We start from the raw sequence: 40983 nt of genomic DNA, 5'->3' as shown, positions 1-40983 counted from the left end.
CTTCTATCTCTTCGCCGCGTTCGCTGTCAACTCGCTCGTTGACTGCCCTATTTCCTTGTCGGTGCTGCTCTCTCCACGAAGTGCCTTCCGCGCCAGTGCGCGGGCTTCGAGGTGAGGGGCGCGGCTTCTACCACCGCCGCATCCTGTGTCAACTGCTCGACTGTTGCTTCTGCTTCCCGACCCGCTCCGCCTCCCATGAGGCGGCAACCCGCTCCAACACCTGCAACGCCCGCGTTCGGCTGCCCTGCTGCGGCACCATCTAAGAATCGATTCGGAGAATGTCAACTTCCCGTCACCGATGAGGCCGACTGCGCCACTCCCCGTTTCCGCGTCGCTCAGGTGCCACCGGAGTGACTCCTGCGTGTCGCCGCGAGGTGGGCGGCTTATCCATCAGGCGATCGGGCAGCGCAAGATATTTGATGCAGGCTGCCGGCGCGGTGCGACGTGGTGGAGGGGGAACCCGTGGGGCGGTTCCACCCATTCCCCTGGCGGATTTCAGCTCCCGAACTTGAGCTTGGAGAGGTCCACCCTCCCCCGCCGGCACTTCTCCGCGACCACCACCGAGCGCAGCTCCTGATAAGCACGCTCAAAGTCGTCGTTCACCACGATGTAGTCGTAGGACGCGATTCCCCGCTCGATCTCCGAGCGGGCAGCCAGCATCCGGCGACGGATGGTCTCGTCCGCGTCCGTCTGACGGTCTCGCAGCCGCCGCTCCAGCTCCTCCATGGAGGGGGGCAGCACGAAGATTAGGACCGCGTCGGGGTGCTTGCGCTTGATGGCCTGCCCGCCCTGGACGTCGATGTCGAAGATGGCGGTGCCACGGCGCGTGCGGGCTTCGTCCACCACGGACTGAGGGCTGCCGTAGAAGTGGCCGTGGACATCGGCCCACTCCACGAACTCGCCCTTCTCGATCTTCTCCTGGAAGGCTGCGACTCCCACGAAGTGGTAGTCCACGCCCTCCTGCTCCTTGCCCCGGGGGCGCCGGGTGGTGACGCTGGTGGAGAAGATGCCGTCCGGCATCTCCTTCAGCAGCCGGTGCGCGAGGGTGGTCTTCCCAGCTCCGGACGGGGCGGAGAGGACGAGGAGCAGGCCAGGCTGGAATCCAGTGGGTTCGTTCATTCGACGTTCTGCACCTGTTCGCGGATGCGCTCGACCTCGGCCTTCATCGAGACCACGCGCGCGGAGATTTCCGCGTGCTGGCTCTTGGAGCCTGTCGTGTTCACCTCGCGGTGCATCTCCTGCACGAGGAAGTCCATCCGCCGGCCCACCGGCTCGGGGCTCGCCATCAGGAGCCGGAACTGCTCGAGGTGGGTCGCGAGCCGGGTCACCTCTTCCGCGATGTCCGTGCGCTCGGCGAACAGGGCCACTTCCTGCGCCAGACGCTGCGGATCCACCGCGACGCCGCGCGCGAGCTCCGCGACACGCTCGGTGAGCCGCTGCTGGTAGTCACTGACCGCGCGAGGCGCGAGCCGGGCCACGTCCTGGCTCCAGCCCTCGATGAGCTTCATCCGGGCATCCAGGTCCGCGTTTATGGACTCGCCTTCGGTGTTCCTCATCGTCTCCAGGGCCGCGAGCGCCTGTTGGAGCGCGGTCTGCGTGGCCTGGGTGGCGGACTCCACGTCCACGCCCTTCTCTTCCAAGCGGATGACGCCCGGCTGGTTGGCCACCTGTGACCAGGCGATCTCCACCGACTGGCCCATGGCCTCGGCGACTTCGCGGAAGGCGCGCGCGTATTCGCGGGCCAGGGCGACATCCACCGTGGGGACGTTTCCCGAGACGGTGGCGGCCTGCCGGCGCACCAGGATTTCCACCGAGCCTCGCGCGAGGCGGTCCTTCACCTGCTTCACGAGGGCGGGCTCGAGCGCGGACAGCTCGCGCGGCAGCCGGACCTTCACTTCACAGAACTTGTGGTTGAGCGAGCGTGCTTCCACGGAGACCTCTTCGTCCCCCACGCGGGCGCGGCCCGAGCCAAATCCGGTCATGCTCTTGAGCATCGGGCCGGGTGCTAGGGGCTTTCGGTCCCAAGGTCAAGCCAGCGTCTTGTGTCCGTTCCAATTCTGGTAGGGTCCGCCGCCGATGGCGTGGCACAAGCGGCTTGAAACGTGGGCGAAGCTGGCACTGACGCTCCTGGCTTCCCTCCTGTTCTGGCGCCCCGGACGTCGCCGTTCTCCCGGAACGCCCCTCCCCCACCCGCGCAAGGTCCTGCTCGTCCGGCCCGACAACCGCGTGGGCGAGGCCCTTCTCACCACGCCCCTGATGCGGACCCTCAAGACGCATCTCCACCCGCCTCCGGAGGTGCACGTGCTGGTGCACGCCAAGGTGGCTCGCGTCCTCCAGGGACACCCTGACGCGGACGCGGTCCTGGCGTTCGACCGGCGCCTGCTCTGGCTGGGCCCCCTGGCGCCTGGCATCCGCGCACTCCGGCGAGCGGGCTATGACACCGTGGTGGACTGCGCCAACTGGAGTGCTCCGTCCGTGACGAGCGCGCTCATCGCGCGAATGGTGGGCCCCAAGGCGGTCGTCATTGGACCCGGCATCTGGCCGGTGTCGCTGCTGCAGTCGGTGTCCGTGCCGGCCAGGTCCGATACGCGGCACGAGGCCATTCAGCGCACACATCTGCTGACGCCCCTGACGAAGGGCGCTGTCGCCGAGGGGCTTTCGTTCCGGGAGCCGGTGCTGGGCGAGGCGTTCCGCGGCTATCTGGCGACGTTCTCCGGGACGGGTTCGCGGCGCGCGGTCATCAACCCGGGGGGACGATTGGGTGAGCGCCGCATCCCCGCCGAGGCATTCGCGGCGGCGGCCCGGGAGCTGATTTCGCTCGGCTATTCGCCGGTCGTGACCTGGGGACCTGGAGAGGAGGCCCTGGCTCGGAGCGTGATCTCCGGCGCTCCTGGGGCGGAGCTGGCTCCGGCGACGAGCATCGATGAGCTGGGTGCGCTCATGCGGACCGCCGGCCTCACCGTCTGCAACAACACCGGCCCCATGCACCTGTCGGTCGCCGTGGGCGCGCCCACGCTCGCGTTCTTCCTGCGCATCGACATGGAGCGCTGGGGCCATGCGGTGGCGCCCCACCGGATGGTGGACCTGACGCCCATCGTGGATGGGGCTTCTGGCGTGGGGTTGGAGCAGCGCGTGGCCGCGGAGGTCCGGTCGTTCGTCGCGGAGCGGGCCTCGCTCACGGGGTGAGCGGTCGCTCCTGCTCGGGCACCATCTGGGGGACGCCTTCCTCCACGGGCCAGGCTCGCAGGCACCTGCCACAGCGGACTTCGGGCGCGGGGCCCTGGTGCTCTTCGAGCGGGCCCTTGCAGTGGGGACACCCCAGGATGGACCTCAGCACCGGGTCCAGGTCCATGGGCTACTTCGCGCCTTCGCGGCCGAGCCTGCGGGCCAGCTCCGTGGTGCTGTGGTCCTTCGGGTCTCCCGCCACCGCCGTCCTGCCTCCGTAGGCCCGGACCTCGTCACCTTCCGGAATGGAGTCCGGCGTGTAGTCCGTCCCCTTCACGTGCACGTCGGGCTTGAGGGCGCGGATGAGGGTCCGCACGTTCGGCTCGTCGAAGACGACGACGCGGTCCGTGCAGGCCAGTGCCGCGACCAACTCCGCGCGCTCCGCTTCCGGGATGTGCGGACGGCCCGGCCCCTTGTAGGCCCGGGTGGAGGCGTCCGAATTCACCGCCACCACCAGCACGTCCGCCAGGGCCTTCGCCCCTTCCAGGTATCGAACGTGCCCGACGTGCAGCAGGTCGAAGACGCCGTTGGCCAGGGCCACCGTGCGGCCCTGCTCGCGCCAGCGTTCCCGCTCCTCCGCGATGGCGGCGAGGGGCCGAAGCTTGTCCAGGGTGTTCATCTTGGGCTCCGCAGCGCTTCGAGGAGTTCTTCGCGGGAGACCGTCGCCGTGCCGGGCTTCTGCACCACCAACGAGCCCGCGACGTTCGCGAGCCTCGCGGCTTCACCGAACGAGGCTCCAGCCGCGAGTGACAAAGCGAAGCTCGCGATGACCGTGTCGCCCGCTCCCGTCACGTCCACCGCTGACTTCGCTCCGTGCACGGGGATGAGGTCCACGCCGCCCTTCGCGTCGAAGACGGCCATGCCGTGCCGGCCTCGCGTCACCAGCAGGGCCTGGCAGCCCAGATTGCGGACCGCTTCGTGACCGGCCTCCAGCAGGTCCTCCTTCGTGCGCACCGGACGGCCCGTGAGCGCTTCCAGCTCCGGCTCGTTGGGCTTGCACACCGTGAGGCCCGCGAAGGCCATGAGCGCGTAGCGGCTGTCCACGCAGACTGGGAGGCCGTCCGCGGCGAGCTTTCGCAACACGGCCCGGACTTCGTCGCTGACGACGCCCGCTCCGTAGTCCGAGACCACCACCGCGTCCGCGTCCTTCGCGGAGGCTTCGACCTGCCTGGCGATGGCCTTGCGCATCCGGGGCGGGAGCGGGCCTCGCTGGCCCCGGTCGACGCGGAGCATCTGCTGCCTCGTGGTGCTGATGCCTCCCGCGAGGATGCGCGTCTTCGTCTCCGTCTGGATGCTCCGGCTGCTGACCGCATGCAGCCGGATGTCCGCGGCATCGAAGAGCTTGCGCAGTTCGCTGCCCATCGAGTCCACGCCCAGGGCCCCCACCGCCGTCACCTGCCCCGACAGCGCTCGGATGTTGGCCGCCACGTTGGCCCCGCCGCCGAGATTCACCTCCGACGACTCGTACCGGACGATGAGCACCGGGGCCTCGCGGCTCACCCGGTCCGTCTGTCCGTAGAGGTAGTGGTCGGCGACCAGGTCTCCCACCAGCAACACCCGACGGCGCGCGAAGGCGAGTGGCAGGCGCGAGGACGAAGCTGCCGGACGTGAAGACGGGGCCGCTGGCATGGGCGCGCGTTGTCCCACAGCGGTCCAGCCCTCACAAGTCGTGCGTCTCTCCCTGCAGCCCGAGCGCCCGCTTGAGATGCGCTTCGCCCTCCAGGACCTCCACTCCCAGGCGCACCACCCAGGCCTCGAAGCCGGCGGGCAGGCGCACCGCGTCCTTCTCCGTCGTCACCACGAGCGCTCCGTGCTGACGGGCCCGGGCTTCGACCTGGCGAAGCTCGTCCGCCGTGAAGCGATGGTGATCCGGAAAGAGGGCCGCGTCGCGGACCTCTGCTCCGAGTGTAGTCACGGTCTTCAGGAAGCCTCCGGGCCGGGCCAGCCCCGCCAGGGCGAGGACCGGCTTTCCTTCAAGCGCTTTCGTCGCGTGCTCAGTCCCCGAAGGGTCCCACCACGCCGTGGGTCCATAGCGCGTCCGAACCCTGGGAGCGGTCACTCCTTCGAGCCATGGGTTGGGGGCGGCGTCTCCGGAAGCGGCCCTCAGCCAGAGGAGCGTGGCACGGTGCAGGGACGATGGGGGCTCGCGCAGTGGGCCTCTTGGGAGCAGCTGGCCGTTGCCCAGCCCCACGGCTTCGTCCACGACCACCAGGTCTTCGTCACGGTGCAGGCGGCGGTGCTGGAAGCCGTCGTCCAACAGGACCGTGTCGAGGCCGAAGTCGTCCCGGGCCCGGAATGCCGCCGCGACGCGGTCCGCTCCCACGAAGAGCCGGGCCCCTTTGCACCTGCGCGCGAGCAGAAGCGGTTCGTCTCCGGCTTCCGTCACTGCGGGCAGGGGCTCCGCTCCCGTGAAGGTGAGTGGCTCGTGGGATTCGCGTCCGTAGCCTCGGGTCAGGATGCCGACCTTGCGCCCTTCGCGGATCAGCAACTCCGCGAGATGGAGGACCGCCGGGGTCTTGCCCGTGCCTCCAACGTTGAGGTTGCCGATGGAGATGACCCGCAGGCCTTCGACATGTTCGGCTCGCTTCAGTCCCGAGTCGTAGAGAGCGCCACGGAGGCGGACCGCTCCGCTGTAGGTCCAGGACAACAGCGTGAGCGGTGACAGGAGGGCACGACGGGTCCAGGGCTCCGGTGCAGGCGGATAGAAGATCCGCTCCAGGGCCGTGGGTCCGCCCGTCATCGCCGTGGCTCCGCTGCCTTCTGGTAGAGGGCCAGGATGTCCCGGGCGATGTGCTCGTTCGTCGGGTGCCGGGCACCCGCCGTTGTTCCGGACAGCGCGGCGGTGACGACGGCTTCTACCGTGGGCGCTTCCACCCTCGCGTCCGACAGCTCCGGGAGTGCGCCCTCGTTCACCGCGATCACTCGGACGCCGCAGGCTCTGGCCTGGGCCGCGGCCCTCGCGCTCCAGTCGTTTCCCAGACCGAGGATCCAGACTTCATCCAGGGCCTGCAGCCATTTCGCGAAGTCCGCTCCCTGCTGGTAGCCCGCGAACGTCACCTGTTCGGTGAGGCCTCGCTCCGTCACCTGTGTCCGCGTCGCTTCGAGCAGCGCTCCATCGCCTACGAGCACGAGCCGGGCTTCGGGACGTTGCTGGCGGAACGCGGCGAAGGCTTCGACTCCGAGCTCGTGACGGCGGCTCTTCTGGAACGTGGAAATCATCCCCACGAGATGCGCGTCTTCGAGGCCCAGGGTCCTTCGGAGGGCCGTGCGGTCCTGGGAGGGCTCGAACATCGGGTCCACCAACGCGGGCAGGACCTGGACGGGGCGGTGCCGGCCTTCGAGCTTCTCCCTCAGGTGGCTCGCGGGCACCGTGTACGCGCCCGCTTCGGGCAACGATGAACGCAGCGAACGAGGCGCGTGGATGGAGCGGATCCGCACCGCGCCTTTCGGCGTTCCCCAGCGCGCCACGAGATGATCATGCGTGAAGTGGGCGTGGACCACGTCCACCGTCCTGCGGTGGAGGGCTCGCAGGTCGCTCCAGATTTCCCACGGTGGGGACTTCACGGACAACGTCAGGCCTCCCTCGTCCAGGAGGCCCAGTTGCTGGAAGCGGGGCACGGCGGGTTCCTCGGCGGCGATGTCCCGGCGCTTGCGGTCCACCGCCACCGTGACCTCATGGCCCAGGGCCCGCTGCGCCTGGGCCAACAGCGCGACGTTCTCCGCCGGGCCGCTCCAGAAGGGACTCGCGAGCAGGTGCAGGATGCGCATCAGCGCTTCACCAGCGAATGGTAGAGGTCACGGAGCGCCTGGGCTTCGTGCTCGACGCCGCAGCGGCTGCGCGCTTCTTCCGCCGCGTTGCGGCCGACCTGACGGGCCCGCTCCGGTTCGCGGGTCAGTTCGTCCAACAGGTCGCGCAGGCCCTTCACGTCTCCGGGTTCGAAGAAGAAGCCCGTGCGGCCGTGCTCGATGAGCGTGTCCAGGTACGGCAGCTTCGAGGCCACCACGCAGCATCCGGAGGCCATGGCCTCTACGTGCACCAGCGAGTAGCCCTCCGCGTAGGAGGGATGCACCAGGATGCTCAGGCCCTGGTACCAGGGCTCGATGGTGGACTGCTCTCCCGCGAGGACCACCCGGTCCTCGATGCCCTGGCGCAGCCCGTTCACCCATGCCAGGTCCGGCCCCTTCGCGAGCCCCACCAGCACCGCCTGCCAGTCCGGCCGCTGCGGCAATAGGGGCTTCAGCGCTTCGATGAAGTCGCCCTGCCCCTTCTCCTTGCGGATGCGGCCGATGACGCCGATTCCGTAGCGGCCTCCCTGCTGGAGCCGGGCCCAGGCAGCGTCACGGTCTTCCGGTGGGTGGAAACGCTTGAGGTCGATGCCGTGCGAAATCACCGTGGAGGGGAGCGCGATGACGTCGGAGATCTGCTTCGTGAGCGACACGAGCGCGTCCGCGCCCCTGGCGAGCCAGCGGGTGAAGCTCGTGGGGGCTACCGACGTGTGTCTGGTGAAGACGAGTTGGACCCTTCCTCCCAAGGCCTTCAGGAGCATCCCTGCCAGCAACTCGTTGTTCCGGTGCGCGTGCCAGACGATGGGTTCCTGGTGCGAGCGGCGGATCAACTCTCCCCAGGTGATGCGTGGCAGGGCTTCCGTCAGGCCGGAGCCGATGACCCGTGTCTCGTCGCTCTGGGCCAGTGCTGGCACCACGGACTCCACGTGCCGGGTCACTCCCGTGTACCGCTTGTGGAAGTGGGGATGGACGATGAGCGTCATCGAGGAGCCCTCCTTAGCGCGGCCATGGCTTCCGCGTTGCGCTCACTGGCTCCGGAGATGCGGCGCACCGTGGCTTCGGCCTGGGCTCCCAGTTGCTGCCTGCGCTCGGGATGGGCGAGGAGGTCCTCCAGCGCGGCGTGCAGGGCTTCTCCATCCGCCACTTGAATGCCTCCGTTGCCTTGCAGCACCGCGACGCTGTCTCGGAAGTTGTCCATGTGCGGGCCGAACAACACAGGCCTGCCCTGCCCCGCTGGCTCCAGGATGTTCTGGCCGCCTCGCTTCGTGAACGAGCCTCCCACGAACACCACAGTCGCCAATCGGTAGGCTCGGGACAGCTCGCCCATCGAGTCCATCACCACCACCGGCGCTCGCTCCGGGTTGCCCTGTGAGCGCAGGCCCACGGTCAGGTTCCGCTCCCTGGCGAGGGTCTGGATCCGCTCCGCCCGGTTCAGGTAGCGCGGCGCGATGACCAGGCTCAGCGTGGGCCAGCGCTCCCGTAGACGCTGATACACCTGCAACAGGATTTCTTCCTCGCCCTCGTGCGTGCTTCCCGCGAGCCACACCGGATCCGCTGGAGACAGACCGAGGGCGGTTCGCAGGGCTTCATCCTCGGGGGCTGGGCCCGCCGCGAGGGCGTCGAACTTGGTGTTCCCGGTGGTGAGGACCCGCTCGGCCGGTGCGCCCAGGGCCTTTGCTCGTTCGGACTCCTCGTCCTGCCTCATCAGCAGCAGGTCCATGTCCTTCAGCGGGTTTTCGATGAGGCCGAAGAGCGTCTGGTACTTCCCCACGTTCGCGGGGGAGAAGCGCCCGTTGGTCATCACCACGCTCGCTCCGGAATGCTTCGCGGCTCGGATGAGGTTGGGCCAGACCTCCGTGTACTCGAGGACGAGGAGGTCCGGCTGAAGGGCTCGCACCGCCCTTCGCGTCGCTCCCCAAAGGTCGTAGGGCACGTACACGACTCCGTCGATCTGCTTCGCCAGGCGATCCCTTGCCATCGCGTGGCCGCTGTCCGTCATCGTCGAGAGCACGATGCGGCAGCCAGGGAAGCGTTGGCGCAGGGGGCCGAACATGGGCGCCAGGGCCAGCAGGTCTCCCGCGCTGGCTCCGTGCAACCACAGCAGCGGGCCTTCTCCTTTTGGCAGGTCGCCCGGCCCGTAGAAGCCCAGCCGCTGCTTCAGCCCGTGACGCGTCTTCCGGTACACGCAGAGCACCGGGAACAGCAGCGCGAAGAGGACGTAGGTGGCGACGACGTAGAGCAGGCGCATGGGCGACCTCCCGCGCTCTATCAGATGCCCGGCGGTCTCGGCACCACTCGCACCGGGCTGGGGACCAGCCAGGGACGCCACTCGTGGCCGAAGAAACGTCCGGGCGCGTGGGCCCAGACCTCCACCTGGACTGCTCCCGGACCGGTCAGCTCGATGTGCTGCCCGTCGGGTTGCAGGCGACCGTTACCCCACACCCGGACCTCCAGCGTGCCTGGGGTGTGCTCCGGGAGGCGGACCGTCAGCGCCGTGCCCACGGGGGCTTCCCTCGTGTTCGCGTCGAAGCCTTCCAGGGCGAAGCCAGCTGGCGCTCCGAGCGCTCGGAAGACGCAGAGGGCCTGGCCGCTCGCCAGCACCTGCGTGACCTGGGCCGCGGCTTCGCGCGCGTTCTGGGACAGGGGACCTGAAAGCGCGTCCGGCGGGATCTCCATGTCGAGCGCGTTGAAGATGTCCTCGTACGCGGGCACTCCGTGCGCGTCATTGCCACATAGGGCGATGCGCTTGCGCTCTCGCGCCAGCTCCAGGAAGCGCTCTGTCGGGCGTGGCTCTGGGACCGCTAGCAGCATCACGCCGTGCACCGGGTTCACCAGGGAGGCGCCTACCGAGGGCAGGAGCCGGCTCACCGGGCTTCTCAGCGCCTGCCGGAAGAAGGTGTCCGCCGAGTACAGCTCGAAGCCCGGGACCTGGTGCGCCGTCGCTTCGTCCTTCCAGGGGTTCTTCGTCTGGACCGGATGCGCGAGGACCGCCGTGCCTCCAGTGGCTTCCACCGCGGCCACTGCCTGTTCCGGTGGTCCCCAGGGCTTCACGCCTTCGATGGGCCGCTGCATGCCGAACGCGGCCAGGTGGCCCGCGCTGGTGGAAATCTCCACGCCGGGGATGAGCAGTACGCCGTCCACCCAGGTCGCGGCGGGCGGCTTGAAGTCGTTGTGGTCGGTGAGCACCACGAAGTCGAGGCCCGCGGCCTTTGCCTCCCGGGCGACCTTCGCGGGCGTCCCGTTCCCGTCCGAGCGCGTGGTGTGCACGTGGTACGCGCCGCGGATCCACGGCTTCGCGTCCGGTGCAGGCTCGACGACGGGGTAGTCCGCGAAGCCCGCCGCGAAGGCGAAGAAGCCCGCGACTCCCAGGAGCAGGAACAACACACCGAACACGGCGCGAATCGCCAGAGAGAGGGGCCGCCTGGCCGTGCCGGCTTTGCTCACGCCGCTCCCCGCTCCACGGGGCCTGATGTCTGCAGGCGCCACATGGCGGCGTAACGGCCTTCCTTCTGGAGCAGGTCCGCGTGGCTTCCACTCTCCACGATGCGGCCTGCCTCCACCACGTGGATGACGTCCGCGCTCGTCACCGTGGACAGCCGGTGCGCGATGACCAGCGCCGTCCTGCCGGGGAGCACCTTCGCCAGCGCGGCCTGCACCTCGCGCTCGTTCTCTGGATCCAGGCTGCTGGTCGCTTCGTCCAGCACCATCACCGGGGCCTTGGACAGGACCGCCCTCGCGATGCACAGGCGCTGGCGCTGACCTCCGCTCAGGATGACGCCTCGCTCGCCGATGCGCGTGTCGTAGCCCTGCGGCAGCCCCAGGATGAAGGCGTCCGCGTTCGCCACCTTCGCCGCGGCCTCCACTTCCTCTTTCGTCGCCTCGGGCCTCGCGTGCCGCAGGTTCTCCAGCACGGTGCCGTGGAAGAGCAGCGGCTCCTGCGTCACCAGCGCGAACTGACTCCGGACGCTCGCCGCCGTGTACGTGTCCGCGTCCACTCCATCCAGGAGGATGCGCCCCTGTTGGGGACGCTCGAAGCGCAGCAGCAGCGACGTCACCGTGCTCTTGCCTCCTCCACTGCCTCCCACCAGCGCCGCCACCTGCCCCACCTTCAGGTCCAGGGTCAGCCCGTCCAACGCTCGGCGCTCGCCGTAGAAGAAGCGCACGTCCTCCATGCGCAGCGACTCATGCAGCGCTGGCGCCGGCCCCGCGCCGACTGCGTCCTCCACGGGGTGCTTCAGGTCGAGCAGCGCGAAGAGGCGCTCTCCCGCCGCTCCCGCCTGCACCGCGAACTGCGTCACCCGGCCCAGGTCCTTCACCGGCTGGTACACGAGGATGACCGCCGTGAGCAGCGACAGGAGCGCTTCCGGCTCCATCGCTCGCGTCGCCGCCGCGTACCCCAGCGCTCCCGCGAGCGCCGCCGCGGCGAGCACCTCCATCAACCCCGGCACACCTCCTCGCGCCCAGGCCGCGCCCACCACCGCTTCCTCGTGGGCCTTCGCGTAGGACTCGAAGCGCGCCAGCTCCGCCTCCTGGCCGTTGAAGGCCTGGATGGTGCGCAGCCCTCCCAGCCCTTCGTGCAGCTGGCCCGCGAGCTGCCCCAGGTGGGCCTGCCCTTCTCGCGTTCCCTTCAGCACCTTGCGCGTCAGCCTCGATGCGGGCAGCGCCGCCAGCGGAATCACCGCCAGCATCAGCCCTCCGAGCATCGGGCTCATCGCCAGCGCCACTCCCGCGAGCACCAGCACCTGAATGGTGTCTCGCAGGTACGAGCCCACCGTGTACATGGCGGCCAGTTCCACCGCCATCACGTCCGAGGAGAAGCGGCTGAGCAGATCTCCCGTCCGCTCCTTCGACAGCTGCGACGGCGACAGCGCCGTGAGCCGCAGGAACAGGTCGCGCCGCAGGTCCTTCACCACTCGCTGCGCGAACAGGCCCATGAAGTAGAACTGGCCCAGGTACCCCACGCCCTTCACCGCGCCCACGCACAGCACCAGCACCGGGAAACCCCAGAGCGCAGCCTCGCGCGGCAGGTTCGCCAGCCAGGGCACCCGGTGCGCGCTCGCGAAGCCCTCCTCGCCTCCCGACAACAGGAAGCGCAGCGCCGGGCCCAGCAGGTACGCGTACGCGCCCGTCGCGAGCCCCAACACCGCCATGCACGCGAAGGCCAGGACGAGGATTCCCGCGTGCGGTTTCGCGTACCGGAGCAGCCGCCAGAGCGCGTGATGCATGACTACTTCACCACCTTCTGCAACGCCGCCCTCGCGAGCACCGAATACGGGTTCAGCTCCAGCACCTTCATCAACTTCTTGCGCGCGAGCGGCACGTCGTCCAGGTCGATTTCGATGATGGCCGCGATGATCTGCGCCCGCTCCAGGTACGGGTCCAACGTCAGCGCCTGCTTGAGCACCTTGCGCGCAGCGAGCGCCCGCTGCATCAGCGGCCCGGGCGAGCCCCGGTACTTCGCCCAGGCGAGGTACGAGTAGTACTCGGGCTCGCCGCCGTTGAGCGACACCGCCTCCTCGAAGCCCTGGATGGCCGCCTTGTAGTCGCCCCGCTTCATCGCGGACTCGCCCCGGCGCAGCGCCAACTCCGCGTCCACGTTGATGGCGGTCGCCCGGCCCACCACCTCCTGCCGGCTGAAGAAGTACTGGAGATAGGCGCGGCGCTTCTCGTCCACGCTCAGCACCCGGTACGCCGCGGACAGCTTCTCCTGCACCTGCTCCAACAGGTCGCGCAGGTCGGAGATGTCGAACTCCGCGTAGGTGTCCGGATGAAAGCGCATCGCCGTCTCGTGATACGCGCGCTCCACCGCCTCCTTGTCCGCCGCGAGGTCCAGGCCCAGCCCGCCGAAGTAGCTGCGCGTGATGATGCGCACCGCTTCCTCGCGCAGCGCCGCCGCTGTCTCCGCGGGCAGGCTCTTGCGCTTGCGGGGCGCGATGACGTCCGGCACCGCCGCCGCGCTCAACACGTCCGACCCCGTGGCCACCGGCGTCGCGGAGAACGTCACCCCGCCCGTCAGCTTGAGGAACCACAGCAGCGTGTACGCCGCCCGCAGCTCCGCGCGCCCGTGCGCCAGCAGGTCCTTGAGCACGATGCGGCCATTCACCTGCATGGCCAGCTTGATGTCCTCCGTGTCCAGCGCCATCGACTGGAGGTCCCGGCCGAAGTCCGCCGAGCGCACCGGGTACTCGTTCAGGTGCGCCTTGAGCGCGTTCGCCACCACCCGCAGGGGCATCCGCCGGCGCGCGGCCTCCAGCAGCGGCGCAAGTGCAGGCTGATCCACGGCGGCGACTTCGGCTGAGAACTCGTCGCCCGCGTAGAACGCGTAGCGGCCCTCGCGCATGGCCAGGACGCGTCCGAGCCGGTCCCTAGTGAAGTCGCGCAGGAGCGCCAGCAGGTCCTCGCCCACCGCCTCCACGCCCACGTCCGCCAGCGCCGCGCCGATGCGCAGCCCGGAGGCGAGCGACTCCACCACCGGCTGCTCCTGCGCCTCCGTGAGGACCCTCCGCTCGCGCAGGAAGCGTGGCAGCGCGTCCTCCTTCGCGGAGGAGTCGAAGTTCACCGGCCCGCCTCGCAGAAAGAACACCCGGCGCGACAGCCCCTTGAGGGCCACCACCAGGACTCCGTCACGGCGCAACCGGTAGAGCGAGTGCAGAAGCGCCGGCAACGGGAAGGACTTCAGGTCCCCCGCCGCCACCGCGGGCCTCGACAGCGTGGCGGACAGGCCCGTGAGCGTGATGGCCTGCGCGGCCTTCACCAGCGCCTCCAGGCGGGGCACCAGTTCGCCCGGCTTGAGCGGATCCGGGATGTACGCGTTGACCTTCAGGTCCAGCACCGAGCTCACGCCCTTCGCGCGGCCCAGGTGCCCCTTGTCGATGGCCACGATGGGCACGCGCCCGCCCTGGCTGTGCCCTCGGATGAGGTGCACGACGTGCTGTCCCTCCACGCGCGGCAGGTCCACGCCCAGCACCACCACGTCCGGGTTGTCCGCCGAGAAGTGCTCCAACGCCATCACGGCGTCATTCACCGCCCGAACGGTGTACCCGGCCTGCGAGAGCAGGCCCGTCAGGTGCTCCAGGGTCGGGGGGTGGCTCTCAGCGAGCAGAAGCGTCTTCAAGGGGGCCGCAGTCTACAACCTCCCTCCCTCCGCGCATCAGCTACGATGAGGGTCTTGCCTCCCATGACGCAGCCATCCTCCCCCCGCATCCTCGTCGTGGCCGGCGAGGCCTCCGGTGACACCCACGCCTCGGAGCTCGTCGCCGCACTCCAGGCCCTGCGCCCCGACCTCACATTCTTCGGCATGGGAGGCGCCCGGCTGGCCGCCCGGGGAGTCGAGCTCATCCACGACGCCCGCGAAGTGTCCGTCATGGGCATCACCGAGGTGCTCCCCCGCATCCCCCGCATCCTGCGGATCATGAAGGACCTGGCCCAGGCCGCCGAGGAGCGCCGTCCCGTCTGCGCCATCCTGGTGGACATCCCGGACTTCAACCTGCGCCTGGCCAAGAAGCTCAAGGCCCTGGGCATCCCGGTGGCCTACTACGTGTCCCCGATGATCTGGGCCTGGCGCCGGGGCCGCGTGCGCACCATCCAGCGGCTGGTGGACCGGATGCTCTGCATCCTGCCCTTCGAGGAGGACTTCTACCGGGAGGCCGGGGTGCCCGCACGCTACGTGGGAAGTCCCGTGCTGGAGCAGATGCCCAAGGCCGCCAGCGCCCTCGAGTTCCGGCAGCGCCTGGGCCTGTCCCAGGACGCGCCCACGCTCGCGCTGCTGCCCGGCAGCCGGATGAGTGAGATTCGCCGCATCCTGCCCACCCTCGTCCGGGCCGCGAAGCAGCTGGCCTCCGAGCGGCCGGGGCTCCAGGTGGTGGTGCCGGTGGCGCCCACCATCGCCAAGGAAGAAATCCTCTCCCGCTTCGAGGGCAGCGGCGTGACTCCTGTGCTGGTGGACGGGCGCGCCCCGGAGGTGGTGGGCGCGAGCGACGCCGCGGTGGTGGCCTCCGGCACGGCGGTGCTGGAGGCGGGGCTGATGGAGCGGCCGCTCGTCGTCGTGTACCGCGTGTCGCTGGTGACGTACTGGGTGGGCCGGCTGATGCTGAAGGTGGCCTTCGTGTCGCTCATCAACCTGCTGGCGGGCCGGCGCGTGGTGCCGGAGCTGCTCCAGGGGGAGATGACTCCGGAGAACATCGCCTCCGAGGTGCGGCGCGTGTGGCTGCCGGGTGAGCCCCGCGACGCCATGGTCCAGGGCCTGGCCGAGGTGCGCGGACGCCTGGGCGAGGTGGGGGCCGCCCACCGCGCGGCCCAGACGGTGCTGGAGCTGTTGCCCCCGCGCCATGTCTCCTGACCCGGAGAACCGACCGGGTTGGCGTCGGGAGTGCTGTTCCAGCGCCGGGTTTGGGGTATGTCCGCCGGGTCATGAACCGTGCGCTGGTCTGCATCCCCACCTACAACGAGCGGGACAACATCGGCCCCATCACCCAGGCGGTGCTGGCGGCGGACCCCCGTGTGGACATCCTCGTCGTCGACGACAACTCGCCCGACGGGACGGGACAGCTCGCGGATGAGCTGGCCGCGAAGGACCCGCGCGTGCGCGTGCTCCATCGCGAGAAGAAGGAGGGCCTGGGCCGCGCGTACCTGGCCGCCTTCCGGTGGGCCCTGGCCGAGGGCTACACGTACATCCTGGAGATGGACGCGGACTTCAGCCACGACCCGCGCTACCTCCCCACCTTCCTGGACGCTGCGGAAGGCGGCGCGGACCTGGTGCTGGGCTCGCGCTACGTGGATGGCGGCGGCACGGTGAACTGGGGCGTGGGCCGGAAGATCATCAGCCGCGGCGGTTCGCTCTACGCGCGCAGCATCCTGGGCGTGGACGTGCGCGACCTCACCGGCGGCTTCAAGTGCTTCAACCGCCGCGTGCTGGAGACCATCAACCTGGATGAGGTGCGCAGCACCGGGTACGCGTTCCAGATTGAGCTGACCTACCGCACCCTGCGCAAGGGCCTCACCGTGCGCGAGGTCCCCATCGTGTTCGAGGACCGGCGCGTGGGGCACTCGAAGATGAACAAGAAGATCTTCGTCGAAGCGCTGGGCATGGTCTGGAAGCTGCGCTTCACGGTCTAGAGCACCATGTCGATGTCCGCGATGGTGTCCACCTTCCTCGTGTCGCTGTCCGCCATCTTCTTCGTGGTGGACCCGATTGGCGTCGTGCCGCTGTTCCTGGCGATGACGGCGGGGGACACCAAGCAGCAGATCCGCAGCACCGCCCTGCGCGCCTGTCTGGTGGCGTGTGGGATGATGCTGTTCTTCGCCGTCTTCGGCCGCGTCATCTTCCAGGTGTTCGCCGTGTCGCTGGGCGCCTTCCGCGTGGCGGGCGGCATCCTGCTGCTGATTACGTCCCTGGACATGCTGCGCGCCCGTCCGTCCTCCACGCGCACCAGCCCCACGGAAGAAGAAGAAGGCGTGGTGAAGGAGGACGTGGCCATCGTCCCGCTGGCCATTCCGCTGCTCGCGGGGCCGGGCGCCATCGCCACCGCCATGGTGCTGATGGCGCGCTCCGGGACGTCCTTCGTCTCCGCGCTGCCGGTGGTCGCGGCGGTGGTGCTGACCTTCACCGTGACCTACTTCATCCTCAACGCGTCCAGCCTGGTGCAGCGGGTGCTGCGTCAGTCCGGCGTCGCCATCCTGGAGCGCGTGTCAGGCCTCATCCTGGCCGCCATCGCGGTGCAGTTCATCGCGGACGGGGCGAAGGACCTGCTCAAATAGCGTCCGCGCCCGCCACCCACACGGCGCCGTCCTTGCGCACGGTGCCCTGGGGACGGCCGTCCATGGTGAGGCGGTCCGGGCTGGAGCGCTGCGCGTCGTACGCGTAGCCGCCCTGGACCTCCTGCAGGTACACCACCACGGCGTCCACCACGTTCTCCTGCACGACCTTGAACGATTCGTTCGCGCACTGGGTGTCGCCGGTGAAGAAGCGCTCCAGCGTGGCCTCCTCCGGGTGGCGCACGTAGACGACCACGGGGGCCCTCTCCTCCTTGCCCTCGGCGACGAACTTCTGGATGGCCTTCGCGGGCGCGGGCTGGCGCATCAGCGCCTGGAGGAGCGTGCACTTCTCGTCCTCGGCCTGCACGCGCTGCTCCAGGGGCACGGAGTGCGCGCAGCCCACCGTCCCCAAGAAGCCCAGGCCCGCCACGGCGAGCGCCCAACGGATGCGAGCAAGTTCCACCATGTGACACCTCAAGGCTTGCGCCAGCGAGGGGCGAAGGGCGCGTTCGTCAGGGACGGGTCCTCCACCGCGATGATGTATTCGGCGCGGCGGTTGCCCGCCTCCGCCGTCTCGTCCGGCGTGGGCACCGCCGGGGACTGCTCACCAAAGCCCTCGTAGAACACTGGTACCTTCAGGCCGCGTTGGCGGAAGTAGGTCGCGATGCTCTTCGCCCGCTTGAGCGAAAGCTCGCGGTTGTCGTTCGTGCTGCCCACCGTGTCGGTGTGCCCGAGCACGTACAGGCGCAGCGACGCCCAGCGGCCATACTTATTCAACGCCTCCGTGATGCTCTTGTAGCTGGCGTCCAGCTTGCCCTTCTCCGCCGAGGGAACGTCCGAGCGGCCGGAGGCGAAGGTCACCTCCTCATGCGGGATGTCCACCTGCCACGGGTAGAGGTCCACGCCCGTGTAGAAGTCGGAGGTGTCGTAGGCCCTCAGGCGGATGTGCATCACCTTGCCCTCCGCCGGCAGCCACTTCACCTCCAGGGGCGTGCCCGCGGGCGCGCCCTTGAAGTCCACGTCGCCCGCGAAGGCCGTCTTGCCGGTGTCCATCTTCACCGTCACTTCCGTCTTCGCGGCCGGGCGCGACAGCGTGAAGCGCAGCTTGCGCCCGGGCACGTCCACGTCCTCCGGGCGAACCTCCAGCTTCAGCGGGCCGTTGAGCTCCGTGTCGAACGAGAGAGGCATGGAGCCCGGCTCCGCCCCGCCCGGGAATCGCACGGTGAGCTCGCCCTCGTAGTGGAACTTCCCTTCCGGCTGCTCCAGGGCGAGGCGGCGGGTGATGCCCGGCTTGCCGCCCCCCTTGAGCTCCACCGCCTTGCCGTCGCTGCGCTTGAGCTTCACCTCGAAGCCGTCGATGGGCTCTTCGATGTGGATGACCAGCGTGGGCACGCCTTCACCCAGCGCCGCCTTGCTCTCCAGCGATACCCGGATGGCCTCCGCGGAGGCGGGGAGCGGCAGGCCCAGCAGGGCCAAGAGAGGTAGGAGTCGAACGGACATGCGGCGTCAACCTCGGCGTCGCGGGGGAGGTGGGGAGGCAACTCCAGCCCGGGGGAACGGATTCCCGCGGAAGCCTACCGCACGCCCACCAGGGTGATGCCTCGCGCGGTGGCCCCCGCGAAGAGGGCAGGTGCGTCCAACAGCACCGTGCGCCCTACCTCCAGCGCCAGCACCCGGGCGCCCACCTCCGCCATGACCTCCAGCGTGCGGGGCCCCACGGCGGGCAAGTCGAAGCGCAGGTCCTGCTCCGGCTTGCAGCGCTTCACCACCACCGCGCCCGGGCCGCCCAGCTTCGCGCCCCGGCGGATGGTCTCGTCGGTGCCCTCCACGGCCTCCAGCGCGAGCACGTGGCCGTCACGCACCACCACCGTCTGGCCCACGTCCGCCTGCCCCAGGAGCACCGCCACCTCGCGGCCCAGGGCCACGTCCTTCTCCTGCGCGGGCTTGAGCGTGGGGCCCGCCAGGTGCCCTTCGGGGCACAGCACCTCGCCCAGGAAGTCCGTGGGCGCGATGATGGTGATGCCCTGGGATTCGAAGTCCGCGGCCACGGCGCGCAGGAGCGCGTCGTCCCGGAAGCTGCGCAGGCGGGAGATGATGCGCACCGCGCCCAGGTCCAGCCGGGCCTCCGTGAGCGCGCGCACGCGGCCGATTCCGCCCGCCATGGCCGCCCGGGTGACGCCCGCCTGGCGGAAGACCTTCTGGATGCGGCCCACCTGCCCAACGCGCACCCAGGCGAAGTGGCCGACCTCCTGCTCCAGCGCCGGGTCCGTCTCTCCCCGGTGCGCGGCCACCACCACCTCCAGGCCGCGCGCACGGGCGGCCCGCGCGAAGAGGAAGGGAAGCTGGCCGTTACCGGCGATGAGCCCGATGCGCTCCACCCACTCCCCTCCGTTCCCTCGTGAAGAGGCCTAGCGCGTGACGCCGCGCTTGCTCGTCTCCACGAACCGCACCAGGTGCTCCACTTCCGGGTGGCTGGAGAGCTCTCCGCGAAGCTGCGCGAGCGCCTCCTGGAGCCCCAGCTTGGAGCGGAAGAGGATGCGGTAGGTCTCCTTCACGCGGCCAATCTGCTCCTCGGTGAAGCCGCCGCGCTCCAGGCCCACGGTGTTGAGGCCCACCAGCGTGGCCCGGTCCCCCTGCACGGTGCAGTACGGGGGCACGTCCATGGTGACCATGGAGCCGCCGGAGATGAACGCGTAGCGCCCCAGCCGGGTGAACTGGTGCACCGCGACGAGGCCCGAAATCTTCACCGAGTCCTCCACCACCACGTGGCCCGCGAGCGCGGCCCCGTTGGCGAGGAGGACCTCATTGCCCACGACACAGTCGTGCGCGATGTGGCTGTTGGCGAGCAGCAGGTTGCGGTGGCCCAGGCGCGTAGCGCCGCCGCCGGCCACCGTGCCCAGGTTCACCGTGACGAACTCACGGATTTGATTCTCGTCGCCAATGACGAGCTCCGTGTCTTCACCCGCGTACTTCAGGTCCTGGGGCGCCGCGCCCACGGAACAGAACTGGAAGAGGTGGTTGCGCTCTCCCAACGTGGTGCGGCCCTCGATGACGACGTGCGGCCCGATGCGGGTGCCCGCGCCAATGACGACCTGAGGCCCGATGACCGAGAACGGCCCCACCTCCACGGTGTCGTGGAGCCGGGCTCCCGGATGGACGACCGCGGTGGGATGAACCTGCGCCATGTCCTTCTCTCCTCAGCAGCGCGAATGACGCGCCCTACGGCGCCGCGCTCTCGTCGCCCTTGGCGGCCTTGTTCTTGTCCACCACGGTGGCGAGGAACTCCCCTTCCGCCACCCTGGCGCCATCCACCGACGCCACACCCTTCGTCTTCCAGATGGCGCCCTTGTGGCGGATGACTTCAATGTCCAACTGGAGCCGGTCCCCGGGCACCACCGGCTTGCGGAAGCGCGCGTTGTCCACGCCCATCAAGTACGTGACGAGCCGCGTCGGGTCCATGGCTTCCGTCTTATACGCAAGGATGGCCGTGGCCTGGGCGAGCGCTTCCAGGATGAGCACGCCCGGCATCACCGGGTGCCCCGGGAAGTGGCCGTTGAAGAAGGGCTCGTTGATGGTGACGTTCTTGTAGGCCGTGAGCTTCTGGCCCGGCACGATTTCCACCACCCGGTCCACCAGGAGGAACGGGTAGCGGTGCGGCAGCAGCGCCTGGATCTCGCCAATGTCCATCATCCGCCCTTCTCCTTCTCCAACAGCTCCACCCTCTTGCGAAGGGCGCGCACTTCCTTGAGCAGGTCCGCCAGCTGCCCCGACGCGGCGCTGGCGCGCAGCCATTCCTTGTGGGGGATGGCGGGGCTGCCACTGACGACCTGCCCGTCCGGAACATCATGGGCGACGCCTGACTGCGCGCCCACCTTGGCCAGGTCTCCCACGCGGATGTGGCCCACCACGCCCACCTGCCCCGCGAGCACCACGCCGGTGCCCACCTCCGCCGAACCCGAAACGCCCGCCTGCGCGCAGATGAGCGACAGCGGACCCACGCGCACGTTGTGGGCGATCTGAACCAGGTTGTCGAGCTTCGTCCCCTGGCCCACCACCGTTTCACCCACCGTCGCACGGTCGATGCAGGTGCAGGCCCCAACTTCCACGTCGTCCTCGATGCGGACGATGCCCACCTGGGGAATCTTGAAGTGGCGGGGGCCGTCCTCGCCCTCCGCGTCGAACGCGAAGCCGAAGCCGTCCGCGCCCACCACCGACGAGGCGTGGAGGATGACGCGCGAGCCCACCACGCAGTTTTCGCGCACCGTGGCGTGCGGGTAGAGCACGCAGTCGTCGCCGACGCGCGCGCCTTCACCCACGTAGGCGCCGGAGTGCAGCACCGTGCGGGCGCCGACGTGGGCGCCCTTCTCCACCACCGCCCCGGCCTTCACCGTGGCCTCCGGGTGCACCGTGGCCTCCGGGTGCACGTGGGCCGCCGGGTGGATGCCCGCGGCGGGCCGCGTGGCCGGGTGGAACAGGGCGAGGAGCTTCGCGTAGGCCAGGTGCGGGTTGGGCACCCGCACCAGGGCCACGCCGTCGCGAGCGGTGGCATCCATCCCCACCAGCACCGCCGAGGCGCGGGTGGCCTCGAACTGCTTGCGGTAGCGGGGGTTGCCGTAGAACGACACCTCTCCCGGGACTGCCTCCTCCAGGCCGTTCAGGCCATGGACGAGCAGTCCGGGGTCGCCGAGGAGCTCACCCCGGACGTGGGTGGCGATGTCCCCCAGCCGGTGCGCGTTGGATGCGGATGGCACGGGGGTGTCCAACGCCTACTTCTTGACCGGGGCGTCCTTGGCCGCCGGCGCGGGCTTCTTGGAGGCGCTGTTGTTGTAGCTGCGCACGACCTCGTTGGAGATGTCGTACTGGGACAGCGCGAAGACGATGCCGGAGTCGCGCTTGTCCAGCACCATGCCCAGGCCGTCCCGCTCCGCGATGGACGCGATGACCTGGTCGATGCGGTTGACGATGGGCTCCATCTCCTGGCGCTCCTTGTTGGCGGCCTCGGCGCGGCTGCGCTCGTACTTCTGCGCCAGCTCCATCACCTTCTTCTGGAGCTCGGTGGCCTTCTGGGTGCGCGTGGCCTCGCTCATGGCGCTGGCCTGCTTGTCCAGGGTGTCCTTCTCCTTGCGGAGCGTCTCCTGCTCCTTGTCGATCTCCTTCTGGCGGTCCTCCAGCCACTTCTGGAGACGGGCCTTGGCGGCCTTGCCGTCATCCACCTCCAGCAGCACGCGCTGCAGGTCGACGTAGGCCACCTTGAGCTCGGCGGCCGAAGCGGCAACCGGGAGGGCGAGCGACAGGACAGCGGCGGCGGCCGCCAGGGTGCTTCGAAGCGACATGGGTCAAGGCTCCTCGGAAAGGGTGCTGCAGGCTCCGACGTCCGCCATCCCGGCCTGTTCACTTCCGCCCGGGTGGGGCGGAGGAGGACGTACCGGGAAGGACTTGGGGTCAATGCCTATCAGAAGAAGTTACCGATCGTGAACTCGAACAGGATGGAGTCGTCTGACGGCCGCTTGGTCAGCGGGATTCCCCACTCGAAGCGCAGGGGCCCGATGGGCGAGAACCAGCGGAAGCCGAAGCCCGCCGCGTGGAAGAGGCCCAGGGGCAGCTTGTCCTGCCGGTCCTCGAAGAACTTCTCGTTTGAGCCGAAGGCATTGCCGGCGTCGTAGAAGAGCACGCCGCGCAGGCCGGCCTTCTCGAAGATGGGGAACTCCAGCTCGAAGTTGAAGATGAGCTGCTTGTTGCCGCCCACCCGGAACTCGGTGACGTTGGCGTCCGGGTTGTCCGCGCGCGGCACCAGCAGCGTGGGGCTGATGCTGCGCAGGTAGTAGCCACGGATCGTGTTGATGCCGCCCACGTAGTAGAGCTCGCTGATGGGCAGCGGCTTGCTGGAGTCCAGCTGCTGCACGTAGCCCATCGTGGCGTTCGTCTTGAAGACGAAGCCCAGCGGCAGGGGGAAGTACAGGCGCGAGTAGGCGGTATAGCGGTTGAAGAGGAACGTGCCGCCCAGGAACGAGGGCGCCGTCTCCACCGAGCCGTAGTGGATGAAGCCGCGCGACGGGAAGAGGCGGTTGTCTCGCCGGTCGAAGGACACGGACAGGCGCAGCGCGCTGGTGACGCCGGACTGGAACTGATTGGCGAGCAGCACCGCGCCAATGCCCTGCCCCGCCTGCACGTCCACGTACTCACGCGAGTAGCCGACCGTGGCGAGCACGTCGTCCACCAGCTGGCGGCCCAGGGAGATGGTGCCGCCCGTGGAGTTGCGGATGAAGCCTTCGTAGTCCGCCTGCACGCGGAAGAACTCCGCGGACAGCAGGTAGTTCGTGTCCAGGAAGTACGGGTCGTAGAACGACAACTGCACCAGGGAGCGCAGGCCCGAGATCTGGGCGGACGCGGACACGCTCTGGCCCCAGCCGAGGAAGTTGTTCTGCGACACCTGGGCCGTGAAGATGAAGTTCTCCACGTTGGAGAAGCCCAGGCCCACCTGGAACGTGCCGGTGGCCTTCTCCTTCACCTCCACCTGCAACACGATGGCGTTGTCGGTGCTGCCCGGGTGCTGGGTGATTTCGACGGTCTCGAAGAAGCCCAGGGCGGTGACGCGCTCGCGGCTGCGCTTCACGCCGGTGCCGTTGTAGAGCTCGCCTTCGTAGACGCGCAGCTCGCGGCGGATGACCTTGTCGCGCGTCTTCGTGTTGCCGACGACGTCGATGCGCTCGATGTTGACGAGCGGGCCCTTCTGGATGTCGAAGGTGAGGTCCACCGTCCGGTCTTCCGCGTTCACGGAGGTGACGGGGTTGATGTTGGCGTACGCGTACCCCTTGTCGAAGTACACGTCGGAGATGGCGGAGATGTCCGTGGAGAGCTGGCCGCGGTTGAAGCGCTCCTTGGGGCGCGACTTCATCAGCCGCAGCAGCTCTTCCGGCGGGCGCTCCAGGTCGCCCGCGAAGTCGATCTTCCCGATGTCGTACGACTCACCCTCGGTGATGTGCAGGGTGATGTAGATGTCGCGCTTGTCCGCGGACAGCTGCACGGTGGGCTTGTCCACGCGCACGTTGATGAAGCCGCGGTCGTAGTAGGCGATCTGGATGACGGCGAGGTCGCGCTGGAAGGCCTCTTCGCGGTAGGTGCCCTCGCCGGTGAAGAAGGACAGGAAGCCGCCCTCCTTCGTGATCATGGTCGCCTTGAGTTCCTCCGGGGACACCTTCTCCGCGCCCTGAAGGATGATCTGCTTCACCATCACCTTCGAGTGCTCGTTGATGATGTAGACGACGGTGACCGCGGCGCCGCCTTCGACCGGCTCCAGCTTGTAGGTCACCTCCGCCAGGAAGTAGCCCTTCTCGACGTACTTCTCCTGGATCTTCTTCTGGGTGGCGCGCACGGCCTCGATGTCGAGGATGGTGCCGACCTTGAGATCCAGCTGCTCCTTCAGGTCCTCCGCGTTGAGCTCCTCGTTGCCCTGGAGCGCCACAGCGCGGATGGTGGGGCGCTCCGACACGCGCACCACGTACGCGATGCCGTTGGCCAGGCGCTGCGCGAGCAGCTGCACGTCCGTGAAGTAGCCCAGGGCCCAGATGGCGCGGAGGTCCTCCGCGGAGCGGGTGAGCGCGTCACCGACCTGGGTGCGCATGGCGCGGCGGACCGCCTCCGACTCCACGCGGCGGTTGCCCTCGATGCGGATCTCCACCACGCGATCCGAGGGGGAGACGTTGGTGTCCTCGTCGTCTGGCGAGGTGGCCAGCGGCGCGTCCGCGCCCGAGGGAGGGCCCCCATCCGGAGGCGATACGGGCGTGGCGGCGGGAGTGGACGGGGGGAGGACGACGGGCGAACCCGCGTCCACGTCCACCTGGGCGTAGGCAGCAACGGGCCCAAACGCCCACAGGGCGACCGCCAGCAGCGGGAGCAATGACTTGCGCAGAACGGTGAGCCTCAAGTGCAGTCCGGCCAGGAAAAGGCGGGGCAATGTACGGGATGGGGGGAGGGCCCCTCAATCCAAAAGCGCGCGGCCATCAGGCCTCCGACACCTGCCCGCCGGCCAGTCTCAGACGGCGGGGCATGGAGCGAGCAAGCGTCTCGTTGTGCGTGACGACGACGGCGGTGATTCCCAGGTCCCGGTTGACGTCCCGGAGCAGCTGGTGGATGCCCTCGCCTGTCGTGGGATCCAGGTTGCCCGTGGGTTCGTCCGCGAGCAGCACCGCGGGCTTGAGCACCAGCGCGCGCGCCAGGGCCACGCGCTGGGCCTCGCCGCCGGACAGCTCTCCGGGGCGGTGGTCCACGCGGCTGCCCAGGCCCACGCGCTCCAGGAGCTCGCGGGCGTAGGCGTACGAAGGGGTGCGGTCCTTGCGCTGGATGAGCGCGGGCATGGCCACGTTCTCCAGCGCGGTGAACTCCGGCAACAGGTAGTGGCTCTGGAAGACGAAGCCGATGGTGCGGTTGCGGAACTCGGCGATCTCCGCGTCGTTCATGGAGAAGACGGACTTGCCGTCGAAGAGGACTTCACCGGCAGCGGGGGCGTCCAGCGTGCCCAGCACGTGCAGGAAGGTGCTCTTTCCCGCGCCGGACGCGCCAATCATGGAGATGAGCTCGCCGGCGTTGATGTCCAGGGACACGTCGCGCAGCACGTCAATGCGCTTGCCGTGCAGGAAATAGCTCTTGAAGACGTTGCGGATGGACAACAGCGCCATGGCTACTCCGCCTTCAGACCTTCCACCGGTTCCACGCTGCTCGCCTTGAGGGCCGGGTAGATGGACGCCAGGTAGGTGACGAGCACCGCGATGATCACCGCCAGCGCCGTCTGCACCGGTTCGATGCGCACCGGCAGCGCGGGGATGTAATAGACTTCCGGATCCAGCTTGATGCCGACCTTCTCGATGAAGAGGCACCACGCGAGTCCGGAGAACAGGCCCAGCACGCCGCCGGCCACGCCAATCTGGAGCCCTTCCGCGAGGAAGATCTTCACGATGCCGCCGTCCGGGACGCCCAGCGCCTTGAGGACGGAGATCTCCTTCCGCTTCTCCAGCACCAGCATGATGACCGTGGCGACGATGAGGCCCGCGGCGACGATGATGATGATGGACAGGATGATGCCCATCACCAGCTTCTCCAGGCGCAGCGCGGAGAAGAGGTTCTTGTTCATCTCACCCCAGTCGCGCGCGCGGTAGGGGTAGCCGCCCAGCACGCGCACCACCTGGTTGGCGATGCGGCGCGCGTCGTCGATGTCCGCCACCTTCAGTTCAATGCCGGTGGCGCCCTTCACGGCGAAGAAGTCCTGCGCTTCCTTGAGCAGGATGTAGACGAACTTGGAGTCGTACTCGTACATGCCCGAGTAGAAGACGCCCGCCACCCGGAACGCGCGGCTCTTGGGGATGGGACCGGACGGCCCCAGCTCCGTGCCCAGCGGGGACACCACGTTCACCCGGTCCCCCACCACCACGCGCAGCGAGGCCGCCAGCTCCCGGCCGATGATGATGCCCGGCAGCACCGTGGGCTTCGCGGGCTTGGAGGGCTTGCCGATGATGGGGTCCTCCTCCTCGGCGTCCTTCTTCCCTTCCGCGTCCTCCACCGCGCTGCTGGGGAGGATCTTCGCGGGCTGCTCCAGGTGGCCCAGGTCGCCGCCGGGCAGGATGTTCTGCGGCAGGTCCGTCACCGAGCCGACCGTCTTCGGGTCGATGCCCTTGATGATGACGCCGTCGACGTTGCCCTCCGAGGCGATCATCACCTGGTTGATGATGAAGGGCGTCTGGCCCACGACGCCGGGCACGCGCTTCACCTGCTGCATCACCTTGTCGTAGTCCGGCAGGTCCCCGGCGTAGCGAGACACCACCGCGTGCGCGTTGGTGCCCAGAATCTTCTGCTGGAGGTCGGCCTCGAAGCCGCTCATCACGCTGAGCACGATGATGAGCGCCATCACGCCCACGCCCACGCCGCCCACGGACAGCGCGGTCATCATCATGGTGGGCGACTGCTCGTGCAGCTTCATCCGGTGCTGCGCGGATGCGGCGGCGAGCGGATCCGCCAGGCCCAGGGACTTCACGCGCGTGCGCTCCACGGCGGCCTCCGCCCCGCGGATGATGAAGTAGACGATGAGCGGCGGGACGATGCCGAACATCAGCACCGCGAGCGCGCCCAACAGCAGCGACGGGCGGAACACCGCCACGTGCCGGCGCGCGACGAAGAGCTCGAAGCCCAGCCGCAGGTCCACCCGGCCGCTGCCCGCCGCGATGAAGCCGGTGTTGATGCCCAGCACGAGCGCCAGCACCAGCGCGGCGAAGACGAGCCAGTACGCCAGCTCCGGCCGGCCGATGAGCCCCGCGACGTACGTCACCTCGCGCAACCGGTAGCCCAGCGCCAGTTGCAGGGACGGCACGCGCTCCATCAGCGACAGGAGGATGGGCACCGGCAGGCCCAGGTAGAACACGCCGATGGTGGCTTCCGGGAACGACAGCCGCTGCGCCCGGGACGCGCCCACGAAGCCGGACGCGAACGCCACGCCCATGCTCACGAGGAACGCGATGGCGAAGGCGATGGTGGGAGGAAGGGACAGTCCCCCGCTCGCCTCGCGCGCCGCGCCGCCCAAATCCGACGGCACGCCGCTGGAGAGCACGGTCTGGAGGAGCAGCAACGCCAGCTCCGCCAGGAGGATGCCGCCACCGTAGGCGCCCAGCGTGCTCCAGTAGAAGTCCCGGTAGCGCGCCAGGCGCGGGTACAGGGGCGCACCCGCGGCGGGGCTGGGCCCCTCACCGGAGGCCGGCGCGCGGCGGATGCCGGCGGCGATGAGGCCCCAGCCGGCCAGCCAGACGAGCGTCCCGGCCACCAGCGCCTTGGGGCCGGCCACGGCCGAGGCCTTCTGGGCGCCCAGGGCGAGCGCCCCGGCGTCGAAGGACTGGACGAGCCCGCCCCACCCCACGAAGGAGAGGCCCAGGGCGCCGGCCACCTCGGCCCACGCCTCGGACTCGGAGATGGCCACCCCCAGGAGGATGGCTCCCACGAGGGCCACGAGGGAGCCAGCCCACAGGAGGGGCCAGCGATAGTCGGTCTGCCGTTCGGCGGGGTGCACGAGGCCTCGTGGCTACTTCGCCAGCGGCTTGAGGAGGGGGAAGAGAATCACGTCACGAATGCTGGCGGCGTCCGTGAACAACATGGCGACGCGATCAATCCCGATGCCTTCACCGGCCGTGGGCGGCATGCCGTGTTCGAGGGCGCGGATGTAGTCCTCGTCGTAGTCCATGGTCTCCTGCTGGCCCCGCTGCTTCGCGTCCAGCTGGGCCTGGAAGCGGCCCTTCTGGTCCAGGGGGTCGTTCAGCTCGGAGAAGGCGTTGGCGATTTCCCGGCCCGCGACGAAGAGCTCGAACCGATCCGTGATTTCCGGGTTCTGGTCGTTGCGGCGGGCGAGCGGCGAGACGGCGGTGGGATACTGGGTGATGAAGGTGGGATGGATGAGCGTGTGCTCGACGTGGGCCTCGAAGAGGGCGCCCACCAGCTCACCGTGGTTCATGGCGTCCACGGCGCGGCGCTCCGCCTCTGAATGCACCGTCTTGAGCAGCTCATGACGCAGGCGGTCCACGTCCACCATGTCCTTGTCGGACAGGCTGGGGACGGCTTCCCGGATGGCCTCCGGCATGGGGATGCGCTTCCAGCCCTTGCCGAAGTCGATGGTGTGCTCGCCGTACTTCACCTTGGAGTCGCCGGTGACGTGGCGGGAGGCCTCCGAGAGCATCTCCTCCGTGAGGTCCATCAGGTCCTCGTACGTGGCGTACGCCTGATAGAACTCCAGCATCGTGAACTCCGGGTTGTGCCGGGTGCTGATGCCCTCGTTGCGGAAGTTGCGGTTGATTTCGTAGACGCGGTCCATGCCGCCCACCACGAGCCGCTTCAGGTAGAGCTCGGGCGCGATGCGCATGAAGAGGTCGATGTCGTACGTATTGTGGTGCGTGACGAACGGCCGCGCCGCCGCGCCCGTCACCAGCGGGTGCATCATCGGGGTCTCGACCTCGACGAAGTCCCGCCCGTCGAGGAAGCTCCGGATGAACTTCACCAGCTTGCTGCGCTTCAGGAAGACCTGCTTCACGTCCGGGTTGGAGACGAGGTCCAGGTAGCGCTGGCGGTAGCGGACCTCCACGTCCGTGAGGCCGTGCCACTTCTCCGGCATGGGGCGCAGGGACTTGGTGAGCGGGATGAACTTCGTGGCCGCGATGGACAGCTCGCCCGTCTTGCTCTTGAAGACGGTGCCCTGCGCCGCGACGAAGTCACCCAGGTCGCACTGCTTGAAGACCTCATAGAGGTCCCCCAGCGCGTCCTTCTTCACGTGCACCTGGATTTCGCCGGAGCGGTCGCGCAGCTTGATGAACGCGGCCTTGCCGAACGAGCGCATGGCCACGATGCGGCCAGCGACGTCCGCCTGGGGGGCTTCCTTGTCCAGGTCCTCGGCGGTCTTCTGGCCGTGGTCGTCGTGGAGCCGCTGCGCCACGTCCTTGGGCGCGTAGCCGTTGCCGTAGGGGTTGAAGCCGGCCTCGCGCCACTTCGCGGCCTTGTCCAACCGCTGCTGGTAGATCTCCTGCTCCTTGGAGCTGGAGTCCACCGCTTCGCCGCTCTTCTCACCTGGGGGGGTCTTGTTCTCGGTGTCGGCCATGACGCGCTCGTGTGAAAGGCGCGGCACCGTAGCCAAGCCTCCCCCGGTACGCAACGCATCCCAGGGGGTAGCGGCCCCGGAAATGACCGTCAGGAAGACATCAAGAGAAATGCGCCCACCGCCGCGGCCAGCAGCAGCGGGATGAGGATTTCCACCGGGAAGCGGTGCTGGGCATGCGCCAGGTGCAGGCCTTTCAGGCCGAAGCGGCGCTGGCGGCGCACGCGAGCGGCCACGAGCGACGCGAGCGCGGGCGGGGCCTTTTCCCGCTCCACCGTGCGCACCCGCTCCACCGTGCGGGCGTACCGGTCCCACCCCTGGCGGCACTCCTCACAGCCGTCCAGGTGGCTGCGTACCGCCTGCTCCTGGGGGGCAGGCAGCTGTTCGTCGGCGAGCGCCAGGAACAGCGCCTTCGCCTCCCGGTGATCCAATCGAGGTTCCACGTCCGTTGACCTCCACCCGCCGCCGCTCATGGTTCGAAGCGCCCCAGCAGGTCCGCCAGCTTCTCGCGTGCCCGGTGGAGCCGGCTCTTCACGGTTCCCTCGGGCAGCTCGGTGATGTCGACAATCTCGTCGTAGCTCAGGCCCTCGATGTCTCGCAGCGCCACCAGCATGCGCGCATCGGGGTCCAGTTGGGAAATGGCCCGCTGCACCCGGGCCCGCTCACGCGCCGCGTCCAGGGCGGCGTCCGGCTGCGGCGGGGCGCCCCCACCCTCCGCGATGGCGGCGGCGCTCACCTCGTCGAAGACCTCCGAGCGGCCCCGCCCCCGGCGCTGCAGGTACTTCAGCCGGTTGAGGCAGTGGTTCTTGGAGATGCGGAACAGCCACGTGGACAGGCGCGCGTCCTCGCGGAAGCGCCGGACGTTCTGGTGCACGCTGACGAAAATCTCCTGCACCAGGTCGTGGGCCTCCTCGCGGTCACCCACCATGCGGAAGCAGAAGTCGTAGAGGCGGTCCTGGTGCTGGTGCACCAGCGACTCGAAGGCCTCCGGGTCGCCGCGCCGCAGCCGGACGAGCAGCGCCTGTTCCTCGCGGCGCGGGTCGGCCTGGGCCTCGGGGGCCAGGGCCTGCTGTCCGACGTCGAGCACTCCGCCCGGTGACACCCGCGCCTCCCCGTGTAGGGCCTACTCCATCCTACCGCACCACCCTGCCCCGCCCCCTGACACCGGCCCCGGAAAAAAGGTTCCCGGACATGGAAAACCCCTCCCGGACTCAAGGCCCGGGAGGGGTGGGATGCATCCGGACAGGGCGCCCTGTCCTTAGTCCGCGGCGGCGTTGCGGTTGGGGTTCTTCACGCCCAGCAGCTGTGCGGTGACGAACTCCTCCAGGTCACCGTCCAGCACCTTGTCCACGTTGCCCGTCTCCACGCCGGTGCGCAGGTCCTTGACCATGCGGTACGGCGCCAGCACGTAGCTGCGGATCTGAGAGCCGAAGGAGATGTCCTTCTTGGCCGCCTCGGCCGCGTCGCGCTCGGCATCGCGCTTCTTCATCTCCAGCTCGTACAGGCGGCCGCGCAGAATCTGGAAGGCCATGTCCTTGTTGGCCGACTGCGAGCGCTCCGTCTGACAGGTGATCATGATGCCCGTGGGCAGGTGCCGCAGCTGCGCCGTGGACGACGTCTTGTTGACCTTCTGGCCACCCGCGCCACTGCCGCGGATGAACTTCAACTCGTAGTCCTTCTCCGGCAGGTCAATCTGGATGCTGTCGTCGACCTCCGGGTACACGTCCACGGACGCGAAGGCCGTCTGCCGGCGCGCGTTGGCGTCGAAGGGGCTGATGCGCACCAGCCGGTGTACGCCCACTTCCGCCTTGAGGTAGCCGTAGGCGTTCTCGCCCTCGATGCGCAGGGAGACGTTCTTGAAGCCCGCCTCTTCGCCCGGCAACGCGTCGCTGATCTCGACCTTCCAGCCCTTCGTCTCACCGTAGCGCGTGTACATGCGCAGGAGCATGGCGGCCCAGTCCATGGAGTCCGTGCCGCCCGCGCCCGGGTTGATGTCCATGAAGCAGTTGCTGCGGTCCTGCGGCCCGGAGAGCATCCGCGCCAGCTCCAGCTTCGCGACCTCGCCCTCCAGCGACGCGAGCGTGCCTTCCGCCTCCTGCGCGCTCGCCTCGTCGTTCATCTCCGCCGCCAGCTCCAGCAGCGTCTGCGCGTCGTCCAGCCCACGCATCGTCTTGTCGAAGGCGCCCACGCTGGCCTCCAGCGTGGACTTCTCCTTCAGCAGGCCCTGCGCCCTGGTGTTGTCGTTCCAGAAGTCGGGCTGCGTGGAGTCACGCTCGATCAGCGCAATGCGGGACCGCTTGCGGTCGAGGTCAAAGATGCCCCCGGAGCGCGTTGAGGCGCTCCTTCAGGGCGTGGATCGTCTCCATCGAATCGTTCGCCATGGTGTTCGTCGTCTCCTTCGTTGCGAAACAGTTGGGAAAGCCGGGGTGTTTCAGGAGGCCTTGAGCGAGGAGGCCTGCGCATCCTGACGGGGCGGCGTGCGCGCCGTTCCTGGCACGAGCGCCCGGAGCCGGTCCAGCCAGAACGCGCCGGCCATGCCCAGGGAGATGGGCAGGATGAGCGCGATGGCGCGCCAGTTGTCCTGGTCGGACCAGGGCAGCACCTTGAGCACCAATCCCAGCGCGCCCGTGGCCACCAGCAGGCCCCACACCCACTTGAGCCGCGCCCGCGCCTTCGCGCTGTTCCAGGTGAGGCGCAGGCCGTACGGCACGGCCAGGAGCGTCAGCGGGTTCGCGAGGAAGAGGTTCTCGTTGTGGTGCGTGACGACGTGGTTCGTGCCCACCCACATGATGACGAGCGCCAGCCCGGGGATGCCCAGCACCAGGCCCACCACCACGTTCTCCAGGCCCAGGAGGATGCGCGCCGCGCGACTGCCCTTCTTCTCCCAAGCGGCCAGGCCCAGCGCGGCGCCGCCCAGGAGCACGCCCAGCGCGAGGATCCACGGACCGAAGTTCGGGGGCTGCGCGGGGGGCCGCGGGCGCGTGGGCGACGCGTAGAAATCCCACTGCTTCTCCACCAGCGACACCGGCTGCCCGTCCGGGCCCGGCACCTTCAGCTCCGCCACCTGCTGCTCCAGCTCGTCCGGGAGGAAGGCCTCCTCGCGGCGGGTGATGGGCTTGTCGATGGAGTCATTCATCATGAAGTCGAGCAGGAAGCTCACGGGCGGGCTCACCGACGTGTAGCGCCGCGTGTGCTCGCGCAGCGTCATGCGGGCCGGGGCCTTCTCCGCTTCGGACAGCCGGCCACCCACGGCCACGTCGATCATGTCGCGCAGCCGCGTCACGCAGTTGTCGCTGTAGTGCTCGTAGAGGTAGTCGCGGTTCTCCGGCAGCACGTTGTCCGCCAGCTTCTTCGCCACCGTCACGCGCTGCTCCGGCGTGAGGTTGAGCTCCTGCACGCGCACGTCGCGCCCCAGCGACTTGTAGAAGCGGAAGGTGCCGTTGACGCTCGACTCACCGACCCAGAACTCCAGGCGGCCCTTGGCGAAGTGCACCACCGTCTGGTCGTCGAACGAGTACATCCCGTAGTTGTAGAGCCGCTGCATGTTGCGGGCGCGGTCCTCCACCACCAGCGAGCCGTGGCCCCACCACGAGAAGACGTCGTCGCCAGGGCTGAAGGTCACCAGCCAGATGGACAGGTCCTCGCCCCGGCTCTCGCCCGTGCCCCACGGCGGCACCGACGCGGCGCGCGCGGGGGACGCGGACAGCAGGAGACCCAACAGGCTTGCGACGATGAGAGACGACAGGCGGGGCATCGTTCCATCCAACACGAGGCACGAGGGGCCGCAAGCCCCCCGGCGGGGATTTCAGATGAGCTTCGCGCGGCGGGCGCGCGAGTCGATGGTCAGCGAGTCCGCCACCATGCCCCGCTCACCCAGGAGCTGCTCCTCCAGGGCCGCCATGCGCTTCGCGTCGCGAGGCTTCTCATGGTCATGCCCCAGCAGGTGCAGGAGGCCATGCGCCAGGTAGCGGCCCATCTCCGACTCCAGCGTGCGGCCGTACTCCTTCGCCTGCCGCTTCGCCGTATCCAGGGAGATGACCACGTCGCCCAGCGGGCGCGGGCCCGGGGTGCCCTTGGGCAGGTCGCCCGCGGGGAAGGACAGCACGTCCGTGGCCTTGTCCTTCTGGCGCCAGGTGCGGTTGAGCCGGCGGATGGCCCGGTCCCCCACGAGCGACAGCGACAGCTCACAGTCGGTGAGGCCCAGGCGCTTCAGGTAGTCGCGGGACCAGGTGGTGAGCAGGCGCTCGTAGTCCGCGCCCTGGCCGTGCGCCACCTGCACCGTCACGTGGTTTTCCGCGGCCTTCGCCTTGGGCGCCGGCTTCTCCATGTGCGCCAGCTCCACGCGGAACGCCGGGGCGCAGATGGACCAGTAGTCACACGCGCCCTGCGAGTCGTTGCGGTACACCACGCGCTTGCCGCGCGGCACCAGGCCCACCTCGCCCGCGCCAATGCGCTCGCGCTTGCCGTCCACCACCAGGGTGAGCTCGCCCGTGAGGACGAGCACCACCTCGTCGAACTCCGGCTTCTGCGCGGGTTCGCTCCAGCCCGGAGGCGCCCGCATGCGCGCCACGGACGCGGACTCCGTCTGCGTGCTGGCCACGCCAACGAACTCCTCGATGCGCTTGCCGTCGTCGCGCGGAATCACCTTGCCCTTGCGCAGCTTCACGCCCTCCACCTTGCGGCTCATGACATGCCCGCCGTTCGCACCTTCGTGTCCTTCGCTTCCGTCTTGGCGGGGGCGGGCGCCATCATCAGCGGCGCGCCTCCGCCCTTGCCCCCACCCATCGCGCCCGCCGGGTAGACGGGGCGCGTGTGGTAGATGCCTTCCAGCGTGTGCAGGAAGGACTGGGCGATGAGGTTCAGGTCCTTGAGCGTCAGGTCGCACTCGTCGAGCTGGCCCTCGGAGAAGATGATGTTGATGATCTTCTGCACCTGCGCCTGGAGCTTCGCGCTGGTGGGGTCCGGCATGGAGCGCGTGGAGGCCTCCACCGCGTCGGCGATCATCACCAGCGCCGCCTCGCGGAACTGCGGCTTGGGGCCCGGGTAGCGGTAGATGCTCTCGTCGATGGGGGGCGCGCCTTCCTTGCCCTCCTGCTCCTTCATGGCCTTGTGGAAGAAGAAGCCCACCGTGCGCGTGCCGTGGTGCTGCGGAATCGCGTCCGCCACCAGCTTGGGCAGGCGGTACTGCCGGGCCATCTCCAGGCCCTCCGTCACGTGGCGCTTGATGATGACCGCGCTCATCGCGGGCGCCAGCCCGTCATGCCGGTTCTCCCCCTTCTGGTTCTCCCCGAAGTAGAGCGGGTTCCGGCCCTTTCCGATGTCGTGGTAGTACGCGCACGAGCGCGCCAGCAGCGGGTTCGCGCCAATCGTCTCCGCCGCGTTCTCCACCAGCGTGCCGATGATGATGGAGTGGTGGTACGTGCCGGGCGCCTGGACGATGAGCTCCTTGAGCGCCGGGTGGTTCAGGTTCGCCAGCTCCAAGAGCTTGATGTCCGACGCGTAGCCGAACGTGGCCTCGATGAGCGGCGTCAGCGCCATCACCATGACCGGGACGGCGAGCGCGGTGCCGAAGAACGCGCACACCGCGGTGAGCAGCGTGTCCCCGGCCAGGCCCTTGCCCTCCACGAGGAACAGGAAGATCACCGCGATGAGGTTGGCGATGCCGGTGACGAGGCCCGCGCGGAAGATGCCCACGCGGTCCTTCGCCTTGACGATGCGGTCCGCCGCCACCAGCGAGCCCACCAGCGTGTAGATGCCGAACGCCAGCGAGTTGCCCAGCATCACGCCCGCGAGGCACGCGAACACCATGGCGAAGAACAGCGCCAGCTCCTGCGTGAGGATGAAGCGCACCAGCATGGCGCCCGCCGCGACCGGGAAGGCGTAATAGAACGCTTCGATGGGCAGCGCCGTGTAGCGGTCCTGCACCGCGTCCGCGATGGAGACCCAGACCTGGAGCAGGCCCAACAGGCCCACCAGCAACAGGCCCAGCAACATGCCGTCCTTGCGCGTGGGGCGGAAGCGGCGGAAGGCCGCGCGGCAGAAGCCGTAGAAGGCCACCACCAGCAGGGCCACCAGGCCCGTGCCGCCCACCTGGAGCTGGAGCAGGTCCAGGCGGTCCGTCTGCGCGCGCATCCCGCGCAGCATGACGAGGTGCGTTTCGTTGACGAGCTCGCCGTCGCCGATGACGCGCTGGCCCTTCTTGATGGCGATGACGGCGTCCTTCACCGCGTCGCCCGCGAGCCGGCGGCGCAGGTCCGTCTCCGCGATGTTGATGGTCAGGCTGGGGCGCACGAGCCGCTTGGCGATTCTCAGCACCGCGCGGCGCTGCACCGCCGGGGCCTCCGGCATCACGTTGCCGGGCACGGAGGCGAACCGGTCCATCTCCTGGTGCGCCTCCCGCATGTCCACCACCTGGGCGGCGCCCGCGGGCAGCGTCTCCTCGTTCTTGTGCTGCACGTCGCGCACGGTGAGGCCCTGGGGTGCCTCACGCACCAGTTCCTCCCGCGAGCCGGCCACGTACACCTGGCTGCCGTCCGCGCGGTAGGCCCGGTCCAGCAGCACCAGGGTGGCGGTCTCCGACTCCTCCGAGAAGCCGTTGGCGACGAGCGCCTGGAAGTCCTCGGACTCCAGCCCCGCGTCCCGCTGGCCGAAGAGCTGCTCCTGGAACCGGGCCTGCATCTCCTCGCGGTCGCGGCGCTGGCGCTCCAGGGCCTCCGGCGTGAGCGGCGCGGCGCGGCGGCGTTTGGTCTGGCCGTCCTCCTGCGGGGTCTCCTCGGCGCGGGCGTCCTTCTCCTCTTCCAGGTGCTCGCGAGCGGAGGCGAAGCCCGCACGCACGGACGCGCGCAGGTTGCCCACCACCGCCGGGTTGAGGTCGTACACCGGGCGCACGGCGCTCCGGGCCTCGCGGCGGCGCTGCTCCGTCATCGACTGGTGGACGATGTCGTAGTCGCGCGCGGCCTTGAAGCCGGCGGGCGAGTTGGCCCGGAAGGGCTTGCCCAGGTTCTCCGTGGTGAGCGCCGGAATCTGCTGGCTGTAGAGGCCCGGGGAGATGACGAAGCCCGCCCCCACCGAGACGACGAGCAGCAACAAGGCCTGCACGATGCGCCGACCCCACTCCCCACGCCGCCCGAGCCCCAGGCGCACCGCGAGCGCGTCCAGCGGACTGGGCCCGGGGGTTGGTGATTCAGGATCGGCCATGGGGGAACTCCTCACCCTGCGAAGACGTCAGGCTCCCTAGAAGGAAGCAGCGACGGGGAAAATTCGTGAGGGTGGGACAGCCGCCGCCCGGACGCCAGTTCGCTCTGCGATATTTGCAGGTAAGCCAACAGGCAGCAGTGTGGGCCACCCAGCGACTCCACCCCCGTCCCGGCGCAAGGCTGGGAGCGGGGGTGGCGGGTGCGGCGTCACGACGTCAGGACTCCGTGCGTTCCAACGCGGGGGCAGCGCCTTCGGAGGCCGAGGCAGCCTCGCGGGCCGCCGGGGCGGCCTTCTGGGCGGCCTCGGAGCGCTCGTAGGCGCGGATGACCTCCTGCACGAGCGGGTGGCGCACGACGTCCACGTCGGAGAACTCCGAGAAGTGGATGCCGTCGATGTTCTTCAGCACGGAGCGCGCGTGGTTCAGGCCGGACAGCTTGCCCGTGGGCAGGTCCACCTGCGTCACGTCGCCGGTGATGACCGCCTTGCTGTTGTAGCCCAGGCGGGTGAGGAACATCTTCATCTGCTCCACGGTGGTGTTCTGCGCCTCGTCGAGGATGACGAAGGCGTCGTTGAGGGTGCGGCCGCGCATGAACGCGAGCGGCGCGACCTCCACCACTCCCTGCTCCACCAGGGACTGGGCGCGCTCCACGGCCATCATGTCGTGCAGCGCGTCGTAGAGCGGGCGCAGGTACGGGTTCACCTTCTCCGCCAGGTCGCCGGGGAGGAAGCCGAGCTTCTCACCGGCCTCCACGGCGGGGCGCGCCAGGATGATGCGCTTGACCTTGCGCTCCTGGAGGAAGGCGACCGCCATGGCCATGGCGAGGTACGTCTTGCCAGTGCCGGCGGGGCCCACGCCGAAGACGATGTCGTGGTTGCGGATGGCGTCCACGTAGCGCTTCTGCGCGATGCTCTTGGGGGCGATCTGCCGGTTGCCGGAGCTCTTGAGGACAGTGCCGAGCATCACCTCCTGCAACGACTCCGTGCCGCGGCCCAGGACCTTGATGGCCTGCTCCACGTCCTCGCGGTAGACGGGGCGTCCGGCGCGGATCATCCCCTCCAGGTTCTCCACGAGGCGCACCGCGAAGGCGACCGCGTCCGCGGGTCCCGACAGGAGCAGCTCCGTACCGCGCTGCCCCACCCGGACCCCCAGGCGCCGCTCCATCAGCTTGAGGTTTTCGTTCTGATTTCCGCAAAGGGCCAGGGTCGTCTCGTTGTCACGGACGTCCACCTTGGCGGAGGTGGGAGTGGTTTCAGCGCGGGCTGCGGGCACTTCCAGCGTGGCGGGATTTCGCAATGCGCGTCATTCCTCGTTCAGTGATCGCTTGCCCTCAATTTAACGCCGCCCCTCCCCCCACGCCCGCCATCTCTCGACGGCGAGCCTGCCCGCGGGCTAGCGCACGGGCGGTAGGAGGATGAACTGCCGGGCGTCCGTGCGACGGTAATAATACTCCTCCCGCCACGGGTAGCGCAGCTCCTCCGGACTCAACAATCCGGCATCCACCAGTGCATCCAACCGCTCCGGGAGGGTTCCCTTCTCCAGTTGGAACACCTCCAGCGCGGCCTCGATGCGGACGCGCTGCGCGTGGGCAATCTGACGCTGGGCGGCGGGATCCCCCAACCGGGAGGCGCCGGGCTCGTGCCCGCTACCCCCGACCCAGCGGGACGCGATGAAGGCCAGCCCCGCGATGACCGCCATGGTCACCGCGATGCGTCCCAGGGGGCCGGCCACCCGCGCGACGAGGCGGGTGTCCTCCGGCACGGGCGCGCGGCCTTCCGGGTCGATGGCGCGCACGTAGTCGCCCTTGACCAGGTTGTAGAGCGCCTTGCAGGTCTCGAACTCGCCCAGGCCGCTGAGGTCCACCATGCGGCGCAGGTCGCGCCCCACGGCGATCTCCTCGTAGACGTGGCGCTCCGTCGGACCGATGACGCCCAGCTCTCCGCCCTCGTCGGCGTTGGCGCGGGGCGGCGGGAGCGCCTTGACGCGCTCGAAGGTCATGTCGTCGCGGTGGATGCGCTTCCGGATGACGGGCCACTCGTCCACCATCCGGAAGCCCTCCATCAGCACCGTCTCCGCGCGCAGCGGGGTGATGCCTTCGGGGCCGGGCTCCACGGGCTCCTGGATGAACTCGTAGGTGCCCGCCTTCCAGGTGAAGAGGCGGTAGAGCGTCTCCGTCACCTGGAGCTGGGCCATGTGCTGGAAGCGCTCCGCGGTGAGGGCGTGGCTCTGCACCAGCACGTCCCCCAGCCGCTTGAGGGTGCGCTTCTGGACCTCCAGCGCGGCCACCAACTGCGTCTCCGTGATGATCTCGGCGCGCACCAGCATGGCGCCGATGAGCTCCTTGCGCTTCCGGGTGAGGCTTTCGGCCTTGATGATGTGGCCGTCCTGGAAACCGACGCGCACCTCCTGTTCCTTGTTGCGCAGGTGGAGCGTGCCCGTCTTCTGCTGCTGGCCAATCAGCTGCAGGATGTCGCCGATTCCGAAGTCCTTGAGGGTGCCTTTGAGGGCCATGGTTCAGGCCTCCCCCCGCTGGTGGCGGCGCAGGCCGCGCAGGGTCAGCAGGTAGACGAAGAAGAGGACCGTGCCCGCGGGCACGAGCTTGAGGTACAGCGGAGCGTCCCCGTACGGCGTGCGGACGAGGCCCCGGTGGAGCACCAGCGCGGCCACCGCGAAGCTGAACAGGAAGGCATAGAGGGCGCCCCGCACCGGAAGGCCCGTGCCCACGTGGCCCGCGCCGGACACCAGGCTGCCCAGCGTGTACGTCACCCGCTTCGTCCAGGCCTGGTGGCGGTCCACCTCGCCCTGCTTGCGCGAGCGGAACTCCTTGGGCACCTGGCTCTTGCGCGCGTAGACGTGGACGCACTGGCCGCACATCGCGCTGCCCACGGACAGGTCCTTGTCGCAGCGGAGGCAGACGGCGTTTCCGCACCGCTCGCAGCCGCGCGACGCCTTCAAGCGCCAGGAGGCCTCTCCGAAGACGGCGACCAGGGCCGCGAGCGCCGCGGTCAGCCCCCAGCCCACCGGGCCCGCGGGCAGGATGGGCGACAGCCACCGGCCCACCTGGCCCTCCACGCGAGCGCCTTCCTGGGTGCCATCCGCCAGGTCCATCCAGTCGCGCTCAGGCACCGTCGGGGCCAGCAGCAGGAGGTTGAGCAGGGGGCGGTCCTCCGGCGGCGGATCCCGGCGCAGCAGCGAGTTGTCCAGGGTCTGCGCCTGGGCGATGGCGGAGGTGGAGCGGTCCAGCTCCTTGCCCAGCTGATCATCCGGCATGAGCCGGGCCCGTCGCCGGTACACCTGCCCCAGGTTGTAGTGCGGCGCCGCCATGGACGGATCCGCCTTGGACGCCTGCGTGTAGAGGAGCACCGCGCCGTCCACGTCGCCCAGGCCCATGAGCGCGTTGCCGAAGCGCGTGAGCATCCGCGCGTCGCCTGACTTGAGGGAGGAGGCGGCCTTGAAGTCCGCCCGCGCCTCCTCCAGCAGGCCCCGGCGCGTTTCGTACCAGGCGAGCGCGCCTAGCTCCTGGAAGCGGGCGGTGCGAGCCTCCGCGCGGGCGCGCACGCGGGCCGCCGCGCCCTCCGCGGACAGGCCCCCGCGCTCCAGGAGGTAGACGTCCTCCGCGGGCGTGCCGGCGAAGACGGTGAAGCGCGTCAGCGTCCCCGCGGCCAGCGGCATCACGCCCAGGCCCATGAGCAGCACCGCGGCCACCCAGCGCTCGGCGCGGCCCACGTACAGCGCCACCGAGGCGAAGAGCAGGAGCAGCACCGGCACCAGCCCCGCGCCCAGCACCGCGGGCAGCGACAGGAGCATCAGGCCCAGGAGTCCGGACTGCCAGCGCGTCACCGCCCGGGGGAGCAGGTGGTGGAAGTCATGCAGCGCGTAGCGGATCCGCCGCAGGAAGAGCACCGCGACCACCGCCACCGCCGTGGCCGCCCACGCCGCGAGCACCAGCGCGCCCAGGTCCGTGAGCGCGGGCCGGCGGTAGCGGGCGTCTCCGAGCAGCGTCACGAGGGCGGTCTTCCACTCGCCCAGCCCGCGCGGCACGTTCAACGGCTCCTCCACCACGTACGCCTCCGCCCGGGCGAAGCGCGCGGCGGGCAGCCCGGGCGACAGGGCCACGGCCACGTCCAGGAGCGCGAGCGCGCCCTTCAGGTCCCCGGCGCGGCGGCGGACCCCGGCCTCGCGCACGAAGCCCATGCTCAGGGGTTCCAGGTCGGAGGCGAGCACCTCCTCGCGCAGCGTGAGCAGTTCCTTCTGGGCGGCCTCCGCCGCGGCGAGATCATTGCGGGAACGGGCCGACTTCCACTTCTCCCAGGTGGCCAGCAGCTCCGCGTCCGTCACCTTCGGCGCCATCACCGGGGTGAGCACGGGACGGGACGGGACGATGACGGGCGGGGGCGCGGGTTCGGCG

The 40983-nt window shown here is 69.3% G+C and carries 36 protein-coding genes; 4 read left to right on the top strand and 32 right to left on the bottom strand.

The window, feature by feature from the left end; genetic code table 11:
* Nucleotides 1-495 precede the first annotated feature (495 nt).
* The gene (gene gmk, locus D7X99_RS31930; protein WP_121781053.1) at nt 496-1119 is read right to left on the bottom strand and encodes a guanylate kinase; all 624 of its coding nucleotides are present in this window, start codon (nt 1117-1119) and stop codon (nt 496-498) included.
* Nucleotides 1116-1994, bottom strand: coding sequence for a YicC/YloC family endoribonuclease (locus D7X99_RS31925; RefSeq protein WP_120576379.1), 879 nt, complete (start codon nt 1992-1994; stop codon nt 1116-1118). The genes gmk and D7X99_RS31925 overlap by 4 nt, the downstream gene beginning before the upstream one ends.
* 82 nt (nt 1995-2076) lie before the next feature.
* On the opposite strand from D7X99_RS31925, the gene D7X99_RS31920 reads away from it, so the two are divergent.
* Complete coding sequence (locus D7X99_RS31920; RefSeq protein ID WP_121781052.1) at nt 2077-3186, top strand: glycosyltransferase family 9 protein; 1110 nt, start codon at nt 2077-2079, stop codon at nt 3184-3186.
* On the opposite strand, the gene D7X99_RS43260 is transcribed toward D7X99_RS31920, so the two are convergent.
* Genes D7X99_RS43260 through D7X99_RS31875 form a run of 10 tightly spaced genes read right to left on the bottom strand, consistent with a single transcriptional unit; the run spans nt 3176 to nt 14125 of the window.
* A complete protein-coding gene (locus D7X99_RS43260) occupies nt 3176-3352 on the bottom strand; it encodes a Trm112 family protein (RefSeq protein WP_169826075.1) in 177 nt (58 codons plus the stop codon). The two genes, D7X99_RS31920 and D7X99_RS43260, sit on opposite strands and share 11 nt — an antisense overlap.
* A 3-nt stretch (nt 3353-3355) precedes the next feature.
* Nucleotides 3356-3844, bottom strand: a complete 489-nt coding sequence (locus tag D7X99_RS31915) for an adenylyltransferase/cytidyltransferase family protein (protein WP_120567680.1) — start codon at nt 3842-3844, stop codon at nt 3356-3358.
* Nucleotides 3841-4854 (bottom strand): bifunctional heptose 7-phosphate kinase/heptose 1-phosphate adenyltransferase, encoded by a 1014-nt coding sequence (locus D7X99_RS31910; protein ID WP_121781051.1) that lies wholly within the window; start codon nt 4852-4854, stop codon nt 3841-3843. Before D7X99_RS31910 ends, D7X99_RS31915 begins: the two co-directional genes overlap by 4 nt.
* A 31-nt stretch (nt 4855-4885) precedes the next feature.
* Nucleotides 4886-5965 (bottom strand): tetraacyldisaccharide 4'-kinase, encoded by a 1080-nt coding sequence (gene lpxK / locus D7X99_RS31905; RefSeq protein WP_121781050.1) that lies wholly within the window; start codon nt 5963-5965, stop codon nt 4886-4888.
* Complete coding sequence (locus D7X99_RS31900) at nt 5962-6993, bottom strand: glycosyltransferase (RefSeq protein WP_121781049.1); 1032 nt, start codon at nt 6991-6993, stop codon at nt 5962-5964. The genes lpxK and D7X99_RS31900 overlap by 4 nt, the downstream gene beginning before the upstream one ends.
* Nucleotides 6993-7994, bottom strand: a complete 1002-nt coding sequence (locus D7X99_RS31895; RefSeq protein ID WP_121781048.1) for a glycosyltransferase family 4 protein — start codon at nt 7992-7994, stop codon at nt 6993-6995. Before D7X99_RS31895 ends, D7X99_RS31900 begins: the two co-directional genes overlap by 1 nt.
* Entirely contained in the window at nt 7991-9259 is a 1269-nt protein-coding gene (locus D7X99_RS31890; protein WP_121781047.1) for a 3-deoxy-D-manno-octulosonic acid transferase, read from the bottom strand. The genes D7X99_RS31895 and D7X99_RS31890 overlap by 4 nt, the downstream gene beginning before the upstream one ends.
* 20 nt (nt 9260-9279) lie before the next feature.
* Nucleotides 9280-10455 (bottom strand): PHP domain-containing protein, encoded by a 1176-nt coding sequence (locus tag D7X99_RS31885; RefSeq protein WP_121781046.1) that lies wholly within the window; start codon nt 10453-10455, stop codon nt 9280-9282.
* A complete protein-coding gene (locus D7X99_RS31880; RefSeq protein WP_121781045.1) occupies nt 10452-12236 on the bottom strand; it encodes an ABC transporter ATP-binding protein in 1785 nt (594 codons plus the stop codon). The genes D7X99_RS31885 and D7X99_RS31880 overlap by 4 nt, the downstream gene beginning before the upstream one ends.
* 2 nt (nt 12237-12238) lie before the next feature.
* Nucleotides 12239-14125, bottom strand: coding sequence for a DUF4388 domain-containing protein (locus D7X99_RS31875; RefSeq protein ID WP_121781044.1), 1887 nt, complete (start codon nt 14123-14125; stop codon nt 12239-12241).
* Between the two features lie 63 nt (nt 14126-14188).
* Between D7X99_RS31875 and lpxB the strand changes: the two genes are divergently transcribed.
* The 3 genes from lpxB to D7X99_RS31860 all read left to right on the top strand — a co-directional run bounded on the left by lpxB (nt 14189) and on the right by D7X99_RS31860 (nt 16767).
* Complete coding sequence (gene lpxB, locus D7X99_RS31870) at nt 14189-15349, top strand: lipid-A-disaccharide synthase (protein WP_120576368.1); 1161 nt, start codon at nt 14189-14191, stop codon at nt 15347-15349.
* Nucleotides 15350-15420: 71 nt separating this feature from the next.
* Nucleotides 15421-16125, top strand: coding sequence for a polyprenol monophosphomannose synthase (locus tag D7X99_RS31865; protein WP_121781043.1), 705 nt, complete (start codon nt 15421-15423; stop codon nt 16123-16125).
* A 12-nt stretch (nt 16126-16137) separates the two neighbouring features.
* Nucleotides 16138-16767, top strand: coding sequence for a MarC family protein (locus D7X99_RS31860; protein ID WP_121753388.1), 630 nt, complete (start codon nt 16138-16140; stop codon nt 16765-16767).
* On the opposite strand, the gene D7X99_RS31855 is transcribed toward D7X99_RS31860, so the two are convergent.
* The 20 genes from D7X99_RS31855 to D7X99_RS31760 all read right to left on the bottom strand — a co-directional run.
* Entirely contained in the window at nt 16760-17230 is a 471-nt protein-coding gene (locus tag D7X99_RS31855; RefSeq protein ID WP_120576365.1) for a hypothetical protein, read from the bottom strand. The two genes, D7X99_RS31860 and D7X99_RS31855, sit on opposite strands and share 8 nt — an antisense overlap.
* An 8-nt stretch (nt 17231-17238) precedes the next feature.
* A complete protein-coding gene (locus D7X99_RS31850) occupies nt 17239-18264 on the bottom strand; it encodes an OmpA family protein (RefSeq protein WP_121781042.1) in 1026 nt (341 codons plus the stop codon).
* Between the two features lie 74 nt (nt 18265-18338).
* Entirely contained in the window at nt 18339-19142 is an 804-nt protein-coding gene (locus D7X99_RS31845) for an LpxI family protein (protein ID WP_120595180.1), read from the bottom strand.
* A gap of 30 nt (nt 19143-19172) precedes the next feature.
* Complete coding sequence (lpxA, locus tag D7X99_RS31840) at nt 19173-19949, bottom strand: acyl-ACP--UDP-N-acetylglucosamine O-acyltransferase (protein WP_121781041.1); 777 nt, start codon at nt 19947-19949, stop codon at nt 19173-19175.
* Between the two features lie 34 nt (nt 19950-19983).
* Nucleotides 19984-20454: a 3-hydroxyacyl-ACP dehydratase FabZ gene (fabZ, locus tag D7X99_RS31835; protein ID WP_206797923.1), complete on the bottom strand. Its 471-nt coding sequence runs from the start codon at nt 20452-20454 to the stop codon at nt 19984-19986.
* Entirely contained in the window at nt 20451-21515 is a 1065-nt protein-coding gene (gene lpxD / locus D7X99_RS31830; protein ID WP_120595198.1) for a UDP-3-O-(3-hydroxymyristoyl)glucosamine N-acyltransferase, read from the bottom strand. The genes fabZ and lpxD overlap by 4 nt, the downstream gene beginning before the upstream one ends.
* Nucleotides 21516-21530: 15 nt before the next feature.
* A complete protein-coding gene (locus tag D7X99_RS31825; protein ID WP_014395493.1) occupies nt 21531-22097 on the bottom strand; it encodes an OmpH family outer membrane protein in 567 nt (188 codons plus the stop codon).
* A gap of 119 nt (nt 22098-22216) precedes the next feature.
* On the bottom strand, nt 22217-24688 hold the full coding sequence (bamA, locus tag D7X99_RS31820) for an outer membrane protein assembly factor BamA (RefSeq protein WP_233613876.1): 2472 nt from the start codon (nt 24686-24688) through the stop codon (nt 22217-22219).
* Nucleotides 24689-24764: 76 nt separating this feature from the next.
* Nucleotides 24765-25439, bottom strand: a complete 675-nt coding sequence (locus D7X99_RS31815) for an ABC transporter ATP-binding protein (RefSeq protein WP_121781039.1) — start codon at nt 25437-25439, stop codon at nt 24765-24767.
* Between the two features lie 2 nt (nt 25440-25441).
* Entirely contained in the window at nt 25442-27811 is a 2370-nt protein-coding gene (locus D7X99_RS31810; protein ID WP_121781038.1) for an ABC transporter permease, read from the bottom strand.
* Between the two features lie 12 nt (nt 27812-27823).
* Nucleotides 27824-29383, bottom strand: a complete 1560-nt coding sequence (gene lysS, locus D7X99_RS31805) for a lysine--tRNA ligase (protein WP_121781037.1) — start codon at nt 29381-29383, stop codon at nt 27824-27826.
* An 89-nt stretch (nt 29384-29472) separates the two neighbouring features.
* Nucleotides 29473-29853, bottom strand: coding sequence for an anti-sigma factor (locus tag D7X99_RS31800; protein WP_120576357.1), 381 nt, complete (start codon nt 29851-29853; stop codon nt 29473-29475).
* Nucleotides 29850-30482: an RNA polymerase sigma factor gene (locus D7X99_RS31795; protein ID WP_121781036.1), complete on the bottom strand. Its 633-nt coding sequence runs from the start codon at nt 30480-30482 to the stop codon at nt 29850-29852. Before D7X99_RS31795 ends, D7X99_RS31800 begins: the two co-directional genes overlap by 4 nt.
* Before the next feature lie 156 nt (nt 30483-30638).
* Nucleotides 30639-31761, bottom strand: a protein-coding gene (gene prfB / locus D7X99_RS31790; protein WP_233601800.1) for a peptide chain release factor 2 whose coding sequence is annotated in 2 segments (ribosomal slippage) — nt 30639-31691 and nt 31693-31761 — 1122 coding nt in all. Because the reading frame shifts where the segments join, the coding sequence is not laid out codon by codon here.
* 50 nt (nt 31762-31811) lie between these two features.
* Nucleotides 31812-33134, bottom strand: a complete 1323-nt coding sequence (locus D7X99_RS31785) for a DUF4105 domain-containing protein (protein ID WP_121781035.1) — start codon at nt 33132-33134, stop codon at nt 31812-31814.
* Nucleotides 33135-33185: 51 nt separating this feature from the next.
* Nucleotides 33186-34067: an rRNA maturation RNase YbeY gene (gene ybeY / locus D7X99_RS31780; protein WP_169827673.1), complete on the bottom strand. Its 882-nt coding sequence runs from the start codon at nt 34065-34067 to the stop codon at nt 33186-33188.
* A complete protein-coding gene (locus tag D7X99_RS31775; protein WP_121781034.1) occupies nt 34064-36577 on the bottom strand; it encodes an HDIG domain-containing metalloprotein in 2514 nt (837 codons plus the stop codon). The genes ybeY and D7X99_RS31775 overlap by 4 nt, the downstream gene beginning before the upstream one ends.
* Nucleotides 36578-36791: 214 nt before the next feature.
* Nucleotides 36792-37871 (bottom strand): PhoH family protein, encoded by a 1080-nt coding sequence (locus D7X99_RS31770; RefSeq protein WP_121781033.1) that lies wholly within the window; start codon nt 37869-37871, stop codon nt 36792-36794.
* 96 nt (nt 37872-37967) lie between these two features.
* The gene (locus D7X99_RS31765; protein WP_121781032.1) at nt 37968-39086 is read right to left on the bottom strand and encodes a DUF4388 domain-containing protein; all 1119 of its coding nucleotides are present in this window, start codon (nt 39084-39086) and stop codon (nt 37968-37970) included.
* Between the two features lie 3 nt (nt 39087-39089).
* The coding region (locus tag D7X99_RS31760) for a tetratricopeptide repeat protein (protein WP_147476313.1) at nt 39090-40983 on the bottom strand (1894 nt) is incomplete at its 5' end.

The sequence above is a fragment of the Corallococcus sp. AB032C genome, assembly GCF_003668935.1.
GTDB lineage: Bacteria > Myxococcota > Myxococcia > Myxococcales > Myxococcaceae > Corallococcus > Corallococcus exiguus.
The sequence above is the reverse complement of the archived record's forward strand: the minus strand, read 5'-3'. Positions and strand labels throughout refer to the sequence as shown.

Excerpts from the sequence above, each read along its gene's own strand:
- D7X99_RS31895 (WP_121781048.1), bottom strand. The coding sequence starts at position 7,994 with ATGACGCTCATCGTCCATCCCCACTTCCACAAGCGGTACACGGGAGTG.
- gmk (WP_121781053.1), bottom strand. The coding sequence starts at position 1,119 with ATGAACGAACCCACTGGATTCCAGCCTGGCCTGCTCCTCGTCCTCTCC.
- D7X99_RS31860 (WP_121753388.1), top strand. The coding sequence starts at position 16,138 with ATGTCCGCGATGGTGTCCACCTTCCTCGTGTCGCTGTCCGCCATCTTC.
- lpxK (WP_121781050.1), bottom strand. The coding sequence starts at position 5,965 with ATGACGGGCGGACCCACGGCCCTGGAGCGGATCTTCTATCCGCCTGCA.
- D7X99_RS31925 (WP_120576379.1), bottom strand. The coding sequence starts at position 1,994 with ATGCTCAAGAGCATGACCGGATTTGGCTCGGGCCGCGCCCGCGTGGGG.
- lpxB (WP_120576368.1), top strand. The coding sequence starts at position 14,189 with ATGACGCAGCCATCCTCCCCCCGCATCCTCGTCGTGGCCGGCGAGGCC.
- D7X99_RS31865 (WP_121781043.1), top strand. The coding sequence starts at position 15,421 with ATGAACCGTGCGCTGGTCTGCATCCCCACCTACAACGAGCGGGACAAC.
- D7X99_RS31880 (WP_121781045.1), bottom strand. The coding sequence starts at position 12,236 with ATGCATCACGCGCTCTGGCGGCTGCTCCGGTACGCGAAACCGCACGCG.
- D7X99_RS31825 (WP_014395493.1), bottom strand. The coding sequence starts at position 22,097 with ATGTCGCTTCGAAGCACCCTGGCGGCCGCCGCCGCTGTCCTGTCGCTC.
- D7X99_RS31765 (WP_121781032.1), bottom strand. The coding sequence starts at position 39,086 with ATGGCCCTCAAAGGCACCCTCAAGGACTTCGGAATCGGCGACATCCTG.
- lpxA (WP_121781041.1), bottom strand. The coding sequence starts at position 19,949 with ATGGCGCAGGTTCATCCCACCGCGGTCGTCCATCCGGGAGCCCGGCTC.
- D7X99_RS31900 (WP_121781049.1), bottom strand. The coding sequence starts at position 6,993 with ATGCGCATCCTGCACCTGCTCGCGAGTCCCTTCTGGAGCGGCCCGGCG.
- D7X99_RS31815 (WP_121781039.1), bottom strand. The coding sequence starts at position 25,439 with ATGGCGCTGTTGTCCATCCGCAACGTCTTCAAGAGCTATTTCCTGCAC.
- D7X99_RS31775 (WP_121781034.1), bottom strand. The coding sequence starts at position 36,577 with ATGGCCGATCCTGAATCACCAACCCCCGGGCCCAGTCCGCTGGACGCG.
- D7X99_RS31800 (WP_120576357.1), bottom strand. The coding sequence starts at position 29,853 with ATGAGCGGCGGCGGGTGGAGGTCAACGGACGTGGAACCTCGATTGGAT.
- D7X99_RS31910 (WP_121781051.1), bottom strand. The coding sequence starts at position 4,854 with ATGCCAGCGGCCCCGTCTTCACGTCCGGCAGCTTCGTCCTCGCGCCTG.
- D7X99_RS31785 (WP_121781035.1), bottom strand. The coding sequence starts at position 33,134 with ATGCCCCGCCTGTCGTCTCTCATCGTCGCAAGCCTGTTGGGTCTCCTG.
- D7X99_RS31890 (WP_121781047.1), bottom strand. The coding sequence starts at position 9,259 with ATGCGCCTGCTCTACGTCGTCGCCACCTACGTCCTCTTCGCGCTGCTG.
- D7X99_RS31920 (WP_121781052.1), top strand. The coding sequence starts at position 2,077 with ATGGCGTGGCACAAGCGGCTTGAAACGTGGGCGAAGCTGGCACTGACG.
- fabZ (WP_206797923.1), bottom strand. The coding sequence starts at position 20,454 with ATGATGGACATTGGCGAGATCCAGGCGCTGCTGCCGCACCGCTACCCG.
- D7X99_RS43260 (WP_169826075.1), bottom strand. The coding sequence starts at position 3,352 with ATGGACCTGGACCCGGTGCTGAGGTCCATCCTGGGGTGTCCCCACTGC.
- D7X99_RS31915 (WP_120567680.1), bottom strand. The coding sequence starts at position 3,844 with ATGAACACCCTGGACAAGCTTCGGCCCCTCGCCGCCATCGCGGAGGAG.
- lysS (WP_121781037.1), bottom strand. The coding sequence starts at position 29,383 with ATGGCCGACACCGAGAACAAGACCCCCCCAGGTGAGAAGAGCGGCGAA.
- D7X99_RS31850 (WP_121781042.1), bottom strand. The coding sequence starts at position 18,264 with ATGTCCGTTCGACTCCTACCTCTCTTGGCCCTGCTGGGCCTGCCGCTC.
- ybeY (WP_169827673.1), bottom strand. The coding sequence starts at position 34,067 with ATGAGCCGCAAGGTGGAGGGCGTGAAGCTGCGCAAGGGCAAGGTGATT.
- D7X99_RS31855 (WP_120576365.1), bottom strand. The coding sequence starts at position 17,230 with ATGGTGGAACTTGCTCGCATCCGTTGGGCGCTCGCCGTGGCGGGCCTG.